40 protein-coding genes, 1 tRNA gene, 3 rRNA genes and 1 pseudogene are annotated in these 45,945 nt (G+C 36.2%); 31 read left to right on the top strand and 14 right to left on the bottom strand.

The features are described from left to right. The 11 genes and pseudogenes from GQ593_RS10100 to GQ593_RS10050 form a co-directional block, all read left to right on the top strand. A 16S ribosomal RNA gene (locus GQ593_RS10100) occupies positions 1–80 on the top strand; the annotation flags it as partial. A 54-nt stretch (positions 81–134) separates the two neighbouring features. Next, positions 135–210 (top strand) — tRNA-Glu (locus GQ593_RS10095). Positions 211–469: 259 nt separating this feature from the next. Beyond that, a 23S ribosomal RNA gene (locus tag GQ593_RS10090) occupies positions 470–3,368 on the top strand. Positions 3,369–3,510: 142 nt separating this feature from the next. Beyond that, a 5S ribosomal RNA gene (rrf, locus tag GQ593_RS10085) occupies positions 3,511–3,626 on the top strand. Between the two features lie 89 nt (positions 3,627–3,715). Beyond that, entirely contained in the window at positions 3,716–4,279 is a 564-nt protein-coding gene (locus GQ593_RS10080) for a pseudouridine synthase (RefSeq protein ID WP_160431904.1), read from the top strand. A gap of 143 nt (positions 4,280–4,422) precedes the next feature. Beyond that, a pseudogene (gene ftsY, locus GQ593_RS10075) lies at positions 4,423–5,346 on the top strand (signal recognition particle-docking protein FtsY); the annotation flags it as partial. Positions 5,347–5,355: 9 nt separating this feature from the next. Continuing rightward, the gene (gene ftsE / locus GQ593_RS10070) at positions 5,356–6,015 is read left to right on the top strand and encodes a cell division ATP-binding protein FtsE (protein WP_160431903.1); all 660 of its coding nucleotides are present in this window, start codon (positions 5,356–5,358) and stop codon (positions 6,013–6,015) included. Then, positions 6,015–6,983, top strand: a complete 969-nt coding sequence (gene ftsX / locus GQ593_RS10065; protein ID WP_160431902.1) for a permease-like cell division protein FtsX — start codon at positions 6,015–6,017, stop codon at positions 6,981–6,983. The genes ftsE and ftsX overlap by 1 nt, the downstream gene beginning before the upstream one ends. A 201-nt stretch (positions 6,984–7,184) precedes the next feature. Beyond that, on the top strand, positions 7,185–8,045 hold the full coding sequence (rpoH, locus tag GQ593_RS10060; RefSeq protein WP_160431901.1) for an RNA polymerase sigma factor RpoH: 861 nt from the start codon (positions 7,185–7,187) through the stop codon (positions 8,043–8,045). A 170-nt stretch (positions 8,046–8,215) separates the two neighbouring features. Continuing rightward, a complete protein-coding gene (locus tag GQ593_RS10055) occupies positions 8,216–8,794 on the top strand; it encodes a DUF2975 domain-containing protein (protein WP_160431900.1) in 579 nt (192 codons plus the stop codon). 12 nt (positions 8,795–8,806) lie between these two features. Continuing rightward, complete coding sequence (locus tag GQ593_RS10050) at positions 8,807–9,016, top strand: helix-turn-helix domain-containing protein (RefSeq protein WP_034910784.1); 210 nt, start codon at positions 8,807–8,809, stop codon at positions 9,014–9,016. A gap of 4 nt (positions 9,017–9,020) precedes the next feature. Here GQ593_RS10050 and GQ593_RS10045 read toward each other — a convergent pair whose 3' ends face one another. Beyond that, positions 9,021–9,710: an aspartate/glutamate racemase family protein gene (locus GQ593_RS10045; RefSeq protein ID WP_065587630.1), complete on the bottom strand. Its 690-nt coding sequence runs from the start codon at positions 9,708–9,710 to the stop codon at positions 9,021–9,023. Between the two features lie 132 nt (positions 9,711–9,842). Between GQ593_RS10045 and GQ593_RS10040 the strand changes: the two genes are divergently transcribed. Continuing rightward, positions 9,843–10,658, top strand: coding sequence for a hypothetical protein (locus GQ593_RS10040; RefSeq protein WP_160431899.1), 816 nt, complete (start codon positions 9,843–9,845; stop codon positions 10,656–10,658). Positions 10,659–10,714: 56 nt separating this feature from the next. Next, positions 10,715–11,398 (top strand): Sir2 family NAD+-dependent deacetylase, encoded by a 684-nt coding sequence (cobB, locus tag GQ593_RS10035; protein ID WP_160431898.1) that lies wholly within the window; start codon positions 10,715–10,717, stop codon positions 11,396–11,398. 10 nt (positions 11,399–11,408) lie between these two features. On the opposite strand, the gene mtgA is transcribed toward cobB, so the two are convergent. Both mtgA and mobB read right to left on the bottom strand, forming a co-directional pair. Continuing rightward, positions 11,409–12,095, bottom strand: coding sequence for a monofunctional biosynthetic peptidoglycan transglycosylase (gene mtgA / locus GQ593_RS10030; RefSeq protein WP_442903607.1), 687 nt, complete (start codon positions 12,093–12,095; stop codon positions 11,409–11,411). Positions 12,096–12,164: 69 nt separating this feature from the next. Further along, positions 12,165–12,659, bottom strand: a complete 495-nt coding sequence (gene mobB / locus GQ593_RS10025) for a molybdopterin-guanine dinucleotide biosynthesis protein B (protein WP_160431896.1) — start codon at positions 12,657–12,659, stop codon at positions 12,165–12,167. An 84-nt stretch (positions 12,660–12,743) separates the two neighbouring features. Here mobB and GQ593_RS10020 point away from each other — a divergent pair, with 84 nt between their 5' ends. Beyond that, positions 12,744–13,772 (top strand): threonine aldolase family protein, encoded by a 1,029-nt coding sequence (locus GQ593_RS10020; protein ID WP_160431895.1) that lies wholly within the window; start codon positions 12,744–12,746, stop codon positions 13,770–13,772. Positions 13,773–13,895: 123 nt separating this feature from the next. Here the strand turns inward: GQ593_RS10020 and mobA are convergent, their stop codons facing one another. Next, positions 13,896–14,480: a molybdenum cofactor guanylyltransferase MobA gene (gene mobA, locus GQ593_RS10015; protein WP_160431894.1), complete on the bottom strand. Its 585-nt coding sequence runs from the start codon at positions 14,478–14,480 to the stop codon at positions 13,896–13,898. A 306-nt stretch (positions 14,481–14,786) separates the two neighbouring features. Between mobA and GQ593_RS10010 the strand changes: the two genes are divergently transcribed. Both GQ593_RS10010 and GQ593_RS10005 read left to right on the top strand, forming a co-directional pair. Next, positions 14,787–15,056 carry a YihD family protein gene (locus GQ593_RS10010; protein WP_085246983.1) on the top strand — a complete coding sequence of 90 codons (270 nt, stop codon included), beginning with the start codon at positions 14,787–14,789 and terminating at the stop codon, positions 15,054–15,056. Between the two features lie 14 nt (positions 15,057–15,070). Continuing rightward, complete coding sequence (locus GQ593_RS10005) at positions 15,071–15,820, top strand: DsbA family protein (protein WP_160431893.1); 750 nt, start codon at positions 15,071–15,073, stop codon at positions 15,818–15,820. A gap of 99 nt (positions 15,821–15,919) precedes the next feature. Here GQ593_RS10005 and GQ593_RS10000 read toward each other — a convergent pair whose 3' ends face one another. Continuing rightward, positions 15,920–17,887, bottom strand: a complete 1,968-nt coding sequence (locus tag GQ593_RS10000; protein WP_160431892.1) for a MacB family efflux pump subunit — start codon at positions 17,885–17,887, stop codon at positions 15,920–15,922. A gap of 1 nt (position 17,888) precedes the next feature. After that, entirely contained in the window at positions 17,889–19,079 is a 1,191-nt protein-coding gene (locus tag GQ593_RS09995) for an efflux RND transporter periplasmic adaptor subunit (protein WP_160431891.1), read from the bottom strand. 270 nt (positions 19,080–19,349) lie between these two features. Between GQ593_RS09995 and GQ593_RS09990 the strand changes: the two genes are divergently transcribed. Further along, complete coding sequence (locus GQ593_RS09990; protein WP_160431890.1) at positions 19,350–19,604, top strand: YfhL family 4Fe-4S dicluster ferredoxin; 255 nt, start codon at positions 19,350–19,352, stop codon at positions 19,602–19,604. A 2-nt stretch (positions 19,605–19,606) separates the two neighbouring features. Here GQ593_RS09990 and ispH read toward each other — a convergent pair whose 3' ends face one another. From ispH to folE, 5 genes are all read right to left on the bottom strand, one after another. Beyond that, on the bottom strand, positions 19,607–20,554 hold the full coding sequence (ispH, locus tag GQ593_RS09985; RefSeq protein WP_160431889.1) for a 4-hydroxy-3-methylbut-2-enyl diphosphate reductase: 948 nt from the start codon (positions 20,552–20,554) through the stop codon (positions 19,607–19,609). A gap of 1 nt (position 20,555) precedes the next feature. Continuing rightward, on the bottom strand, positions 20,556–21,026 hold the full coding sequence (gene lspA / locus GQ593_RS09980) for a signal peptidase II (RefSeq protein WP_160431888.1): 471 nt from the start codon (positions 21,024–21,026) through the stop codon (positions 20,556–20,558). 110 nt (positions 21,027–21,136) lie between these two features. Continuing rightward, positions 21,137–23,944, bottom strand: coding sequence for an isoleucine--tRNA ligase (gene ileS / locus GQ593_RS09975; RefSeq protein ID WP_160431887.1), 2,808 nt, complete (start codon positions 23,942–23,944; stop codon positions 21,137–21,139). Between the two features lie 36 nt (positions 23,945–23,980). Beyond that, positions 23,981–24,919, bottom strand: a complete 939-nt coding sequence (ribF, locus tag GQ593_RS09970) for a bifunctional riboflavin kinase/FAD synthetase (RefSeq protein ID WP_160431886.1) — start codon at positions 24,917–24,919, stop codon at positions 23,981–23,983. Between the two features lie 176 nt (positions 24,920–25,095). Then, positions 25,096–25,755, bottom strand: coding sequence for a GTP cyclohydrolase I FolE (gene folE / locus GQ593_RS09965; RefSeq protein WP_160431885.1), 660 nt, complete (start codon positions 25,753–25,755; stop codon positions 25,096–25,098). A gap of 198 nt (positions 25,756–25,953) precedes the next feature. Here folE and polA point away from each other — a divergent pair, with 198 nt between their 5' ends. From polA to GQ593_RS09905, 12 genes are all read left to right on the top strand, one after another. After that, positions 25,954–28,737, top strand: coding sequence for a DNA polymerase I (gene polA, locus GQ593_RS09960; protein WP_160431884.1), 2,784 nt, complete (start codon positions 25,954–25,956; stop codon positions 28,735–28,737). A gap of 290 nt (positions 28,738–29,027) precedes the next feature. Continuing rightward, positions 29,028–30,458 (top strand): glutamate--tRNA ligase, encoded by a 1,431-nt coding sequence (gene gltX, locus GQ593_RS09955; protein ID WP_160431883.1) that lies wholly within the window; start codon positions 29,028–29,030, stop codon positions 30,456–30,458. 168 nt (positions 30,459–30,626) lie between these two features. Next, positions 30,627–32,126 carry an intermembrane phospholipid transport protein YdbH family protein gene (locus tag GQ593_RS09950; RefSeq protein ID WP_237397735.1) on the top strand — a complete coding sequence of 500 codons (1,500 nt, stop codon included), beginning with the start codon at positions 30,627–30,629 and terminating at the stop codon, positions 32,124–32,126. Between the two features lie 11 nt (positions 32,127–32,137). Then, positions 32,138–32,323: a YnbE family lipoprotein gene (locus tag GQ593_RS09945; protein WP_085246970.1), complete on the top strand. Its 186-nt coding sequence runs from the start codon at positions 32,138–32,140 to the stop codon at positions 32,321–32,323. 105 nt (positions 32,324–32,428) lie between these two features. Then, complete coding sequence (locus tag GQ593_RS09940) at positions 32,429–32,773, top strand: YdbL family protein (protein WP_160431881.1); 345 nt, start codon at positions 32,429–32,431, stop codon at positions 32,771–32,773. A 200-nt stretch (positions 32,774–32,973) separates the two neighbouring features. Then, a complete protein-coding gene (asnB, locus tag GQ593_RS09935) occupies positions 32,974–34,647 on the top strand; it encodes an asparagine synthase B (RefSeq protein ID WP_160431880.1) in 1,674 nt (557 codons plus the stop codon). Between the two features lie 337 nt (positions 34,648–34,984). After that, entirely contained in the window at positions 34,985–35,965 is a 981-nt protein-coding gene (locus GQ593_RS09930; RefSeq protein WP_160431879.1) for an NAD(P)-dependent oxidoreductase, read from the top strand. Between the two features lie 60 nt (positions 35,966–36,025). Next, positions 36,026–36,847 (top strand): PTS sugar transporter subunit IIC, encoded by an 822-nt coding sequence (locus tag GQ593_RS09925; RefSeq protein ID WP_160431905.1) that lies wholly within the window; start codon positions 36,026–36,028, stop codon positions 36,845–36,847. A gap of 43 nt (positions 36,848–36,890) precedes the next feature. Then, entirely contained in the window at positions 36,891–37,751 is an 861-nt protein-coding gene (locus GQ593_RS09920; RefSeq protein WP_160431878.1) for a PTS system mannose/fructose/sorbose family transporter subunit IID, read from the top strand. Between the two features lie 32 nt (positions 37,752–37,783). Next, entirely contained in the window at positions 37,784–38,281 is a 498-nt protein-coding gene (locus GQ593_RS09915; RefSeq protein ID WP_160431877.1) for a PTS system mannose/fructose/N-acetylgalactosamine-transporter subunit IIB, read from the top strand. A 15-nt stretch (positions 38,282–38,296) separates the two neighbouring features. Continuing rightward, positions 38,297–38,740 (top strand): PTS sugar transporter subunit IIA, encoded by a 444-nt coding sequence (locus GQ593_RS09910; RefSeq protein ID WP_160431876.1) that lies wholly within the window; start codon positions 38,297–38,299, stop codon positions 38,738–38,740. Between the two features lie 152 nt (positions 38,741–38,892). Next, the gene (locus tag GQ593_RS09905; protein ID WP_160431875.1) at positions 38,893–39,846 is read left to right on the top strand and encodes a hypothetical protein; all 954 of its coding nucleotides are present in this window, start codon (positions 38,893–38,895) and stop codon (positions 39,844–39,846) included. Positions 39,847–39,907: 61 nt separating this feature from the next. Here GQ593_RS09905 and satP read toward each other — a convergent pair whose 3' ends face one another. Continuing rightward, positions 39,908–40,486 carry an acetate uptake transporter gene (gene satP / locus GQ593_RS09900; RefSeq protein ID WP_160431874.1) on the bottom strand — a complete coding sequence of 193 codons (579 nt, stop codon included), beginning with the start codon at positions 40,484–40,486 and terminating at the stop codon, positions 39,908–39,910. A 231-nt stretch (positions 40,487–40,717) separates the two neighbouring features. On the opposite strand from satP, the gene dnaK reads away from it, so the two are divergent. Further along, the gene (gene dnaK, locus GQ593_RS09895; protein ID WP_085246966.1) at positions 40,718–42,637 is read left to right on the top strand and encodes a molecular chaperone DnaK; all 1,920 of its coding nucleotides are present in this window, start codon (positions 40,718–40,720) and stop codon (positions 42,635–42,637) included. Between the two features lie 127 nt (positions 42,638–42,764). Continuing rightward, positions 42,765–43,892: a molecular chaperone DnaJ gene (gene dnaJ / locus GQ593_RS09890; RefSeq protein WP_160431873.1), complete on the top strand. Its 1,128-nt coding sequence runs from the start codon at positions 42,765–42,767 to the stop codon at positions 43,890–43,892. A gap of 206 nt (positions 43,893–44,098) precedes the next feature. On the opposite strand, the gene GQ593_RS09885 is transcribed toward dnaJ, so the two are convergent. Both GQ593_RS09885 and GQ593_RS09880 read right to left on the bottom strand, forming a co-directional pair. Beyond that, positions 44,099–44,668, bottom strand: coding sequence for a hypothetical protein (locus tag GQ593_RS09885; protein ID WP_160431872.1), 570 nt, complete (start codon positions 44,666–44,668; stop codon positions 44,099–44,101). Between the two features lie 19 nt (positions 44,669–44,687). Beyond that, on the bottom strand, positions 44,688–45,239 hold the full coding sequence (locus GQ593_RS09880; RefSeq protein ID WP_160402354.1) for a hypothetical protein: 552 nt from the start codon (positions 45,237–45,239) through the stop codon (positions 44,688–44,690). Positions 45,240–45,945 lie beyond the last annotated feature (706 nt).

Here is a 45,945-nt window from a genome sequence, read left to right as displayed (position 1 = left end):
TTACCACGGTGTGGTTCATGACTGGGGTGAAGTCGTAACAAGGTAACCGTAGGGGAACCTGCGGTTGGATCACCTCCTTACGAAGTGCTTGTAAGTGTTCACACAGATTGTTTGTTTAGAAGAGAAATAATTAAGTCCCCTTCGTCTAGAGGCCTAGGACATCGCCCTTTCACGGCGGTAACAGGGGTTCGAATCCCCTAGGGGACGCCATAATAAGTGATGAAGTTATTTCTCAAAAAAAATTATGTTTGTATTTACTTATATTTGTTGTTAAGTGAATAGAAAGATAAAGCTCTTTAACAATTAGGAACAAGCTGAAAGAAACGAGTTCTCGTTCTTGTGTGAAGCTTTTATTGAGTTATTTAATTAAACGTTAGCGATAACGTTTAGTTGGATTGAATTGATAAAGGTTGAGGCATAAAGAAAGAGAAGAAAGCGTAATTAAAACCAAGACAACTGTGAGTTGTAAGGTTAAGAAATTAAGCGTACACGGTGGATGCCTAGGCAATCAGAGGCGAAGAAGGACGTGTTAATCTGCGAAAAGCGACGGTGAGCTGATAAAAAGCGCAATAGCCGTCGATGTCCGAATGGGGAAACCCAGTGTAGGCGACTACACTATCATATAATGAATCCATAGTTATATGAGGCGAACCGGGAGAACTGAAACATCTAAGTACCCCGAGGAAAAGAAATCAACCGAGATTCCCTAAGTAGCGGCGAGCGAAAGGGGAGGAGCCCAAGCGGGTAGCATATAGTATTAGTGGAAGCGTCTGGAAAGTCGCACGATAGAGGGTGAAAGTCCCGTACACGAAGGTGCGATATGTGGAAGCTTATAGAGTAGGGCGGGACACGTGATATCCTGTCTGAAGAAGGGGGGACCATCCTCCAAGGCTAAATACTCCTGATTGACCGATAGTGAACCAGTACCGTGAGGGAAAGGCGAAAAGAACCCCGGGAGGGGAGTGAAATAGACCCTGAAACCGTGTACGTACAATCAGTGGGAGCTGCTGCCGTAGGGTAGTAGTGACTGCGTACCTTTTGTATAATGGGTCAGCGACTTATATTCTGTAGCAAGGTTAACCGAATAGGGGAGCCGAAGGGAAACCGAGTATTAACTGTGCATTAAGTTGCAGGGTATAGACCCGAAACCCGGTGATCTAGCCATGGGCAGGTTGAAGGTTGGTTAACACTAACTGGAGGACCGAACCGACTAATGTTGAAAAATTAGCGGATGACCTGTGGCTGGGGGTGAAAGGCCAATCAAACCGGGAGATAGCTGGTTCTCCCCGAAAGCTATTTAGGTAGCGCCTCATGAGTAACTGTTGGGGGTAGAGCACTGTTTCGGCTAGGGGGCCATCCCGGCTTACCAACCCGATGCAAACTCCGAATACTGACAAGTTTAATCATGGGAGACACACGGCGGGTGCTAACGTTCGTCGTGAAGAGGGAAACAACCCAGACCGCCAGCTAAGGTCCCAAAGTCATAGTTAAGTGGGAAACGAAGTGGGAAGGCTTAGACAGCTAGGATGTTGGCTTAGAAGCAGCCATCATTTAAAGAAAGCGTAATAGCTCACTAGTCGAGTCGGCCTGCGCGGAAGATGTAACGGGGCTAAAACTATGCACCGAAGCTGCGGCAGTGCACGTAAGTGTATTGGGTAGGGGAGCGTTCTGTAAGCCGTAGAAGGTGTGTTGTGAGGCATGCTGGAGGTATCAGAAGTGCGAATGCTGACATAAGTAACGATAAAGCGGGTGAAAAGCCCGCTCGCCGGAAGACCAAGGGTTCCTGTCCAACGTTAATCGGGGCAGGGTGAGTCGACCCCTAAGGAGAGGCCGAAGGGCGTATCTGATGGGAAACGGGTTAATATTCCCGTACTGGCTATAACTGCGATGGGGTGACGAAGAAGGCTAGGTTTACCACCTATTGGATGGTGGGTTAAGCATGTAGGCGTGTGATTAGGCAAATCCGGTCACTGAGACGCTGAGGTGTGATGACGAGCTGCTAAGGCAGTGAAGTAATTGATGCCCTGCTTCCAGGAAAATCCTCTAAGCTTCAGGTTATAGTTAATCGTACCCGAAACCGACACAGGTGGTCAGGTAGAGAATACTCAGGCGCTTGAGAGAACTCGGGTGAAGGAACTAGGCAAAATGGTGCCGTAACTTCGGGAGAAGGCACGCTGATGGTAATTGAAATCCCATGCGGATGTAGGTGAAGTCAGTCGAAGATACCAGCTGGCTGCAACTGTTTAATAAAAACACAGCACTGTGCAAACACGAAAGTGGACGTATACGGTGTGACGCCTGCCCGGTGCTGGAAGGTTAATTGATGGGGTTATGCGTAAGCAGAAGCTCTTGATCGAAGCCCCAGTAAACGGCGGCCGTAACTATAACGGTCCTAAGGTAGCGAAATTCCTTGTCGGGTAAGTTCCGACCTGCACGAATGGCGTAATGATGGCCAGGCTGTCTCCACCCGAGACTCAGTGAAATTGAACTTGCCGTGAAGATGCGGTGTACCCGTGGCAAGACGGAAAGACCCCGTGAACCTTTACTATAGCTTGACAGTGAACATTGAGCCTTAATGTGTAGGATAGGTGGGAGGCAAAGAAGCATGCACGCCAGTGTGTGTGGAGTCGACCTTGAAATACCACCCTTTAATGTTTGATGTTCTAACCTATACTTCTGAATCGAGGTAAGGGACACTGTCTGGTGGGTAGTTTGACTGGGGCGGTCTCCTCCCAAAGAGTAACGGAGGAGCACGAAGGTTAGCTAATCCTGGTCGGACATCAGGAGGTTAGTGCAATGGCAAAAGCTAGCTTGACTGCGAGAGTGACGGCTCGAGCAGGTACGAAAGTAGGTCATAGTGATCCGGTGGTTCTGAATGGAAGGGCCATCGCTCAACGGATAAAAGGTACTCCGGGGATAACAGGCTGATACCGCCCAAGAGTTCATATCGACGGCGGTGTTTGGCACCTCGATGTCGGCTCATCACATCCTGGGGCTGAAGTAGGTCCCAAGGGTACGGCTGTTCGCCGTTTAAAGTGGTACGCGAGCTGGGTTTAGAACGTCGTGAGACAGTTCGGTCCCTATCTGCCATGGGCGTAGGAAAATTGAGAGGGTTTGCTTCTAGTACGAGAGGACCGAAGTGAACGCACCGCTGGTGTTCGGGTTGTGATGCCAATTGCATTGCCCGGTAGCTACGTGCGGAATAGATAAGTGCTGAAAGCATCTAAGCACGAAACTAGCCTCGAGATGAGTTTTCCCTGAAGAGATTCAGTAAGGTCCGTTTGAGACTAAGACGTAGATAGGTCAGGTGTGTAAGTGTAGTGATACATTGAGCTAACTGATACTAATGAACCGAGAGTCTTAACCTTACAACTCGGAGTTGTTTTGGAATTATGCGAGAGATTGTATAAAAGTTGATATAACAGTTTGTTCCGGATTGAGGAATTGAAGATGAAGCGTTATAATAAGCGTAATGCTTTATTGAGATAGAAGAAGAGAAGACAGGATATGTCTGGCGGTAATAGCGCGGTGGTCCCACCTGACCCCATGCCGAACTCAGAAGTGAAACGCCGTAGTGCCGATGGTAGTGTGGGTATTACCCATGTGAGAGTAGGGTGCCGCCAGACTTTTAAATTAGAGAGAGCCCAGCAGAGATGCTGGGCTTTTTTGCTTTTGTGGTTTTATTTTATTATATAAATGGTAAAAAATACCCGAAATGAACACGTTAATAGCTTTTAATAAACCGTTTAATGTGACGAGTCAATTTTCAGCACATGAAAAATATCAGACATTAAAAGAGTTTATAAACTTACCTAAATTTTACCCGGCTGGGCGGTTAGATACCGATAGTGAAGGATTATTATTGTTAACCAGCGATGGAAAATTACAAGCAAAAATCAGTTCACCAAAGTTTAAATTGCCAAAAACTTATTGGGTACAAGTTGAAGGCCTTATTACTCAACAGGCTATAGATAAACTTAGATCTGGTGTGCAATTAAAAGAATTTGTTACACAGCCAGCCACAGTCACTTTTCTTGATGAACCATTGCAGTTATGGCACAGAGTACCTCCTATTAGAGAACGCAAAACAATACCAACTTCATGGATAAGTATTACAATCTCAGAAGGAAAAAATCGACAAGTTAGAAGAATGTGTGCTGCTGTCGGTTTTCCCTGTTTACGACTAGTGCGTGTGCAGATCGGCAAGTATAATCTATTTACTCACCAGTTACCATTAAGTGAATGGCGATTTATCACAACTCGAGATCTTTATTTGTAATCAGTATTGTTGATTGGTTATAGATCACGAAATATTTCTTTTTTAATTTTTTTAAAAGATCGAATGCATTGGGCTTTATTCTAAAATAAGATACAATGATCTTTAAATGATCATGGGATAAATTATTTATGATTGAACAAAAAAAAGAAGGGTTTTTCTCCCGTTTAAAAAAAGGTCTTTTCAAGACTAAACAGAATATTGGATCTGGTTTTTTAAGTCTATTTAAAGGAAAAAAGATCGATGATGCCTTATTTGAAGAGCTAGAAGAACAGTTACTTATTGCTGATGTGGGTTTTGATACAACGCAAAAAATTATAGACAACCTAACAAAACAAGCATCAAGAAAAGAGTTAAAAGATGCAGATGCATTACATGTGCTTTTAAAACAAGAAATGAAATCTATTTTGGATGGAGTTGATAAACCTCTTGATATTAATAGCCATAATCCATTTGTTATCTTAATGGTTGGTGTTAACGGCGTAGGTAAAACAACGACAATTGGTAAATTAGCTCGTCAATTTCAACAACAAGGTAAATCGGTTATGCTTGCTGCTGGTGATACTTTTCGTGCTGCCGCTGTTGAACAGTTGCAAGTGTGGGGAGAACGTAATCACATTCCTGTTATTGCACAGCATACTAATGCAGATTCAGCTTCTGTCATTTTTGATGCAATACAGGCGGCGAAAGCAAAAAAAATAGATATATTAATAGCTGATACCGCAGGTCGTTTACAAAATAAGTCTCATTTAATGGATGAGTTGAAAAAAATAGTACGAGTAATTAAGAAGCAAGATGAAACTGCTCCTCATGAAATCATGTTAACCATTGATGCGGGTACCGGTCAAAATGCGATTAGTCAAACTAAACTATTTAATGAAGCTGTCGGTGTAACAGGAATGACATTGACCAAATTAGATGGTACAGCAAAAGGTGGTATCATTTTTAGTGTTGCAGATCAGTTTAATATCCCTATACGCTATATAGGCGTTGGTGAAAAAATTGAAGACTTAAGGCCTTTTGTTGCTGATGACTTTATAAATGCCTTATTTGATGAAACAGATGAATAGAGAAAAGCCATGATAGAATTTCAGCGTGTAAGTAAAGTTTATTCTGGTGGTAAACCGGCATTACAGAATATAAACTTTACTCTATCATCTGGAGAAATGGCATTTTTAACAGGGCATTCTGGCGCGGGTAAAAGTACTTTACTGCGGTTAATCTGTGGTTTAGAGAAAGCCAATGATGGTAAAGTATTACTAAATGGTACTAATGTTTCAAACCTAAAAAAACAAGATATGCCATTTTTACGTCGCACTATAGGCATGGTATTTCAAGATCATCAGTTATTAATGGATCATACCGTCTATGATAATGTTGCGATCCCATTAATCATTTTAGGTAAACCAGCTGAAGAAATTCGCAGGCGGGTTTCAGCATCATTGGATAAAGTCGGATTGATAAATAAAATGAAATTTTATCCTATACAGTTATCTGGTGGAGAACAGCAACGAGTGGGTATAGCTCGTGCAATTGTTAATCATCCTAGTGTCTTGCTTGCTGATGAGCCGACCGGTAATTTAGACGATAAGCTTTCCAAAGATATCTTAAAGCTTTTTGAAGAGTTTAATCGGTCAGGTGTAACTGTTTTGATGGCAACGCACAATATGGGGCTTATTCGTCGCAAGCATCATAGAATACTGCATTTAAATCAAGGGCGTTTAGAGATAAAAAATTGATGCGTAATACCACTACCAAATCTACTAAATTGAAAGAAACGAAAAATACTTTTTTGTCTCGTTGGAAAAGGCAAATTAGTTATGCTTGGCGCAATGCCTTTAATGATTTTACTCAACATCTTTTAGCATCATTACTGACTATTTTTGTTATTGCGATTTCTATTACGCTACCAACCATTAGTTATTTACTTTGGAAAAATACCAATCAGGCTGCACATCAATGGTATCCAACGCCTAATTTAACTGTTTATATCAATAAAGAATTAACTTCGGAGCAAACTACAGAATTGTTGGCCAAACTCAAATCTTACCCTGAGATTGATAGCGTTGATTATCTTTCTCGAGATGAAACAAAAGAGGAATTTAGAACATGGTCTGGATTCAGTAGCGCATTAGATTTATTAGATGAAAATCCACTACCGGCAGTAGCCATTGTTATGCCTAAAGAAGAAGCGAAAAAAACAACTATATTGCATCGGTTACAATCTGAATTACTTAATCTTGATGGCATAGATGATATAAAGTTAGACGATAGTTGGTTTACTCGATTAACTGCGTTAACGAATATGGTTAAATCTGTTTTTTGGATTATTTCAGTATTTATGATTATTGCTGTGTCACTTGTAATCGGTAATAGTATTCGCTTAAATATTTTTGCTAGAAAACAAACTATAATTGTTATGCAATTAATTGGCGCAACAGAAGGTTTTATTTTACGTCCTTTTTTATATAGTGGAATTTTTATTGGTTTTGTTAGTTCTATTGTTTCGTTGGTGTTATCGGAAATATTTATCTTTCAAATAGAATCAATTATATTGAATGTTTCTGATGCTTTTGGGACAATGATTTATATTGAAGGATTATTGTGGGATGAAAGCTTATTAATTATCTTTATTACTATCATTATTGGATGGCTTTCCTCGCTTGTTGCGACTAAAAAATATTTAAAAATGACACAAATTACCTAGCTATTTCGACGTAACTAATTAAAATATATATTAGTTTTAATAAGCGCTGATCCTAGCAAGATGTTTTATTAATTTTAAATAAAAAATATGAACTAATTTATAGCTTGAAGGTCTAACTGATAAGTGAACATCAGTTTAACGTTTTTAATTGTTGCATTTTATCTATGTAGCAAAAGCCAGTTAATTTAAAGGGGGAGTTAAATGAGTACTGATATAAAAATGCAAGTAGGTGCTTTAATTCCACAAGGTAATATTGAATCATACATTCGTGCGATTAATACCTATCCGATGCTAACAGCAGAAGAAGAAAAATCGTTAGGTGAAAAACTTTATTATCATGACGATGTTGATGCAGCAAGACAATTGATATTATCTCATTTACGTTTTGTTGCGCACATTGCTCGTGGGTATTCCGGTTATGGTTTACCGCAAGCAGATTTAATTCAAGAAGGTAATATTGGTTTAATGAAAGCCGTGCGCCGTTTTAATCCAGAAATGGGGGTGCGTTTAGTCTCATTTGCCGTGCACTGGATAAAAGCCGAAATTCATGAATACGTATTAAAAAATTGGCGTATTGTTAAAGTGGCTACGACTAAAGCACAAAGAAAGTTATTTTTTAACCTAAGAAAGACCAAACAACGTTTAGGTTGGTTTAATAATGCTGAAGTTGATATGGTGGCTGATGAGTTAGGGGTAAGCCGTAAAGATGTACTTGAAATGGAATCACGCATGTCAGCACAGGATATGTCATTTGATATAGATAGTGATGACGATGATAATTCAATTGTTGCGCCAGCACTTTACTTAGAAGATAGTAATTCTGATTTTTCAAAATCAATTGAAAATGACAATTGGGAAAATGATGCAACAGATAAGTTACATGATGCATTATTAAAATTGGATGAACGTAGTCAAGATATCATCAAAGCGCGTTGGTTAGACTCGGATGATAGTAAGTCTACATTACAAGTTTTAGCTGATAAATATAGTGTTTCAGCTGAACGTATTCGCCAACTCGAAAAAAATGCAATGAAAAAATTACGAGTGGCTATTGAAGCATAGTTGATTTTTTATTGTTAACTTCTTAGGCCTTACTGATAAAAAAGTAAGGTTTTTTTTGTATTCTAACCTAATAAAACAATAAAAAATTATCGTTTTATTTTAATTTTTTATTGTTTTAAATTTTGTTTATGTTATATTGTGTACAGTTTTATAAAAGAAAGGATATAAAGATGAACACAGATATGACTAAAACACATTCTCGATTGAATCAATATTGTCGCTTCATGGCATTATTAACATTAATTCCTATTCTAATTATGTTAATTAGCTCAATATGCCCATTCTTATATTATTTTTTGGGTATGCAAAATATTGGGCTTGAATTTAGAGGGTTTTCTTTTATCCAAAGTGGGATTGATAATGTTGATCCTAAATCGTTATCTGGATGGCAAGCGACTATCGCAATGTTAATCGATACTTCATTAATACTTATTTTAGCTTATGCGTTTTATCAACTTAGATTATTGTTTATTAATTACAGTCAATCAGAGTATTTTTCGGTAAAATCAGCTAACCATTGTTACGTATTTGGCAAATTGCTTGTTTTTTGGGTGGTTATAAGTTTTTTATCTGAACCTTTATTAACAATGATCTTAACTTATAATCAAGAGTCGTCAGCACGTTACTTTTCTATTTCTTTTTCTAGTGATGATATTATAACGCTATTTCCTGCCATGAGTATTATGCTTATAGGTCAAATACTAAAAAAGGCTTGCCAACTAGCTGAAGAAAATAAACAATTTATTTAAAAGGAGCCATATGTGCCAATTATAATAAATTTAGACGTAATGCTAGCAAAACGTAAAGTTAAATCAAAAGATCTAGCGGTAGCAGTTGGTATTACAGAACAAAATTTATCATTACTTAAGCAAGGTAAAGTAAAAGGATTTAGACTAGCAACACTCGAAGCAATCTGCAAACATCTAGATTGCCAACCGGGTGATATACTAGAATATACGAACGAAGAATAACTTATTAACTTATTGCAAGTAATGCTGCCTCTTGTGCGTGAATTAAGGCTGTATCAAAAAAAGGTATATTACGATCGGATTGAGAGATTAATAACCCTATTTCCGTACAGCCTAAAATAACACCTTCTGCGCCATTTTTAACGAGTTTATCAACAATATTAAGATAGGCTTGCTTAGAATCAGGCTGAATAATACCTTTGCAAAGTTCATCATAAATGATCTGATTAATGATATTTCTGTCTTGAGATTCTGGAATAAGCACATTTAAATTTTTATCGATCAGTTTAGATTTATAAAAGTCCTGCTCCATTGTATATTTAGTACCTAACAAAGCGACCGATTTAATATTTTGTGCTAGTAAATGTTTAGCTGTCACATCGGCAATATGAATAATCGGAATATTAATTGCTTTTTGGATTTGATCTGCAACTTTATGCATGGTATTAGTACAAATTACAATAAAATCTGCACCAGCTAATTCTACTCTTTTAGCCGCATCAATTAAAATTTCTGCGCTTTTATTCCACTCATTATTGGCTTGGCAATTTTCAATCGCTTGAAAATCAACGCTATATAAAATTGTTTTTGCTGAATGCAGGCCACCTAATGATTTGGCAATAGTTTGATTAATAACTTGATAATAAGTTGTGGTGCTTTCCCAACTCATCCCTCCGATTAAACCAATGGTTTTCATTTTTCATATACCTATATAAAATTTATTTATTTTTTGTTAACTCGTCTTACTAAATAGTAGAATAGCTATGCTATAAAGTCTATATAAAAAATAATGTAGTTATAAATACGGCCTTTAAGGTAACATTCTTAAATGAAGAAAAGAAAAACACAGTTATGGTTTGCATCGATTATTTATTTCATACTCTCCTTGCCCTGTTTTGCCGATCCCAAAGTGATCCATGTTTTGGTGGCGCTTTGTGATAACAAATATCAAAAGATTGCACCTGTTCCAAAGGCGATAGGAAACGGTCAAGATCCCAAAAACAACCTTTATTGGGGGGCTGCTTACGGGTTTAAAACCTATTTTTCTAAGCAAAAAGAGTGGCAAATTGTACAAATTAATCGACCCAAATCAGGAATAATATTAGAAGAAATTATTTACAAACACCAAGACAAAGATGTCTATCTAATTGCACAGGCGTATAATGGCAAATATATTAACGATACTGTTGATGATTTTATTGACTACTCAGCAGGCAAAAAGGTAAAAGCGTTTAAATTAAGCGATAAAACGATCATGGCAGGTGGCAGTGCTGATCTGGTTGTCTATATTGGCCACGATTCATTAATGGAATGGTCATGGAAGAAGTATCTGCCTGATAGCTGGCGTTGGGATACATTATCAAAAGAACAACAAGAAAAACAAAAATCACGTTATGCGGCGGTATTTGCTTGCAAAAGCCAACAATATTTTACGCCACCACTATCGCGCCTAGGTATTACTCCGCTTATTTTAACTTTGCACCGTATGGCGCCCGAAGCGTATAGTGTACATGCAATGATTAACAGTTGGTTAAATGGTGAATCCAAGGCAGATATTCGATTAAAAGTGGCAAGCGCCTACAGCCAATATCAAAAACTAAGCAAGCCTGCTTTGCATATTTTTACCACCGAATACAGCCAATAATTGGCTAATATTTTGTTTTCAATAATCTTAGATAAATTATAAAGGTGTAATGAATTATGGCGATACCTAAAATAGTTATTCTAACCGGTGCGGGTATTTCGGCCGAATCGGGTTTATCAACTTTTCGAGCCCAAAATGGATTATGGGAAGGTTATGATGTTAATGATGTAGCAACTTACGAAGGCTATATACGCAACCCAACAGCGGTACATGATTTTTATAATATGTTGCGCCGTAAATTACAAAATCCAAGCGTAAAACCGAACGCAGCCCACTTTGCGCTAGCTGAATTAGAACAGAAATTAGGCACTGATAACGTCTTAATTGTGACACAAAATGTGGATAACTTACATGAACAAGCTGGATCTAAAAATATAATACATATGCATGGTGAGTTATTAAAAGTGCGTAATGAAAAAACAGGACAGATAATTGATTGCTTTAACGATGTGAATTATCAACAAAACCAATTAATTCGCCCACATATAGTCTGGTTTGGTGAAATTCCCCTACAAATGGAACAAATTTATGATGCACTTTCGCAAGCAGATTACTTTATATCCATTGGCACATCAGGCAATGTCTATCCTGCTGCTGGTTTTGTACAAATAGCTAATCAAGCGGGCGCTAAATCGATTGAACTTAATTTAGAGCCAAGTCTAGGTGAAAGTCTGTTTCAAACCAAAATTTACGGGCCAGCAAGTAAAATTGTGCCTGAATTTATCCAAAAATTTATTTAGGAATAGGTGGCTATTTTAGTTTTTTGAGATAATTGTTATTGCCTAAATTACGCATTTGGGCATGAATCCATTTTGCTCTTTTTTGGACTCGTTCACTTGGTGTAATTGGGCTCCAACGCCTTGGATTAGGTAATACTGCTGCAAGTAAGCTTGCTTGCTGTGATGTTAACTGACTGGCACTGACATTAAAATAGTGCTGAGATGCGGCTTCAATGCCAAAAATACCTTCTCCCCATTCTGCACAATTTAAATAGAGTTCCAGTATACGCTGTTTTGACCAAAATAGCTCTATCCATAATGTAAACCAAGACTCAATTCCTTTACGAATCCAACTGCGAGATGGCCATAAAAAGATATTTTTAGCCACTTGCTGAGTAATTGTGCTAGCGCCTTTAATCTTTTTACTATTTTGATTATGGTCTAGCGCTAGGCGAATGGCTTTAAAATCAAATCCCCAATGGGTAGGAAAATGCTGATCTTCTGACGCTATGACTGCAATTTTTATATTGTCTGAAATTTCATCCAAATCTTTCCAGATTCGTTGTTGTGGTGTATTCCAATGCATTATCTTGCGCTCTATCATTAACATAGAACCGAATGGCGGATTTACCCAACGCATAATTAAGGTGGCAAAGATAGATAGCAACATCAGTCCAATGATTCCTTTTTTGGTAATGATTAAAATGCGTTTTAATATTTTTAATAAAGGAATCATGCAAATTTTATAAACTACAAAGTAAAAAATTGGTAAATAAGATACGCTATATTATTGTTTAAATAAATAACTTTTTATAAATTCAACAATTTGAAGTGGTTGATTGATATCAAGCACAGGCAAAGAAGTTTCTAACGCTCCATCACTTGCAACCGCTATTGTAAACTCGTCAATATACAGTGCTTTTTTATTTGCTTTGCGGTGGCAAATAATTTTAGGGATTTTTTCGTGTTTAAATCCTTCTATTAGTATTATATCAATATCGTTAAATTGATTAATGAGTGTGATTAAATCGGTTGGCTTGTTTGGTGTTTCGCAAATTACTGCATATCGCTCATCACAAGCAACAATTGTTTGTAACGATCCGGCCTTACGTAATTGATAGCTATCTTTACCTGGAATATCGACTTCAATATCGTGATGAGCATGTTTTAATGAGCCGACTTTAAAATTTTGTTCAACAAGCAATGTAATGATCTTTTTCAGCAATGTTGTTTTACCGCTGCCACTATAGCCGCTAATGCCAATAATTTTTTGTTTGTTCATAGAACCTATATTTTAAAAGTGTTATATTCATGTGTAATTAATATTACATCATTTTATACAAAGCTAAACGATAAAGGTAATTATATGCATGATTTTTTGAATGATTATAATCAAACTGTTCATCCTAAATTGCTCAAAAGCATTATTGATATGACTGATAAGAAATTCAGTGGGTACGGTTTAGATCAATGTTGTAATCAGGCAAGAGAGAACATAAAAATACAGTTACAGTCGCCTAATGCTGATATTCATTTTATGCCGGGCGGTACGATTACTAATTTAGTGGTCATTTCACATATCTTAAGACCTTATCAGGCGGTGATTGCGGCTGATACTGGGCACATCAATGTGCATGAAACAGGGGCTATTGAGGCAACTGGGCATAAAGTATTAACAGTACAAACAGAAGATGGAAAATTAACGCCAGAACTGATTAAGCCAGTTTTAGCTGATCATTGTGATGAACATATGGTACAACCTAAGCTTGTGTATATTTCAAACACAACCGAGCTCGGCACGATATATACCAAGCAGGAGATCAAACAATTATATCTATTTTGTCAAAAAAATGACCTCTATCTTTATTTAGATGGAGCACGTTTAGCCATGGCTTTAGCGGCGAAAGATAATGATATATCTTTTCCTGACTTAGCAAAATACACGGATGTATTTTATATTGGTGGTACTAAAGTTGGTGCTTTTGCTGGTGAAGCGGTGGTGTTTAATAACTTATCAGTTAATCAAGATTTTCGTTTTAGTATGAAACAAAAAGGCGCAATTTTAGCTAAAAGCTGGATTGTAGCTTCGCAAATCAATACACTAATGCAAAATGATCTTTATTTAGAACTGGGTAAACACAGTAATGATATGGCTGAAAAATTAAAAACAATTTTTGAAAATATTGGGTTAACGTTTGCAGCTAAACCACAAAGTAACCAATTGTTTGTTAATTTTCCTAATAAGTTAGCTAAGAAAATTCTTGCACATTATGCTGTGGATAATCTCGGTCAAACTGACTCTAACCATATTGGTTTGCGTTTTTGTACTTCGTGGTCTACTCAAGATGAAGAGATAGCATTATTTGCTGAGCAATTAAAAAACTGGTTAGTGTGACGTATTGATTGATATTAGAAGCCGGAATGAATATGAACACTATATTGTTCATTATTTCGGCTATATTATCTATGAATAAATAGCATTAATGTCGGTATATATTTATCTTATTTTCTTTTTTAGTTACTTTATCATCTGATTTGCTTGTTTTAGCTCCTCTGGTGTATTGATATTAATAAAACAAGACGCCTGATTATCAAAATAGACCGATTTTGCTGAGATTTTTTCTAAAAATAACATTAATTTACGATTACCCTGTTCTAAATAAATCCTAAGTTGTGGGATAACACTCTTGTGAATAAGCAAAATGGTTGGGTGATGATATTTACCATCAAAAGGATAGATTGCTTTATGAGTTGATGTATGCGTAGCTAAACGTGCGATTAAATTATTTGGTAAAAAGGGTGTATCACAACTAACAAACAAATTCCAATCAGTTTTACTACATAATAACCCACTGTAAACACCTGATAATGGACCAAAATACCCTTTTAGAACGTCGCTAAATACTGGATAGCCGGCAGTTTGATATTGGCTAACATTATTATTACAATTAATCATGATGGAATTAGTTTGATGTTTGATGCGGTCAATGACATGTTGATAGAGCGGTTTTTGATTTAATAATAGTAAACCTTTGTCATCACCATTCATGCGTGTGCTTTTTCCTCCTGCTAAAATGATTGCAGTAATAGACAGTTTTTCCATAAATTATTTCTCTTTTACATTGCGAAAAAACAAAATAACATTACTATATAGCAAAGTTATTTTAAATTGCAGCATACACATTTTAAACAGATTGACTCAACTATTATTGAAACTGAGTATATACCAGTCTCTTTTTAAGGTGTAGTTTAATCAATTAAATATGATTATGGTGTCGATTTTTAGGTTGGCAATAATGAGCAAGCCTATTATTTCCTTACTTTATGAAATAATTTATTAGGTATAGATAAATAAGATTTTATATCATCCCCCTTCAATGAACACGAAGGATTAAAAAAGGTATTAATTATGAAATGTCATCGTATTGATGAAGTAATGGAATTATTACAACCAGCTTGGGAAAGTGATTCCGATCTTAACTTATTACAATTTTTAGCTAAGTTAGGGCAAGAGGCTGGTTTTGAAGGTGAATTAAAAGAGTTGAGTGACGAAGTTTTAATTTATCATTTAAAAATGCGCGGCTCGGATAAGAATGAAGCTATTCCTGGTCTAAAAAAAGATTATGAAGAAGATTTTAAATCCGCATTATTAAAAGCACGTGGGATTATAAAAGAATAAGGAGAATCATTAAAATGAAAAAAACACTTATTGCAATTAGTATTTTGCTTTCTTCTGTAAACTGTTTTGCAAAAGAAAGTCCAACCATTACTAAAACTAACACTAACACTAACACTAACACACCACAAACAGCGGCTGCGAATGTACTTGATCCGATTGAATTAGGCAAACAATATGCTGCACTGCCAACTAATCCATCACCGGATAAAGAAGTTATTGAGTTCTTTTCGTTTAATTGCCCAAGCTGTTTTAGATTTGAGATTCAAAATAATGGCTCACAAACTATTGGTCAATCTTTACCTGAAGGCGTCAAATTTAAACGCTACCATTTAGAGGATTTTGGACCATTGGCTAAAGAGCTTGCGCAAGCATGGGCTGTGGCTAATGTACTTGGTATTGAAGATAAAGCTTCAGATGCACTTTATAATGCTGTTCAGAAAGATAAAACAATAAAAACTGCTGATGATATTAAAATGGTTTTTGAAAAATTAGGTATCAGTGGCGAAGTGTATGATAAAACGAAAGACAACTTTTTAGTTAAAGCATTTATGGCACAACAAGCTGATGCGATTAAAGAGATGAAACCAGAGTCTATCCCTACAATTATTGTGAATCGTAAGTTTTATATCATAGCAAATCAGCTTAATAGAACTAGTGATGAAGCATTTATTAATGATTATGCAAGAGTGACAGCATTTGTAGCTGGGTTAGATCCTAATGCAAAAGTAAAAGAAAAAGAAAAAACTCATTCTAATAAAAAATAAATGGTTATTAAGTTTAAAAAAACAACCTGCATAAATTAATTTTTAAATCCCTTTGCATTATTGTTATCTACAAAGGGATTTTTTATTGTAGTAAGATGATTATTCTCGCTCTAAAGCATAAATCGGATCAAGTTTAGCTGCTCGCCTAGCTGGAAAATAGCCAAAAATAATACCGATTATACTTGAGAAACTAAATGCTGCGATAATGGCTATTACTGAAAAGCTCATTGCAAAAGAGGTGACAACGGAATTAAAAATAAATCCTATGGCAAATGAAAGTAAAATGCCAATAGTTCCACCAATTAAACAAACCAATACAGCTTCAATTAAAAATTGTTGTAATATATCGCTTGAACGAGCACCAACGGCCATACGTACACCAATTTCTCGCGTTCTTTCAGTGACCGATACTAACATGATATTCATCACCCCAATGCCACCAACAACAAGTGAAATGAGCGCAATGGCCGAAATCAATAATGTCATTACCCAAGCTGATGAGTTAATGGTTTCTCGTATATTGTCAGAGTTAAAGATGAAAAAATCTTTTGTGCCATGTCGTTTTAACATAATTTGATTAATAGCTTGTTCTGCAATCGATAAATCAACATTATCTTTAACTCGTACAGTGATGCTTTTTAACGAAGTTTGTCCCACCATACGATTAATCACAGTGGTATAAGGTAACCAAATATTCAAGCTTTCATTACTACCAAATCCTTGTTGTTGCTTAGTGGCAACACCAATGATTCTTACTGGTAGTTGCCCAGCCATTAAAATTTTTCCAATAGGGTTTTGATTTGCAAATAGTCGTTTAACGGTATTTTCATCAATTACCGCATCTTGTGCTGAAGTAATAATACTTGTTTCATCAAATGATTTTCCTTGGGAAATAGTATAACCACGAACTGCAAAGAATTGCTCTCCAACTCCATTTACTGTTCCTGTCAGAGCTAAGTTGTTAATTCGAAAATAAACACTGGTTGCAAGATTAGGTGTGGTGCTGTGAACAAAACTTTGTTGTGCCAAAAAGTCAGCATCAGATGAGCGTAGTGTTGTGATTTTATCTGCATTACGATCACCAAAACCTGTGCCAGCATAGATCTCTAACGTACTAGTTCCTAAAGAATTAATATTAGATAAAATTTTCTGCTTGGTACCTTGTCCTAATGCAACAACAGACACCACAGATGCAATACCAATAATAATACCTAACATCGTTAAGACAGTACGTAACCGCTGCGAAAGCATTGACAACATAGCCATCTTAAAAGCATCACGAAAACGATAATATTTTGCCAAGAAGTTATCTTGGGTTTTAGTCGCTTCGATTTGCTTAATTTCACGATTATCACCTTGTTCAGATTGGTATTTGGGATTAATTGAATCAGAAATAATATTACCGTCACTAATTTCAATAATTCGCTGGGCATTTTGGGCAATATTTGCATCGTGTGTGACAATAATAACTGTGTGCCCTTGTTGGTGTAACTCTTGCAATATGGCCATCACTTCTAAGCCACTTTTACGATCGAGAGCACCGGTTGGTTCATCCGCTAAAATAATTTGTCCACCATTAATTAAAGCTCGACCAATACTGACTCGTTGTTGTTGACCGCCTGATAACTGACTAGGTTTATTATGTATTTTATCAGCAAGCCCTAAACGTGTTAAAATTTCGTCCGCTCTTTTTTGTCGCTGTTCACTGGTTACACCAGCATAAATGGCTGGAATTTCTACATTCCCTTGTGCTGTTAGTGCATTTAACAAGTGATAACGTTGAAAGATAAAACCAAAATGTTCGCGACGTAATTGGGCTAGCTCATCAAGTGACAATTTACTTGTTGTGCGTCCGCCAATGGAGTAGGTGCCAGTGGTTGGTTTATCTAGGCAGCCTAATATATTCATTAACGTGGATTTACCCGATCCTGATGCTCCAATAATTGCCACCATTTCACCAGCATTAATTGTCAGATTGATGCCTTTAAGAACTTGTATGGTTGAATCGCCTGCTGGAAATTCACGAACAATATTTTCAAGTTTGATAAGAGGTGTATTATTTGCCATATTAGAATCGAATCCTTGGGGATCTTGCATTATTACCTATTGATGCTCCATTAGTACTACTTACTACAACAATATCACCCTCTTTTATACCCGATTTTATTTCAACATTGATATTATTATCGATACCTAAAATAACTTCGTGTTCTTCAATTTCTTTATTTTTATTTAATAGATAAACAATGGCTTTATTATTGCCTAATTTTTTTTGGACTGCTTGAGAAGGAATGATTAATACATCTTTTGCTTCAGATAGGACGATATAAACTTGTGCTGTCATTGAAATTCTTAAAATATGATCGGGATTATCCACATCAAATAATCCATTATAATAAATCGCGCTTTTTGTGGTTGATGATGAACTTGACAAGGTTGTCTCGGTATTAATTGAATCTGGTGCTGGCTCTATGGCACGTAGTGTTAAGCCATCAAAACGTCTATTAGGCTGTCCTAAAATGGTAAAATAAACAGGCATCCCTTTTTTGACATTGACCACATCGGCTTCGGAAATTTGCGCTTCAATCGTCATTTTATCAAGCTGGGCTACTTTAACAATGGTTGGTGCACTTTGGACAGAGTTAACGGTTTGTCCTTCATTTACAGGAATAGCAACAATCACTCCATCAATAGGTGAACGGATTTTAGTATATCCTAAGTTAACTTTCGCGGTATCAACCGCAACTTGCGCCTTAACAATGTCGGCATTAAGCGCAGCAATATCGGCTTTGATTGCATCAAGTTCGGCTTTTGCTGCATCCAAATCTGATTGAACACCCACCCCTTTACTGACTAGTTTGTGCTGACGATTATAAGTTAACTGATAGTTAATTAGTCTTGCTTGTTTGGCTTCGCGTTGTGCTTCTAAACTATTAAGTGAAGCTTCTGATTGTTTTAAATCATTGCTTTGTTTAAGATCGTCAATTTCGGCAATCATATCGCCTTGTTTAACTTCATCACCCAACTCAACATAGAGTTTTTTGATTTGGCCAGAAACCTGCGCGCCAACACTAACTTGTTTAAAAGCACTAATTGTACCATCGGCCAGTACCGTTTTTTCAATCTGACCTTTGGTAACAGGCGAGGTAATATAATTAGCGGTAGGTTGTGAATGAGATGTGATTAAGTATGCAATATAAATAATTACTAAGAAGATAATAGCTATAACTATATATTTAATTTTAATAAACTTTAACAATCCTTTTCATCCTTTTATTTAGTTGTTATTTTTTTTACATTTTATCGTAATAAACAAAAATGAAATTGATAACTATTCTTAATAATTTGTAATAATTATGAAAATTATCTTATACAAATTTTCTATTTTATACTAAAACGCATAGTTTTCTGAAAGTTTTTTACAATAATTGCGCATCTCAGTAAGTGATAATATGATCTTTATTCGGATTTATTGGCGATTGCGCTATAATGGCGCAAATTTTTGGTAGTCTCTAAAGATAGAAGAGTAATGGCGTTAAAAATAACCAACAAATGTATTAATTGTGATATGTGTGAGCCCGAGTGCCCAAACGAGGCTATCTCTATGGGCTTTGATACTTATGAAATCGATCCTACGAAATGTACCGAATGTGTGGGCTATTATGATCACTCAACTTGCCAGCGTGTTTGCCCTATTCAAAATGCGATTATCGCCGATCCTGAACATGTTGAAACACAAGAAGAGCTATTAGCCAAATTTCAGGGAATTAAGGCTTCTTCTTAAATTTAGGTTGGTTTTATATCAATCCGTAGCTCTTTGGGAATTTCAAAGGTGATATTTTCTAAAATGCCATCAGTTTCAATGAGTGATGTACAACCTAGACTTTTTAAGTGATCAATCACTTGCTGTACTAAAATATCAGGGGCAGATGCGCCAGCTGTCACGCCGATTGTATGTGCGTTTACCAACCATTCTTTTTGGATGTCAGAAGCAAAATCAATCAAATAAGCCTGTTTACTATTTCGTCTTGCCAGTTCAGCTAGGCGATTGGAATTAGACGAATTTTTAGAACCAACGACAAAGACGATATCGGCACGTGATGATAATTGCTTCACGGCCTGCTGGCGATTGGTTGTGGCATAGCAGATATCATTTTTACGAGGACTGCGAATATCAGGAAAACGTTTTTTTAAAGCAGCAATGATCTCTGCTGTATCATCAACCGATAACGTTGTTTGAGTGGTAAAGCAAAGGTTATTTTCGTTTTTTACCTGTAGCTTTTGTACATCATCAATTGATTCAATTAAATAGATGCCGCCTTTTGGATTGCTATATTGCCCCATTGTTCCATCTACTTCAATGTGACCTGCATGACCGATTAAAATCACCTCTTCGCCACGATAGCTTGAGCGAGCAACTTCCATATGTACTTTGGTTACAAGTGGACAAGTTGCATCAAAAACGCGGAGTTTACGTTGTTTGGCTTCCTCGCGGATCGCTTTAGACACGCCATGTGCCGAAAATATAAGAATGGTGTTGTCAGGTACTTCGCTAATATCTTCAATAAAAATCGCCCCTAACTCTTTTAGACGATTAACAACATAGCGATTATGTACTACCTCGTGACGAACATAAACTGGTGCGCCAAAGAGTTCTAGTGCACGTTCAACGATGGTGATAGCACGATCAACACCGGCACAAAAACCGCGAGGATTAGCTAAAATAATTTGCATACTATACAGTCTTCTTCGGTTTTTTATAATTACAGAAGATAAATAATCCAATACCCACGCAGATTGCACAGTCTGCGATATTAAAGGTCGGATAGTGCCAATGACCAAAATTGACATCAAGAAAGTCGATGACAAAACCATGATAAAGGCGATCAAATAAATTACCTAATGCACCACCTAAAATCAGCGCTAATGAAAAGTTTTCTAATTTTTGCTGGCGGGTATTGCGGTATAACATATGCAAAATTACGGCACTGATGATCAAGGCGATAGCGGCAAGCATCGTACGTTGTCCTTCAAGAATACTAAAGGCAGCGCCAATATTGCGTACATAAGTAATTGAGAAGAAGGGTAATAGGTTCACTGATTCAAATAGCGAAAAGTTATTTAAAATCCAAAATTTACTTGCGATATCAATGATAAAAACAATAATTGCAAATAATAACCAGTAAAGTCCGTTATCTTTTTTCATATAAGTCTGTGCTCATTATTATATTTCCGCCGACAATTGTCGGCGGAAAAGGTACTAGATAGCTATAAAGAGATACTATAGCTTATTTTAATGTGCTAAATGGCTTATCGCTATGCAAAATGTCGCACTTCGCCTTTGCCGTGAATATTTTCTTCACAACGTTTGCATAAGTGTGTGGTTGGTTCATTATCGACGGTATAGTGCCAACAACGAGGGCATTTATCACCTTGAGCCTTAGCAAGTTCAATTTTCAGTCCTTGAATATCGCTTTGCACAGCATTGGCTGGCGCTGCTTGTAATGGTTTTACGCTCGCTTGTGATGTAAGTAAGACAAAGCGTAATTCATTCTCTAATTTAGCTAATGTTGCGACAATATCTTCATCAGCATAAAGCGTAACAGCCGCTTCAAGAGCGCCACCAATCACTTTATCATTACGACCTTGTTCAAGCACTTTATTCACTTCGCTACGAATCGCTAAAATCTGCGCCCAATATTCGCTATTTAATGCTTCGTTATCTGACAAAGTAAAGAGCGAGCTATACCACTCATCTTCAAAAACGAATTCTTGTTTTTCTGCCGCTGGTAAGTATTGCCAAATTTCATCGGCGGTGAATGATAAAATGGGTGCAATCCAGCGAACCATAGCTTGAGCAATATGATACAACGCTGTTTGACAGCTATGGCGAGCAATACTATCGCTTTTAGCTGTATATTGGCGATCTTTGATGATATCTAAATAGAATGATCCCATTTCGATTGAGCAAAACTGCATAATCCGTTGTACCACTTTATGGAAATCATAACTTTCATAAGCTTGAATAATTTGTTCTTGAGCTTCTTTTGCCATACTAACTGCCCAACGATCAAGTACGACCATATCTTCTGGTTTAACCATATCTTTCACTGGATCGAAACCATTTAAGTTAGCGAGTAAAAAGCGTGCGGTATTACGAATTCGGCGATAACTGTCAGCTGCGCGTTTAATAATTTCGTCCGAATAACTCATTTCACCTGAATAATCGGTAGATGCAATCCATAAACGTAAAATATCGGCCCCAAGTTTGTTCATAACTTCTTGTGGTGTGACAATATTACCAAGTGATTTAGACATCTTGCGGCCTTGCCCATCAACCACAAAGCCATGCGTTAATACTTGTTTATAAGGGGCTTTATTATCGATTGCTGTTGATAACATTAACGAAGACATAAACCATCCACGATGTTGATCTGAGCCTTCTAAATACATATCGGCTTCATGTCCTTCAAATTCTGGACGAACACGAACAACTGATGAAAATGTTGATCCCGAATCAAACCACACATCTAACGTATCAGGCACCTTACGATAATCATCAGCATCTGGACCTAAGAGATCTTTAATATCAGCATCCCACCAAGCTTGAATGCCATCTTTTTCAACTAATTTAGCGACTTTTTCAACTAATGCTAACGTATCTGGATGAAGTTCTTCGGTCTCTTTGTGAACAAACAACGTCATAGGCACGCCCCACGTACGTTGACGAGAAATACACCAGTCTGGACGATTAGAAACCATGGTTTCAATCCGAGCTTGCCCCCAATCAGGGATCCAGCGAACTTGTTTGATTTCTTTTAATGATTGCGTTCGCAAGCCTTGTTTATCCATGCTGATAAACCACTGTGGTGTAGCGCGATAAATAACAGGGGTTTTATGACGCCAACAACATGGGTAACTATGTTCAATATTTTCAAAATGAAATAATGCGTTATGTTCTTTTAAAATTTCAACGACAACTTTATTGGCTTTGAATACAAATAAACCATCTAATCCGGCACCGGTCCCAGGTAAGTAACAACCATTTCCACCAACGGGGTTTGCTACTTCAAGCCCATATTTTTGACCGACCATAAAGTCTTCTGTACCATGACCTGGTGCGGTATGTACTGCACCTGTACCGGCATCAATAGTAACGTGCTCGCCAAGTACCACAGGTTCATCAAAATCAAGGAATGGGTGTTTAAAGCGTAATAACTCAAGTGCCTTACCTTGACAGCTACCTAATACTTTCCATTCGCTGATATTAGCTCGCTTCATCACTGTTTCAACTAAATCAGTGGCTAAGATTAGGCACTCTTTATCATTGATTTGAACCAGTTGGTATTCAAAATCAGCATTTAAAGCAATCCCTCGGCTAGCAGGTAATGTCCAAGGTGTGGTTGTCCAGATAACTGCATAAATGGTTAAATCGGTATTGATACCAAATTTTTTTGCGACAGCTTGATTATCAACCGCTTTAAATTTTACATCGATTGCTGGTGATGATTTATCATAATATTCAACCTCGGCTTCCGCTAAAGAAGACATACAATCAGTACACCAATAAACCGGTTTTGCGCCTTTAACTAAATGACCATTTTCAATCACTTTACCTAAAGCACGAATAATGTTGGCTTCTGTATCATAATTCATGGTGCGATAAGGGTTTTGCCAATCACCAAGTACGCCCATACGAATAAAATCGGCTTTTTGTAGTTCAACTTGTGAGGCCGCATAATCACGGCAAATTTGGCGAAATTCAGCAGGAGATACTTTAACCCCAGGCTTACCAACTTGCTCTTCGACCTTTTGTTCAATTGGTAAGCCATGACAATCCCATCCTGGAATATACGGGGAATCATAACCGCTTAAGCCTTTTGATTTGATAATGATATCTTTGATAATTTTATTAACTGCATGACCAATATGAAGTTTACCATTTGCATAAGGAGGACCATCATGCAAAATAAAGGTTTTTTTGCCTTTTTTTACTTGGCGGATTTTGCGATAAAGTTCTTTATCGTACCAATTTTGTAACATTGCAGGTTCGCGTTTAGCAAGATCGCCTCGCATTGGGAATCCTGTTTCAGGTAAATTCAATGTGTTTTTATAGTCTGTCATGCTGATTTATTCCAGTTAAATTTGTTGATACTACTTTTAATTGGTTAATTGTGCACTGATCTTTTTCGCAGTGCAAACATCTTGTGTAATTTGTTGTTTTAATTCTGCTAATGAATCAAACTTTTTCTCGTCACGTAATTTTTGAACGAAAGATATGTCTAAATATTGTCCATAAATATCATCTGAAAAGTCAAATAGATTCACTTCTAAAATGGCTTTTTTTCCATCAATAGTGGGTCTTATGCCAATATTAGCAATACCATGATAAGATTGATTACTACAACTGTTTTTTACTTTAACAAGATAAACGCCTTGCAAAGCAGGTTTTTTTCGGTGCAAATGAATATTAGCCGTTGGAAACCCTAACTGTCTTGCCAATGCATTGCCATGGACTACACGGCCTTGAATCGTATAATCACGACCCAATAAGCAATGAGCCAATTGAAAATCACTATTTAAAAGTGCTTGGCGAACGGCAGTACTACTAATACGAAAATTATTCCAAACCAATGTAGGCATGCTTTCTACTATAAAATCGTTGTTGTGGGCATATTTTTGTAGAAGATTGATATCCCCTTTACGGTCAAATCCAAATCGAAAATCATCACCGATAGTAATATATTTAGCTTGTAGCTTATTAATCAACCAATCTTGAATAAAATGATTTGCTGCCATATGGGCAAACTTTTTTGTAAATGGAATAACAATAGTATAGTCAACACCTAGCTTTTCAATAAAAATGATTTTTTCTTGGAATGAAGTTAACCGTGACGGCGCCTTATCTTGTGCAAAAAACTCTAGTGGTTGAGGTTCAAATAACATCACAACCGTAGGCAGGTTTCGTTTTTTTCCTTGTTTAATAATATGGTTAATTAATTGCTGGTGCCCTAAATGAACGCCATCAAAATTTCCCAAGGTTAAAACACATTGAGAGAATTGATTTTTTAAATTAGTTATACCACGGATAATCTTCATGAAAACAATGCTATTTATATTAAGTAACTAAGAATTATACCAATCTTTCTTGAAGATGCACGCAATATAAAGTTAGGTTTTACTGTTTTGCATCAAGCCTTTTACTTTATTTTACACAAAAGGCTTGCTAAGCTATGTCTTAAACCATTACTCGTCAAAAATAACGATTTATCATATCAATAATGGTTTAGTGCTCGTAAAAACTCTTGTCTTGTGCTTGGATTGGTTTTAAATCCACCACCCAGCGCCGTGGTGGTTGTGGTGCTGCTCGAATCTTTAATGCCTCTGGCTTTTACGCAATAATGGGTCGCTTCAATTGAAACCGCAACATTGACAGTACCAAGTAATGTTTGCAGGGCAACTAAAATTTGTTGCGTTAACCTTTCTTGTACTTGAGGGCGTTGTGAAAAGAACTCAACGATACGATTGATTTTAGACAGTCCTATCACTTTATCTTTCGGAATATAAGAAACGGTGGCTTTACCGTCTATTGTGACGAAATGGTGTTCACAAACACTAGTTAGTGTAATATCGCGAACAGTGATCATCTCATCCACTTGCATTTTATTTTCGATCAGCGTGATTTTTGGAAAATTTTCATAATAAAGACCAGAAAAAATCTCATCAACAAACATTTTCGATACTCGATGGGGGGTTTCGGCAAGGCTGTCATCAGTCAAATCCAGTTCCATTAGCTTCATAATTTCACGAAAATGTGACTCGATTTTTGCTTTACGCTCACTATTATCCATAGCTAGACGGCATGATGGTGTTTCAAGGTTTTTAGCGGCTAGTGCTTCTTTGACTTTTTGCGCGGCAAGAGTTAATTCTGTCATTTATCAAATACTCAGGCGAAATTAGAGGCAATATTATATAACACTCGTGAAGTAATATATAGTTCTTACAGATTTTTATACTAAAACGCATAGTTTCCTGAAACTTTTTTACATTATATTATTGTCTTGCTAAGAATATTTTAGCTAATTAGGTTATACTATCAGACATTGAATTGACTAACGTTTTAGGTAACCATAATGCCAAATAACACACCGATTATTTTAATTGATGGATCATCTTATCTTTACCGTGCTTTTTTTGCATGTCCTCCATTAACCAATGCCAAAGGTGAACCAACTGGCGCTATTTTTGGTGTGATTAATATGGTTCGTAGTTTAATTAATCAATACAACTCTTCCCATATTGCTGTGGTCTTTGATGCCAAAGGTGGATCATTTCGTAACGAGATCTATAGCGAATATAAAGCAACTCGCGAGGCAATGCCCGAAAATCTTCGTCCCCAAATTGAACCTATTCATACTATTTTGAAAGCCATGGGTTTACCACTACTTTGCATTGATGGTGTCGAAGCCGATGATGTCATTGGTACACTAGCTAGACAAGCAGAAAAGGAAAACCTTGAAGTATTAATTAGTACTGGCGATAAAGATATGGCTCAGTTGGTGAGTGATAAAATCACGCTTATTAATACCATGAATAATACGATTCTTGATCCAAAAGGCGTTATGGAAAAATTTGGTGTTCCACCCGAAAAGATGATTGATTATTTAGCATTAAGAGGGGATTCTTCCGATAATATCCCTGGTGTACCTGGCATAGGTGAAAAGACGGCACAAAGTTTATTATCTGAATTTGATGGCGTAAAAGATATTTATCATCGATTGGATGATATTGAAAAATTATCGATCCGAGGCGCTAAATCTTTAAAGAAAAAATTGATCGATAATCAAAATGATGCAGATCTTTCTTATTTACTTGCAACAATCAAAACCGATGTGAAGTTAGATTTTACCAATGAGCAATTATTGGTAGGGGATATTGACGTTAAGGCTCTAATTGAGTTGTTTAATTACTATGGTTTTCATCGTTGGCAAAAAGAATTAATTGGCGGTACTTTTTTAAAACAGCAAAAAAATACTGCGGTAGAAGTCGATGATAATTTCTTCTTATCTACTCAAGAAGAACAACTTACACCAACTTCACAAAACACAGAAACTGATTACCAATGCATATTAACCAATGAACAACTAGATGAATGGCTTGTAAAATTAACAAATAGCAAGCAATTCGCGTTTGATACTGAAACCGATAATGTAGATCATGTGCATGCTAAATTAGTGGGCATATCACTCAGTGTTGAACCTTATCAAGCGGCTTATATTCCACTTGCTCACCAATATTTAGGTGTTCCGAAGCAATTGCCGCTCAATGATGTTTTAGCTAAATTAAAACCGATATTTGAAAATCCAAAAATCCAAAAAATCGCCCAAAATGCGAAATTTGATTACAGCGTGCTGGCAAACTATGGCATAACAGTGCAAGGAATTGCGTTTGATACCATGATTGAATCTTATGTATTAAACAGTAATGACCGTCATGATATGGATAGTTTGGCAAATCGCTATTTGAATCATAAAACCATTACTTATGATGAATTAACTAAATTTGATAAAATTCGAGTGACTATTGATAATATTGATGTAATAAAAACGACGCAATATGCTGCTGAAGATGCCGATATCACGTTACAATTGCATAATAAGTTATGGCCTGTGCTTGAACGAGACCAAAAATTAAAAAATCTATTCACTAATATTGAAATGCCACTCACCATTATAATAGCCGAAATGGAAAGAACCGGTGTTTTGATTGATGCCAAGTTATTAAATAAGCATTCTACTGAATTGAACAACAAATTGAACGAAATTCAAGAAAGATTACAATTGCTGGCTGGTGAAAATTTTAATCCGGCATCGCCTAAACAAATTCAAGCTCTTTTATTTGATAAGCATCAATTACCAGTACTCAAAAAGACGCCAAAAGGTGAACCATCAACCAGTGAAGATGTTTTGAGTGAGCTAGCTAATCAATACGAATTACCACGTATGATTTTGCTTTATCGTAGTTTAGCTAAGTTAAAAAATACTTATACCGATAAATTACCCTTGATGATTAGCCCTATCGATCATCGGATCCACACTAATTATAATCAAATCGGTACGATAACGGGTCGATTGTCGTCAAATGAGCCAAATTTACAACATATCCCAGTGAGAACCGAAGAAGGGCGCCGAATTCGACAGGCATTTGTTGCGCCAAAAGGTTATAAGATTATTTCTGCTGATTATTCGCAAATTGAATTACGTATCATGGCGCATCTATCACAAGATAAAAGCTTACTTAACGCTTTTGCTAACGATAAAGATATTCACCGAGTGACGGCTAGTGAAATTTTAGATAAATCTGAATCTGAAGTCACTTTTGAAGAGCGAAGACGGGCAAAAGCAGTTAATTTTGGATTAATTTACGGTATGAGTGCTTTTGGTTTATCTAAACAAATTAATATTACTCGTAAAGAAGCAAGCTTTTATATCGATCGCTATTTTGAACGTTACCCAGGCGTTCAAACTTATATGGACGAAATCCGCCAGCAAGCAGCAGAACAAGGTTATATTGAAACTTTATCTGGTCGACGTTTGTATCTTCCAAAAATTAAATCAGGAAGTGGTATTGAACGTCGTGGTGCTGAGCGTGCCGCCATTAATGCGCCAATGCAAGGCACGGCGGCTGATATTATCAAAACAGCGATGATTAAAGTGAGTGAATGGATTAAAAGTCTACCTGTAGGTAATATTAGAATGGTGATGCAAGTACACGATGAACTCGTATTTGAAGTAAAAGAAGAATTGGCTAAGCAGTATCGCACTCAAATAAAATCGATTATGGAGAATTGTTATCAGCTATCGATACCATTAAAAGTGGATGTTGGCTTAGGTGATAATTGGGATGAAGCACACTAATGAGGCTAGATCAGTACTAAATAAATCAGCCTTAACTTAAATAAAATGGCTAAATGTTAATTTTATACTGAAACACATACTTTTCTGAAACTTTTTTACAACAGCATGGTTTAACTTTCTAACATTAATGGCACTATTGCCGAAACCTTTCGGCGTGTTAGAATAGGTAACTAAATCAAATTTATATCAAAATGTTATTCTGTCAGAGCAACAGACAGAATAAGAAAAGGGAGCGCAAGCCACAGTCTGGTTAATTAGGCGCTCGTTTTTGTTATTTTTAGGATTATTTCATGAAAATCAAAACCCGTTTTGCACCTAGCCCAACAGGCTATTTACACGTAGGTGGTGCTCGTACTGCACTTTATTCTTGGCTTTATACTCGCCATGCAAAAGGTACATTTGTATTACGTATTGAAGATACCGATCTTGAGCGTTCAACACCAGAAGCGATTGAAGCAATAATGGAGGGTATGAATTGGTTAAAATTATCATGGGATGAAGGTCCTTATTATCAAACTAAACGTTTTGATCGTTATAATCTCGTTATTGACGAAATGTTAACCAAAGGTACAGCTTATCGTTGTTACTGTTCTAAAGAACGCCTTGACCAGCTACGTGAAGAACAGATGGCGAAAGGTGAAAAAGCGCGTTACGATGGTCATTGCCGTTGTGATTCGGTACAAAAAGAACATTCTCATGATGAGCCTCATGTTGTTCGTTTTGCTAATCCTATTGATGGTACTGTTATCTTTAATGATTTAATCCGAGGACCGATTGAGATCGCCAATAAAGAGCTTGATGATCTTATTATTCGTCGCACAGACGGTTCACCAACTTATAATTTCTGTGTGGTTGTTGATGATTGGGATATGGAAATTACCCATGTTATTCGTGGTGAAGATCACATCAACAACACACCTCGTCAGATCAACATTCTCAAAGCGTTAGGTGCACCATTGCCTGAGTATGGGCACGTATCGATGATTTTAGGGGATGATGGACAAAAATTATCTAAACGCCATGGTGCGGTCAGTGTAATGCAATATCGTGATGACGGTTATTTACCCGAAGCACTACTTAACTATTTAGTACGCCTTGGGTGGTCACATGGCGATCAAGAAATCTTCTCAGTGCCTGAAATGATTAGTTATTTTTCATTAAATGCAGTGAGTAAATCAGCCAGTGCATTTAATACTGAAAAATTACTTTGGTTAAATCACCATTATATTAATCATTTAGATGCAGATTATGTTGCTCAGCATTTAGTTTGGCATATGAACCAACAAGGCTATGATTTAGCTAATGGTCCCGATCTTATTACCATCATTAAGCTATTTGGCGAACGTTGTAAAACGCTGAAAGAAATGGCTGAATCTTGTTCTTATTGTTATCAAGACTTTGCTGATTTTGATGCAGATGCAGCTAAAAAACATCTTCGCCCAGTGGCTAAACAGCCATTAGAAACACTTAAAGCCAAAATTGAAGCGATCGCCGATTTTGATTGGCAAATAGATAAAATTCATCATGCCATTGAACAAACGGCAGCTGAACTGGATGTTGGTATGGGAAAAGTCGGCATGCCACTACGCGTTGCAGTAACCGGTATCGGGCAATCACCATCGGTTGATGCAACTGTTTTTGCCGTTGGTAAAAAGCGCACACTTGCTAGAATTGATAAAGCTCTGGCATATATTACTCAGCGTGAGCAATCTCAAAATTAATCTATTTATTGCAGGGTAATGCCTGCAATTATTTTCGCCAAATCGAGCACTTCTATGGTTCGCTTAAAAAAACGCTATTGGATCTCACTAAGTATCTTATTTTTGATCGCATTGTTTTGCTTATATGGGTGGCACTATTGGCAGTCATTTAAGCAGAAACATGGAATTATGGTCGATTGGCATGGTGCTAGCCTTGGTTTTGAAGGTCTTACTTTTGATGAACTTACTGTTAGCAAGCAATCTCAAATCTCTATAACAGCTAAAAATCTATTAATTTCATGGTCATATTTATCTGCAAATAATTTAGATATCCACTGGCAAGTAAATCAATCTGAAACGGTCGTAGATTCTGTCGAAAATGTAGTTGATACTGCTACTGATAATCTTAATCAATCCGATCTTGATCTCTCTTTGATTCCAACGATTATTTATTGGTCACCTAAGACGATTCATATAGATACATTGCGATTTTATGAACAAGATAAAAAACAATTCGATTTAAAAGTCGATATCAGTAAACAGCAAGAAGCGATACAACTGAATGTAGCAACCAATACCCAAGAGATCGCACAATTGTCAGCTACTTTGTTGGTTAATCAAACAGCTTCACGTTTTGATATACAAAACGGTCTTTTTAAAACATCTTTAAAGCCATTTGGTTTAGAAAATAGCAACTTAACATTACCATTTACTGGTTGGGTATCTGCCCATCAATTGGCATTAACAACTTCAGATAACGCCTCAATTAGCTTTGATAAAGCGAATATTTCTGACGATTTACTCCTTGGTTCTGGCACAGGGCATTTGAATATGCAACTTCAATCAAAAATTCCGTTTGATAGCAATAAACTCTCTGTTACAGCAATGCTAACGGTTAATAAGCTCAATGGTATTTATAAAAGTAGTGAAATCAAATCGGTGACAGGTGATGTCAATATTATTGTTAAAGATAACCGATTTACGATTTCAACGCCGGCGTTAAATGTTCAAGAAGTAAACATGGGTATCGCCTTTGAAAAGCTAAAATTAGCTGGAAGTTATTCCGCTTCATTCAAAGCACCTAGCAAAGGAATAGTTACTTGGAAAAAGCTTCAAGCTGATATTTTTTCTGGCTCAGTTTTTATTGAACCGAGTAAATTGAATTTAGCTAAATTACCCCAACAATTAAATTTAAAGATAAAACAGATACAATTAAAAGATATTCTTGCTAAATATCCAACCGAAGGGCTTGCTGGCGACGGTACAATTGATGGTTTTTTACCGATTACATTATTAAAAGCGAAAACAAAGAGTGAGGCGGCATTTGAACTGACAATTAAAAATGGGCAGCTAACCACAATTAATCAAGGTTATTTACAGTTTGAAAATTCAGCCTTAAAAAATTATGCGCAAAGTAACCCAAATATGAAAATACTCACTGATATTATTAAAAACTTTCATTATACTAAATTACAAGGTACAGTTGATTACGCCAACGACATTGCTAAATTGAAATTGAATATTCAAGGCAGCAATTTAGATGTTGAAAATGGCAAAGCAGTGAATTTAAATATCAATCTTGAAGAAAATATGGCTAAATTGCTGATGAGCTTACAGTTATCAGATCAAATTAGTGAGCCAGTTCGTAAACGAATTCAAGCACGTTTAAAAAAGGAAGCTTCAAAATAAGAGGTTATTTTATGGTACGAAATGTTATTGCAATAATGATGCTAAGTAGTGCGTTAATCGGATGTTCGCCAACAGTAAAAGTGCAAGCGCCGAGCGAACCGATTAATATCAATTTGAATGTTAAGATAGACCATGAAATTAATATTAAGGTTGATAAGGCGTTAGATAATATCATCAATAAATCTGGATTATATTAAATTAATCGGTTTTATTTTCATCTATCCTTTTGAATGTGACTAATAGAAAAACCTGTATTCGCATTCAAATTAATAAAATATGATGTATTTATTAAGGAGTTTGTTATGACTATTTGTAAAAAAGCAACTGTAGCATTATTGTCTGTCGTTTTGTCTTTTTCTGTATTTGCATTAAATTTAGAGCAAGCTATTGATTCATTGAGTCAAGCCAAAGCACAAGGTATCGTTGGCGAACAGGCTGATGGTTATTTAGGTGTTGTGAAAAATGAAGGTAATGCCACCGAAATTGCGCAACTGATTAATCAAGCTCGTAAAGCACAGTATCAAAAAGTGTCCGCTGAAAGCAATGTTCCTTTAAGTGAAGTAGAAAAAAAAGCGGGTAGTAAAGCGCAAGAAAAGACCCCAGCAGGTCAATATATAAAGCAACAAGGTCAATGGTTAAAAAAATAATCATCACTTTTTGCAACGATAGAAAAAGTATAATGACATTGTACTTTAATTGTGTATTAATAATGTGTATGCTGTTTGTTTAAATATTTGTTCATTATCTTTTTATATTTAATAAAAATAAAAAAGATGTGAAGTTTTTATCTAGTTAGTTTTTTTACTTGTAATAGTATCGCTTATGCGATTTGAAATGGAGAAAATCAATGTGTTCGATTTTAGGTATTCTTGATATTAAATCAGATCCAGAACAACTACGAACAAAAGCATTAGAGCTATCATGTCTACAGCGTCATCGTGGTCCTGATTGGTCTGGTATTTTTGCGTCTGATAAAGCTATTCTTGCTCATGAACGTTTATCAATTGTGGATGTTAATACTGGATCTCAGCCTCTTTATAATAAAGATAAAACTCTAGTTTTAGCGGTGAATGGCGAAATTTATAATCATCAAGAACTCCGAAATCAGTACAAAGATCGTTATGAGTTTCAAACCGGTTCAGACTGTGAAGTAATTCTTGCTTTATATCAAGAAAAGGGTATTGACTGTCTTGACGAATTACAAGGCATGTTTGCGTTTATCCTTTATGATATTAATAAAGGTAGCTATTTTATTGGTCGTGATCATATCGGTATTATTCCAATGTATACTGGTCATGATGAAAATGGCACATTTTATGTTGCCTCTGAAATGAAAGCACTCGTGCCTGTTTGTAAAACAATTGAGGCTTTTCCTCCAGGATGTTACTTATCTAGTACCGAAGGTGAAATCAAAACCTACTACAAACGTGACTGGATGGATTATGACAATGTTAAGGATAATAAAACAGACATCAATGAACTTCGCCTTGCATTAGAAGAGTCAGTAAAAGGTCATTTGATGTCTGATGTGCCTTATGGTGTGTTATTATCAGGTGGACTTGATTCTTCAGTCATTTCAGCAATCACTAAAAAATTCTCAGCGCGCCGTGTTGAAGATCACGAAAAATCAGAAGCATGGTGGCCGCAGTTGCACTCATTTGCAGTAGGTCTAAAAGGTGCACCCGATCTTAAAGCGGCGCAAGCGGTTGCGGATCATTTAGGTACAGTTCATCATGAAATTAACTTTACTATTCAAGAAGGTATTGATGCCATTCGTGATGTAATTTATTTCATTGAAACTTATGATGTAACAACCATTCGTGCGTCCACACCGATGTATTTAATGGCACGTAAAATCAAAGCTATGGGCATTAAAATGGTACTATCTGGTGAAGGTGCTGATGAAGTGTTTGGTGGTTACCTTTATTTCCACAAAGCACCAAATGCCAAAGAGTTCCACGAAGAAACCGTACGCAAATTAGCGGCACTGCATATGTATGATTGTGCTCGTGCTAATAAAGCGATGGCGGCGTGGGGCGTTGAAGCGCGCGTTCCATTCCTTGATAAGAAATTCTTAGATGTTGCTATGCGCATTAATCCAAAAGATAAAATGTGTGGTAGTAATGGCAAAATGGAAAAACACATTGTCCGCGAAGCATTTGAATCTTACTTACCAGCATCGGTTGTTTGGCGTCAAAAAGAACAATTCTCTGACGGTGTGGGTTATAGCTGGATTGACACATTAAAAGAGATTGCCGAAAGTAAAATTACTGATCAGCAATTAGAAAATGCAAAATTCCGCTTCCCGTACAATACGCCGACTTCAAAAGAAGCCTATATGTATCGTGAGATTTTTGATGAACTATTCCCACTTGAAAGTGCAGCGCATTGTGTGCCTGGTGGTCCAACAGTTGCTTGCTCAACTGCGAAAGCGATTGAATGGGATGAATCATTTAAGAACCTAAACGATCCGTCTGGACGTGCGGCAGTTGGTGTTCATAACGATGCATATAAAAAATAATTGATTAGATTTTAAAAAACTGATTAAAAAAGGGCATGGTTGCCCTTTTTTATTGATTGAATCTATGTGCTCTCCTTTCTGATATTTAGTTTCATATTTCTCTTTTCGTCAATATTTATCTAGGATTTTTATACTAACAAGATTTGCCATTCATTGAGTTGAGTCTATTTTTTAGTGAGTAATTGTTCAATATGTGATCTAAATTCACTTTTTTCTTAAATTAATTAACTATACTAAATGTTACCAGTCACATGTTGGTTAAATGGAAAGTAAATAATATTTATTTTCCAATCAATAAATTTGTAAGGGTAAATAATTTATTAATTAGGAGTATTGAGTGAAAAATTATAGAATTGCAATAATCAACTCAAGTAGTTTTGGAAAATATTTTCCAGATCATTTAAAACGATTAGAAAAAATAGGTGAAGTAAAACATTTTACTTTTGAAAATAGTATTTCTGGAAAAGAATTAGCTGATGCATTGCAAGGGATCAATATTGTCATTGCCAGTGTCAGGCCATTTTTTGATAAAGTGTTTTTTGATAATAAAAAAGATCCTTTATTTTTACTTTCTCGCCATGGAATAGGGTTTAATAACGTCGATGTTATTGCTGCTAAAGAGCATGGGACGATCGTTACTATTGTTCCCCCTTTAGTTGAGCGAGATGCGGTTGCTGAAAATGCAGTAACGAATTTACTAGCATTAATTAGACAAACAGTTCAATCTCAAGCGGCTGTTAAGTCAAATGAATGGAAAAAAAGAGCCTCTTTTCTAGGCGTTAATGTTACGGGTAAAGTTGTTGGTGTTATTGGATGCGGTAATATTGGTAGTCGGGTAGCAGAAATATTTAAACACGGCTTTAATACTCGGTTACTTGTGGTTGATCCTAAGGTCAATAAAGAATGGGCACATAAAAATAATATCGAAATTGTTGAATTAGATTATTTGCTTCAAAATTCCGACATCATCTCTTTAAATGCATCACTGAATGAAACAAGCTACCATATCTTAAAAGAGCCTCAATTTTCTTTAATGAAAAAAGGTGTCTATATTACGAATACTGCACGAGCTGAATTGATTGATGAAAGTGCGTTATTAAATGCACTTGATAGTGGTATTGTTGCGGGACATGCAACCGACGTAATGTATGTCGAACCTTCATATAACGATCATCCTTTAGTTAAACACCCTAAAGTACTTGTTACACCTCATACTTCCGCTTATGCCATTGAATGTCTGCAAGGTATGGGGGAAAAGTGTGTACAAGATGTAGAAAACTTTGTTAATAATTTAGAACTACAATCAGTTGTTTCTTAAAAAGTTATTTAACATTTTAAGTAATAACAAAAAATATTAAGGAGTCTATATATGCAAGAAATGCATGTAACGTTTCTTCAAGCGGCGATTATTTCCATATGGGTTGCAATGGTTATGTCACGGGGATTGGGTGGCGCAACCTTAACGTTAAGGTTTACCCCAATGATGACAGGTTTAATTGTTGGTGTTGTTTTTAATGATATTCCAAACGCCATGATAACAACTGCCGCAATACAATTAATTTACATGGGCGTTTTTTCGCCAGGTGGTCAAATGCCATCAGAGCCAGCTATTGCAACTGCAGTTGCTGTTCCTGTTGCGTTGCTTGGAAATATGGAGCCAACCGCTGCGGTTGCAGTTGCTGTACCAGTTGGTTTATTAGGATCTTACTTGTATCAACTAAGATTTTTCTTTAACACTATGATTATGAAATTAACTGAAAGATATGCGCAAGAAGCAAATAGTTCAGGATTAACTCTTTCTATCATTATATTACCAATAATTTGTAGTTTTGCCTTATTTGTTCCGTTTATGTTTGTTGCACTATATTTTGGAGCACCGATTATTGCTGATGTCATTAAATCCAATGCTGGGGGAGTGGTTTTCCATATTCTTAACGTTATTGGTGGTGGTCTTGCCGCAGTTGGTATTGCATTAACCATTTATGTTATTGGTAAAAAGAGCTACATCATTTTCTTCTTATTGGCTTACTTTATGGCAGTAATGGCCAAACCACTGAATATAACAATGGTAACTTATGCGATTGTTGGAGCTATTGTTGCCTTTATTTTTGTTCTTGCAAAAAGTGAAGCAGTAAATTCTGCGGCGGATCAGCCTAGAAATAATTCAAATAATAGCAATCAAGATGATGACGATTATTAATCTACAGTGATTTGATGAATCAATTAGATAGAGGAATTTTATAATGACAGAAATAGTACAAGAAAGCATTGATCTAAAACCAGAGACTATTACTAAAAAGGATATAACTTTTGCTTGGTTACGATGGTATTATGCCAACGAAATCCCACACTCATTTGATCGTTATCTTGCGGCATCATTGATGTGGGGGTTAATGCCAATCCTTAAAAAATTATATAAATCAAAGAGTGAACTGGCAGCAGCTTACCAACGACATTTATTGTTTTTTAATACTCAAATAACTTGGGGGGGAGGAACAATTTCAGGAATTATGGCCTCTCTTGAATCAGTTCGAGCCGATGAAGTTTATCAAAACAAACCAATCAGTATTGATGATGATGTTCTTTATAATACTAAAGCGGGTTTAATGGGAGCATTAGCCGGCATTGGAGATGCGATTGACTCGGGTACTATACAATATATTTTTATTGCAATTGCACTTCCTTGGGCACAAGAAGGATTAGCAATTGGTGCGTTGTTCCCTTTCTTTGCTTTTGTAATATATCAACTTTTTGTGGGATATTATTTTGCGCAATTAGGATTCAAATTAGGTAGAAATGCCGCTACAGAAGTGGTGGGTAACAAAATGCAGATGCTTATAGAAGGCTTATCTATTTTAGGTCTATTTATGATGGGAATTTTAGCTGCCAGCTATATTAAAGTCTCATCAAGCTTAAAATTTACCTTATCAGGCAAAGATTTTGTTATACAAGATACATTAGATAAAATTTTACCTGGTGCGTTACCGCTCATTGTTGTAATGGGATTATATTTTTATTTTTCTAAGAAAGGTTTAAAAGTCACCAGAGCATTAGTTGGATTAACCATTATACTGGGTGTTTTAGCTGCAATTGGCATTTTATAAAACAGTGATATAAAAAATAGAGGTTTTAAATTATGGGAAAAGTTGTTTTAGCTCGTGTAGATAGTCGTCTTATTCATGGTCAAGTCGCAACTAATGTTTCTAAAGCGGCCGGTGCTAATGCCTTATTCGTTGCCGATGACTATTCAGCAAATGATGAGTTTACAAAAAATATCATTTTAGGTGCTGGTGCTAGCACAGGCCATAAAATCAGAGTATTAAAAGAAGATGGCGCTGTAAGATATTGGAATGATCGCAAATATGATGATTTTAATGTTATCTTAATTACTAAAAATATTGAGATAATGTATAAAATTATTAAAGCTGGGGTACCAATAACTAATCTTAATATTGGTGGTTTACCATTAGTACCTGGCGCAACTTCAATAATTAAAGAAGTATCGATTAACAAAGAGCAACTTGATCTATTGATCGATTTAAAAAAGAGTTTCCCTAATATGGATATCTATTTTCAAGCAACGCCTTCATTGAAAAAAGTCACATTAAATGAAGCAATCAAGATGTTTGAATAATATAGGATGGTAAAAATGATAGGCGTGTTATTAATTAGCCATGGCAAGATGGCTTTAGGAATAAAAGATAGTGTAACAATGATTGTTGGGGAACAAGACAAATTTGAATCATTATCACTTAACCCAGGGCAAGATATTAATCAATTAAAAACGGATTTATTTAATTGTAGCAAATCGTTAGATTCTGGCGATGGTGTTTTAATTTTTGTCGATCTCTATGGTGCTTCTCCTTATAACGCATCAATGCAATGTGTGCCACAATGGCATGATCTTGACATGAATGTTCGCGTTATTACTGGTATGAGCTTGCCAATGGTAATTAATGCAGTATGCAATAGAGATTCGCTATCACTGCAAGAGTTGACAAAAGAGTGTATTGAATCAGGGCATGAAAACATTCAAGATGCTATTGCAAATATTATGCATTCCAACAAATCTGAAAGTGAAGACGATTATTAAATAGGTTAATTTAACTAATAATATTATTTATTAAGTTGATAGTTTTTAGTCTATACCTATCAACTTATTTTTTATCTTCATAGTTAATTGGATTGTATAAAGGTTTATTCACTATATTATTTTAAATTTTATATTTAGATAGTTTATTAAAAATGGAAATACTTAAAGATCTTGTTCTACGATATTGCGTCATCTTTGGCAAACGGTTTTCTTCTAAAGAAAAGATTGCTTTTTTAAGAGTGATATCTAAAGAACTCAGTCAATTAGGCTATATAGTTGATGCAAAACTGGCTAAATTGAAATTAGCCACAAGACGGTATGAAAGCTACTACAATGCTTATATTGGTGATTTAAATAAAGCTGAATTAATCATCTGCACTTATTATGATACGGCTATTAACTGTTTTAATCTTCAAAAAAACTATGCATTTACACCGCAATTTAATAAATTAAATTACTTTATCAGTATTGCGCCTATTGTTTTTTTATTTATTATATCGCTGATATTAAATTATTTTGTCTTTCTTCCAAATATTAGTACTCAAGGCTTTTTTAGCATTTCTGGTATTAGCTCAATTATTTCAACTGTTTTGCTATTTTTTGTTGTATTTAAATTTAAGAGCGGCATTCCTAATCAAAAGAATTTTGTTTGTAATTCATCAAGTATTATTACTATTATTAACTTGATTAACCAACTCGACAAAAAAGACAAGAAAAAAATAGCCTTTGTTTTATATGATGGAGGGAACAGTAGTCAATATGGCTTAAAAATGCTGGAAAGCTACTCTAGCCAAATAAAAGACAAAAAATTTATTTTTATAGACAGTATTGGTAATGGCAATGATTTAATTTATCTAAAACCGCAAGGATCGGCTCTACAAATAGAAGGCAAAACTATTTATACAGGAAAAATGGAAACCCAATTACCCAATTACATCATGATCACATCTGGTGATATAGATAAAGAGGGTAAAATTGTTATTAATAATGCTCATTCATCAAAAGACAACTATTTATCTAACGAAATAATCGAAAAACATACCCAGTCGCTTCATGATGTATGCCGTTCATTAACAACTCGTTATGCCAATAAAAATCAAAAATAGTATTTGAGTGGAGGGAAAGCGATCACATCTACCAACCGATTGGGTAGATGTGATAGATAAATTAATGTGCAGCGCCTTTTGGTGCACCAATCGGTAAAATGGTACGACCGTATTGCTCATTAATTACTTCAGCCATTGCTAAATAAATGGCACTTGCGCCACAAAGAATACCTTCAAAACCAGCGATATGGAGAATGTCATGGTTACCTGAAATATTACCAATAGCTAATAAAGCAAATAACACGGTTAAACTAGCAAAAACAAATTGTAATACGCGGTTACCTTTTAATGTGCCAATAAACATAAAGCCAGTAAAAATACCCCATAAAGCAAGGAAGATACCGACAAAAGTTGCATCAGATGGCGCTGTTGCTGGCGAAGTAGGTAAGTACCAAATACCCACTAACGCAATCCAAAAGAAACCATAAGAAGTAAATGCTGTTGTACCAAACGTATTGCCTTTTCTAAATTCTAAAATACCAGCAATGACTTGAGCAAGACCACCATAAAAAATACCCATTGAGACAATGACTGTCATAACTGGGAAAAATCCAGCATTATGAATATTTAATAAAATTGTTGTCATACCAAATCCCATTAAACCAAGTGGGCCAGGATTTGCAAGTTTTGTTTGTTCCATAAGGATCCTATAAGTTAAGTTTGATGATTAAAAAAGAGCGGCAATAATAAGTGCAGAAAACGCGATAATCAAGATTTCAGGGGAAATTATTTTTTTGTCCCCCTTGATATTAATAATAATGTTCCCATTTATGTGAAAACAAAAACATTTCTTTGTGAAATAAAGGCTTGAAAATTAATATTTAAGACCTATATACAAGAAATAAAATACAGATTTTGAGGAGAAAAGATTATGGGTAAAATTATTGGTATTGATTTAGGTACAACAAATTCATGTGTTGCTGTCATGGACAATGGCCAAGCAAAAGTATTAGAAAATGCAGAAGGCGATCGTACAACCCCTTCCATTATTGCTTATACTCAAGATGGTGAAATCTTAGTTGGTCAACCAGCAAAACGTCAAGCAGTAACTAATCCACAAAATACATTATTTGCCATTAAACGTTTAATTGGTCGTCGTTTTGAAGATGCCGAAGTACAACGCGATGTTAGCATCATGCCATATAAAATTGTAAAAGCCGATAATGGTGATGCATGGGTTGATGTTAAAGGTCAAAAAATTGCACCACCACAAATTTCTGCTGAAGTATTAAAGAAAATGAAAAAAACAGCAGAAGATTATCTTGGTGAAGCGGTGACTGAAGCGGTAATTACTGTTCCTGCTTATTTTAACGACGCACAACGTCAAGCAACCAAAGATGCTGGTCGTATTGCTGGACTTGATGTAAAACGTATCATCAACGAACCAACAGCTGCAGCCCTTGCTTATGGTTTAGATAAAGATGTAGGTAACCGTACTATTGCTGTTTATGACCTTGGTGGTGGTACATTTGATATTTCTATTATCGAAATCGACGACGTTGATGGCGAAAAAACCTTTGAAGTATTAGCAACAAATGGTGATACTCACTTAGGTGGTGAAGATTTTGACTCACGCTTAATCAACTATTTAGTTGACGAATTTAAACGTGAACAAAACTTCGATCTAAAAAATGATCCGCTAGCAATGCAACGTTTAAAAGAAGCGGCAGAAAAAGCAAAAATTGAATTATCATCAGCACAACAAACTGATATTAATTTACCGTATATCACTGCTGATGCAAGTGGTCCAAAACATTTAAATATTAAAGTAACACGCGCTAAACTTGAGTCTTTAGTTGAAGATTTAGTTAAACGTTCAATGGATCCTGTAAAAACAGCATTACAAGATGCAGGTCTTTCTGTTTCTGACATTAAAGACGTTATTCTTGTTGGTGGTCAAACACGTATGCCAATGGTTCAAAAAGCGGTTGCTGACTTCTTTGGTAAAGAACCACGTAAAGATGTAAACCCTGATGAAGCGGTTGCTGTTGGTGCGGCTGTTCAAGGTGGTGTACTTGGTGGTGATGTTAAAGATGTGTTATTACTTGATGTTACGCCATTGTCTTTAGGTATTGAGACTATGGGCGGTGTTATGACAGCTTTAATTGAAAAGAACACAACTATTCCAACTAAACATAGTCAAGTGTTCTCAACTGCTGAAGATAATCAATCAGCTGTAACCATTCATGTGTTACAAGGTGAACGTAAACGTGCGGGCGATAACAAATCATTAGGTCAATTCAATCTAGATGGTATTCAAGCTGCGCCTCGCGGTATGCCACAAATTGAAGTTACATTTGATATTGATGCTGACGGTATTTTACATGTATCTGCGAAAGACAAAAATACTGGACGTGAACAAAAAATTACCATTAAAGCCTCTTCAGGATTAAGTGAAGAAGAGATTCAAAAAATGGTTAACGATGCAGAAGCCAATGCCGATGCAGACCGTAAATTTGAAGAGCTAGCTCAAACTCGTAACCAAGCCGATCATCTTGTTCACTCAACACGTAAACAAGTGACTGAAGCCGGTGATCAGTTATCAGCTGATGATAAAAAAGCAATTGAAGATGCAGTCAGTGCTTTAGAAGTTGCCGCTCGTGGCGAAGATAAAGCAGAAATTGAAGCTAAAATTAATGCATTAATGGAAGCATCTAAAAAATTGCTTGAATTAGCACAACAACAAGCCCAAGCAGCTCAAGGTGCGGGTCAAGCAAATAGTGGAAACACTAATGCGCAAGATGATGTTGTTGATGCAGACTTCAAAGAAGTTGATGATGATAAAAAATAAACATTAACTACAATGTTTTTTAATGAGTTATTTCAACAAGTTTTAAGCATATAACAAGTTAAACGGGCGCGAGGTAACTCAAGCCCGTTTAGTTGTTTATACAATCATAAAAAAATAAAGGTTAATTATGGCGAAGAAAGATTATTATGAAACATTGGGCGTTAGTAAAAGTGCCAGTGAAAGTGAGATAAAAAAAGCCTATAAACGCCTAGCGATGAAATATCATCCTGATAAGAATCAAGATAACAAAGCCGAAGCCGAAGCAAAGTTCAAAGAAGTGAAAGAAGCTTACGAAATCCTAACTGATCCGCAAAAAAAAGCGGCTTATGATCAATATGGACATGCTGCTTTTGAACAAGGACAGGGTGGATCTGGTGGATTCGGCGGATTTGGTGGTTTTGGCGGTGGTGCATTCGACGATATATTTAGTGATTTCTTTGGTGGCGGTCGTGGACGCAGTCAAACCGCCTCTCGTGGCAATGACTTACAATACAATATCTCCCTAACATTAGAAGAAGCCGCAGCAGGCGTTAATAAAGAAATTAAAGTACCAACTTGGGTAAGTTGTGATACTTGCCACGGGCAAGGCGCTGAAAAATCTTCTGATGTGGTCACGTGTAATACCTGTCATGGTGCAGGTGTTGTACAAATGCGACAAGGATTTTTTGCCGTGCAACAAGAGTGTCCAACTTGTCATGGACGGGGTAAAGTGGTTAAAAATCCATGTAAAAAATGTCATGGTGAAGGTCGTGTTGAAAAAACGAAAACATTGTCTGTTACTATTCCAGCCGGTGTTGATACAGGCAACCGTATTCGACTATCTGGTGAGGGCGAAGCAGGTTTAAATGGCGCACCAGCAGGTGATTTATATGTTCAAATGCAAATTAAACCACATGCTATTTTTGAGCGAGACGGCACCAATTTGCATTGCGAAATTCCAATTAATATTGCATTGGCATCACTTGGTGGCGAAGTTGAAGTACCAACCCTTAATGGCAAGGTCAGCTTAACGATTCCTGCTGAAACACAAACCGGTAAAATGTTCCGACTACGAGGTAAAGGCATCAAATCATTACGTGGTAGTGCGGTGGGTGATCTTTACTGCCATGTTGTGGTTGAAACACCCGTTAACCTAACGAGCAAACAAAAAGAGCTGCTTAAAGAGCTAGGCGAAAGCTTTAAAGCCGATAAAAACTCTAAACACAGTCCCAAAGAAAAAAGCTTCTTTGACAAAGTGAAAAAGTTTTTTGGTTAATTTGATATAGCAAAAGCACGATTGAACAGTAAAATAACTTGTTCAATCGTGTGTTAGCCAACATTAACACCTCTACACCCATCCCTATTTATTCACAAAAACAAAAAACTTTTAGGCAAAAATTAGTTAGTGCAGGTATTAACTTTATTAAAGTTTTTGGTGTTTTTTAGCCAAATTAACCGTTTATGCAACTATTTCGTTTTTTACTACGATCCTGTTTTTTGCTTACGATATTTTTCGGTCAAAATTTCAACAGAAAACTTACCGTTATTTTCTCGGGATAGATTTAAAGAGTATGGTTTGTAGCTCCATATTTTATCCCCTGTTATGTTTTTATATTCTTCTTTACCATATTTTTGGGTTAATTCTTTATAAACTTTCTGCTCTATTTCTGCTGTGTATGTCATTTTTTTATAAACATTGAACACAACCAATTGGGTAGGGTTACGCTCTAAGTCATCTTCAAGTCTAATGGTTAATTTTTCGTCTTGATTGTTGGCATTTAAAGTTATTTCATAGCTTTTGATTGTGCTTCCGATTATCGATTTTTCGCCTATTTTTGATGGCGGTAATCGCATTTTCTTTTCACTAATCTTTATGTCCTTTTCAGAAAGGTGATATTGGTTTTTGAGTAATTCAACCAGTTCCGGTTCGGTTATTCCAAGCTTAACCCCTGCAAGTTCAAGATTTTCCGCCTGCTCTTTTGTTAAACCATCAGCCCAACAGGTTGGGATACAAAATAACAAAGTGAATAATAAAAAGTACTTTTTTAACATTGTTTAGCTCCTAGTTGTGTTATAGTCCATTGCTTCGAATAGATACATAGAATTTACCCTCAGTTTCTGGGGATAAGCCTAAATGGTATGAGTTGTAACGCCAAACTTTTATTCCGAAAAAGTTTGTTGTTTCTTCCTTACCATATTTTTCGGTTAACTCCTTATAAACCTTCTGTGCACTTTCTACTGTATATGGCATGGTATGATAAATACTATAAACCACCATTTTTTTTGGAGGATTATGCGTGATATCGTCTTTAAGTTGAATTGTTAACGTTTCTTCTGGATGGTTGATATTTAAAACGACTTCATAGTTCTTAATTGTGCAAGTAGTTATGCTTTTTCCATCTATTTTGGTTGGCGGTAATGCCATTTGCTGCTCACTAACAGTAAAGTCATTTTCAGAAAGGTGATATTGGTTTTTGAGTAATTCAACCAGTTCCGGTTCGGTTATTCCAAGTTTAACCCCTGCAAGCTCAAGATTTTCCGCCTGCTCTTTTGTTAAACCATCAGCCCAACAAGTTGGGATAAAAAGCAACAGAGCAAATAATAAAAAGTAACTTTTTAGCATTGTTTCTTTCCAATTTGTGTATTAATTCCTTAAGTTATTATTTTATTATAATAAAATAATAATTTAGGCACCAGTAAACAATAAAAAGCAGCCATAGTGCAAAAAAACAGTAAAATAAATCTACCAATCAGACTGATTATTTAGCTATCTACACACTAAAATATGTCAGAAAAGGTACTGATTTTATTGAGGTTTTTTAGGCTGTTTTTTAACAAGAAACGCCTTATAAAAACACAATAACCCATCCCAAAAAACGATGATTATGTTATTTGTCTTATTCCGGGCGTCAGAATGTGCCGACAACAGAGCGAGGTTAGCACGCCAAACAGGGATGTTTGGCGAGTTGTGGTGCGTCTGACAAATTTGTTTGGAACAAATTTGAACACCTGAGCATAGCGAAGGTGGCCTCGTAGAGGCGAGTATCAGGATGATACGAGTAATCCCACAAACGGTGCGTTAAGACCGAGCGGCGGCGTCGGGCAGCCGCAGGCCACATTCTGCAGCCTTGCGAGGGGTTTTTAGGGGATTTCGCAAAAAATCCCCTAAATCGGACGTGGTCACTATGGCTATTTTGTTCACTATAGGTCAAAACGTCCGAAACCACTGTACCCAATCCATTCTATGGATCGGCTACACTAATTCATACAACTTTTTTAAGGGGTAAGGTAAACTTATCACCACTAAAAAAGGAACAAATATGAATAAG

It is taken from the genome of Gilliamella sp. Pas-s25, assembly GCF_009795885.1.
GTDB lineage: Bacteria > Pseudomonadota > Gammaproteobacteria > Enterobacterales > Orbaceae > Gilliamella.
This window is presented reverse-complemented; position numbering and strand designations above follow the sequence as displayed.

Coding starts and splice junctions, on each gene's coding strand:
- GQ593_RS10080 (WP_160431904.1), top strand. CDS start 3,716: ATGAACACGTTAATAGCTTTTAATAAACCGTTTAATGTGACGAGTCAA.
- ftsE (WP_160431903.1), top strand. CDS start 5,356: ATGATAGAATTTCAGCGTGTAAGTAAAGTTTATTCTGGTGGTAAACCG.
- ftsX (WP_160431902.1), top strand. CDS start 6,015: ATGCGTAATACCACTACCAAATCTACTAAATTGAAAGAAACGAAAAAT.
- rpoH (WP_160431901.1), top strand. CDS start 7,185: ATGAGTACTGATATAAAAATGCAAGTAGGTGCTTTAATTCCACAAGGT.
- GQ593_RS10055 (WP_160431900.1), top strand. CDS start 8,216: ATGAACACAGATATGACTAAAACACATTCTCGATTGAATCAATATTGT.
- GQ593_RS10045 (WP_065587630.1), bottom strand. CDS start 9,710: ATGAAAACCATTGGTTTAATCGGAGGGATGAGTTGGGAAAGCACCACA.
- GQ593_RS10040 (WP_160431899.1), top strand. CDS start 9,843: ATGAAGAAAAGAAAAACACAGTTATGGTTTGCATCGATTATTTATTTC.
- cobB (WP_160431898.1), top strand. CDS start 10,715: ATGGCGATACCTAAAATAGTTATTCTAACCGGTGCGGGTATTTCGGCC.
- mobB (WP_160431896.1), bottom strand. CDS start 12,659: ATGAACAAACAAAAAATTATTGGCATTAGCGGCTATAGTGGCAGCGGT.
- GQ593_RS10020 (WP_160431895.1), top strand. CDS start 12,744: ATGCATGATTTTTTGAATGATTATAATCAAACTGTTCATCCTAAATTG.
- mobA (WP_160431894.1), bottom strand. CDS start 14,480: ATGGAAAAACTGTCTATTACTGCAATCATTTTAGCAGGAGGAAAAAGC.
- GQ593_RS10010 (WP_085246983.1), top strand. CDS start 14,787: ATGAAATGTCATCGTATTGATGAAGTAATGGAATTATTACAACCAGCT.
- GQ593_RS10005 (WP_160431893.1), top strand. CDS start 15,071: ATGAAAAAAACACTTATTGCAATTAGTATTTTGCTTTCTTCTGTAAAC.
- GQ593_RS10000 (WP_160431892.1), bottom strand. CDS start 17,887: ATGGCAAATAATACACCTCTTATCAAACTTGAAAATATTGTTCGTGAA.
- GQ593_RS09990 (WP_160431890.1), top strand. CDS start 19,350: ATGGCGTTAAAAATAACCAACAAATGTATTAATTGTGATATGTGTGAG.
- ispH (WP_160431889.1), bottom strand. CDS start 20,554: ATGCAAATTATTTTAGCTAATCCTCGCGGTTTTTGTGCCGGTGTTGAT.
- lspA (WP_160431888.1), bottom strand. CDS start 21,026: ATGAAAAAAGATAACGGACTTTACTGGTTATTATTTGCAATTATTGTT.
- ileS (WP_160431887.1), bottom strand. CDS start 23,944: ATGACAGACTATAAAAACACATTGAATTTACCTGAAACAGGATTCCCA.
- ribF (WP_160431886.1), bottom strand. CDS start 24,919: ATGAAGATTATCCGTGGTATAACTAATTTAAAAAATCAATTCTCTCAA.
- folE (WP_160431885.1), bottom strand. CDS start 25,755: ATGACAGAATTAACTCTTGCCGCGCAAAAAGTCAAAGAAGCACTAGCC.
- polA (WP_160431884.1), top strand. CDS start 25,954: ATGCCAAATAACACACCGATTATTTTAATTGATGGATCATCTTATCTT.
- gltX (WP_160431883.1), top strand. CDS start 29,028: ATGAAAATCAAAACCCGTTTTGCACCTAGCCCAACAGGCTATTTACAC.
- GQ593_RS09950 (WP_237397735.1), top strand. CDS start 30,627: ATGGTCGATTGGCATGGTGCTAGCCTTGGTTTTGAAGGTCTTACTTTT.
- GQ593_RS09945 (WP_085246970.1), top strand. CDS start 32,138: ATGGTACGAAATGTTATTGCAATAATGATGCTAAGTAGTGCGTTAATC.
- GQ593_RS09940 (WP_160431881.1), top strand. CDS start 32,429: ATGACTATTTGTAAAAAAGCAACTGTAGCATTATTGTCTGTCGTTTTG.
- asnB (WP_160431880.1), top strand. CDS start 32,974: ATGTGTTCGATTTTAGGTATTCTTGATATTAAATCAGATCCAGAACAA.
- GQ593_RS09925 (WP_160431905.1), top strand. CDS start 36,026: ATGCATGTAACGTTTCTTCAAGCGGCGATTATTTCCATATGGGTTGCA.
- GQ593_RS09920 (WP_160431878.1), top strand. CDS start 36,891: ATGACAGAAATAGTACAAGAAAGCATTGATCTAAAACCAGAGACTATT.
- GQ593_RS09915 (WP_160431877.1), top strand. CDS start 37,784: ATGGGAAAAGTTGTTTTAGCTCGTGTAGATAGTCGTCTTATTCATGGT.
- GQ593_RS09910 (WP_160431876.1), top strand. CDS start 38,297: ATGATAGGCGTGTTATTAATTAGCCATGGCAAGATGGCTTTAGGAATA.
- GQ593_RS09905 (WP_160431875.1), top strand. CDS start 38,893: ATGGAAATACTTAAAGATCTTGTTCTACGATATTGCGTCATCTTTGGC.
- satP (WP_160431874.1), bottom strand. CDS start 40,486: ATGGAACAAACAAAACTTGCAAATCCTGGCCCACTTGGTTTAATGGGA.
- dnaK (WP_085246966.1), top strand. CDS start 40,718: ATGGGTAAAATTATTGGTATTGATTTAGGTACAACAAATTCATGTGTT.
- dnaJ (WP_160431873.1), top strand. CDS start 42,765: ATGGCGAAGAAAGATTATTATGAAACATTGGGCGTTAGTAAAAGTGCC.
- GQ593_RS09885 (WP_160431872.1), bottom strand. CDS start 44,668: ATGTTAAAAAAGTACTTTTTATTATTCACTTTGTTATTTTGTATCCCA.
- GQ593_RS09880 (WP_160402354.1), bottom strand. CDS start 45,239: ATGCTAAAAAGTTACTTTTTATTATTTGCTCTGTTGCTTTTTATCCCA.